This is a genomic window from Flavobacterium ardleyense, assembly GCF_042686085.1.
Taxonomy (GTDB): Bacteria; Bacteroidota; Bacteroidia; order Flavobacteriales; family Flavobacteriaceae; genus Flavobacterium; species Flavobacterium ardleyense.
This window is the reverse complement of record NZ_JBHUOL010000023.1, coordinates 1-55,854: the sequence shown is the minus strand read 5'-3', so window position 1 is coordinate 55,854 and position 55,854 is coordinate 1. Positions and strand designations below refer to the sequence as shown.

General features: G+C 32.6%; 53 protein-coding genes and 1 tRNA gene. 31 read left to right on the top strand and 23 right to left on the bottom strand.

Annotated elements, in window-relative coordinates; translation table 11 throughout:
* The first annotated feature begins 266 nt into the window (after nt 1-266).
* The 5 genes from ACFSX9_RS15770 to ACFSX9_RS15750 all read left to right on the top strand — a co-directional run bounded on the left by ACFSX9_RS15770 (nt 267) and on the right by ACFSX9_RS15750 (nt 8,110).
* A complete protein-coding gene (locus ACFSX9_RS15770; protein ID WP_379809436.1) occupies nt 267-2,234 on the top strand; it encodes a peptidylprolyl isomerase in 1,968 nt (655 codons plus the stop codon).
* Nucleotides 2,235-3,086, top strand: coding sequence for a hypothetical protein (locus ACFSX9_RS15765; protein WP_379809434.1), 852 nt, complete (start codon nt 2,235-2,237; stop codon nt 3,084-3,086). It abuts the gene before it with no gap.
* Nucleotides 3,070-4,422 (top strand): peptidylprolyl isomerase, encoded by a 1,353-nt coding sequence (locus tag ACFSX9_RS15760; protein WP_379809432.1) that lies wholly within the window; start codon nt 3,070-3,072, stop codon nt 4,420-4,422. The genes ACFSX9_RS15765 and ACFSX9_RS15760 overlap by 17 nt, the downstream gene beginning before the upstream one ends.
* Nucleotides 4,423-4,539: 117 nt before the next feature.
* On the top strand, nt 4,540-5,493 hold the full coding sequence (locus tag ACFSX9_RS15755; protein WP_379809430.1) for an AAA family ATPase: 954 nt from the start codon (nt 4,540-4,542) through the stop codon (nt 5,491-5,493).
* Between the two features lie 352 nt (nt 5,494-5,845).
* Nucleotides 5,846-8,110 carry an aconitate hydratase gene (locus tag ACFSX9_RS15750; RefSeq protein WP_379809428.1) on the top strand — a complete coding sequence of 755 codons (2,265 nt, stop codon included), beginning with the start codon at nt 5,846-5,848 and terminating at the stop codon, nt 8,108-8,110.
* A gap of 1,045 nt (nt 8,111-9,155) precedes the next feature.
* Here ACFSX9_RS15750 and ACFSX9_RS15745 read toward each other — a convergent pair.
* Nucleotides 9,156-9,229, bottom strand: a tRNA-Met gene (locus tag ACFSX9_RS15745).
* Nucleotides 9,230-9,383: 154 nt separating this feature from the next.
* On the opposite strand from ACFSX9_RS15745, the gene ACFSX9_RS15740 reads away from it, so the two are divergent.
* Both ACFSX9_RS15740 and ACFSX9_RS15735 read left to right on the top strand, forming a co-directional pair.
* Nucleotides 9,384-9,776: an START-like domain-containing protein gene (locus tag ACFSX9_RS15740; protein WP_379809426.1), complete on the top strand. Its 393-nt coding sequence runs from the start codon at nt 9,384-9,386 to the stop codon at nt 9,774-9,776.
* A 50-nt stretch (nt 9,777-9,826) separates the two neighbouring features.
* Nucleotides 9,827-10,666: an aminotransferase class IV gene (locus ACFSX9_RS15735; RefSeq protein ID WP_379809424.1), complete on the top strand. Its 840-nt coding sequence runs from the start codon at nt 9,827-9,829 to the stop codon at nt 10,664-10,666.
* Here the strand turns inward: ACFSX9_RS15735 and ACFSX9_RS15730 are convergent.
* From ACFSX9_RS15730 to ACFSX9_RS15710, 5 genes are all read right to left on the bottom strand, one after another.
* Nucleotides 10,659-11,219: a YqgE/AlgH family protein gene (locus ACFSX9_RS15730; RefSeq protein WP_379809422.1), complete on the bottom strand. Its 561-nt coding sequence runs from the start codon at nt 11,217-11,219 to the stop codon at nt 10,659-10,661. The genes ACFSX9_RS15735 and ACFSX9_RS15730 overlap by 8 nt on opposite strands.
* A gap of 119 nt (nt 11,220-11,338) precedes the next feature.
* Nucleotides 11,339-11,614 carry an HU family DNA-binding protein gene (locus ACFSX9_RS15725; protein WP_379809420.1) on the bottom strand — a complete coding sequence of 92 codons (276 nt, stop codon included), beginning with the start codon at nt 11,612-11,614 and terminating at the stop codon, nt 11,339-11,341.
* Nucleotides 11,615-11,791: 177 nt separating this feature from the next.
* Nucleotides 11,792-12,739, bottom strand: a complete 948-nt coding sequence (fmt, locus tag ACFSX9_RS15720; RefSeq protein WP_379809418.1) for a methionyl-tRNA formyltransferase — start codon at nt 12,737-12,739, stop codon at nt 11,792-11,794.
* Nucleotides 12,739-14,625, bottom strand: a complete 1,887-nt coding sequence (locus ACFSX9_RS15715) for a RecQ family ATP-dependent DNA helicase (protein WP_379809416.1) — start codon at nt 14,623-14,625, stop codon at nt 12,739-12,741. Before ACFSX9_RS15715 ends, fmt begins: the two co-directional genes overlap by 1 nt.
* Before the next feature lie 40 nt (nt 14,626-14,665).
* A complete protein-coding gene (locus ACFSX9_RS15710; protein WP_379809414.1) occupies nt 14,666-15,205 on the bottom strand; it encodes an AAA family ATPase in 540 nt (179 codons plus the stop codon).
* A 128-nt stretch (nt 15,206-15,333) separates the two neighbouring features.
* Here ACFSX9_RS15710 and ACFSX9_RS15705 point away from each other — a divergent pair, with 128 nt between their 5' ends.
* From ACFSX9_RS15705 to ACFSX9_RS15685, 5 genes are all read left to right on the top strand, one after another.
* Nucleotides 15,334-15,618 carry a DUF493 domain-containing protein gene (locus ACFSX9_RS15705; protein ID WP_379809412.1) on the top strand — a complete coding sequence of 95 codons (285 nt, stop codon included), beginning with the start codon at nt 15,334-15,336 and terminating at the stop codon, nt 15,616-15,618.
* Between the two features lie 9 nt (nt 15,619-15,627).
* The gene (locus tag ACFSX9_RS15700; protein WP_379809410.1) at nt 15,628-16,323 is read left to right on the top strand and encodes a DUF4290 domain-containing protein; all 696 of its coding nucleotides are present in this window, start codon (nt 15,628-15,630) and stop codon (nt 16,321-16,323) included.
* 7 nt (nt 16,324-16,330) lie between these two features.
* On the top strand, nt 16,331-17,641 hold the full coding sequence (gene murA, locus ACFSX9_RS15695) for a UDP-N-acetylglucosamine 1-carboxyvinyltransferase (RefSeq protein WP_379809408.1): 1,311 nt from the start codon (nt 16,331-16,333) through the stop codon (nt 17,639-17,641).
* Between the two features lie 65 nt (nt 17,642-17,706).
* Nucleotides 17,707-18,084: a hypothetical protein gene (locus ACFSX9_RS15690; RefSeq protein ID WP_379809406.1), complete on the top strand. Its 378-nt coding sequence runs from the start codon at nt 17,707-17,709 to the stop codon at nt 18,082-18,084.
* A 48-nt stretch (nt 18,085-18,132) separates the two neighbouring features.
* Nucleotides 18,133-18,900: a sulfite exporter TauE/SafE family protein gene (locus ACFSX9_RS15685; protein ID WP_379809404.1), complete on the top strand. Its 768-nt coding sequence runs from the start codon at nt 18,133-18,135 to the stop codon at nt 18,898-18,900.
* Nucleotides 18,901-19,082: 182 nt separating this feature from the next.
* Here ACFSX9_RS15685 and ACFSX9_RS15680 read toward each other — a convergent pair whose 3' ends face one another.
* Together ACFSX9_RS15680 and aroQ are read right to left on the bottom strand one after the other, a co-directional pair.
* On the bottom strand, nt 19,083-21,548 hold the full coding sequence (locus ACFSX9_RS15680; RefSeq protein ID WP_379809402.1) for a DUF5686 and carboxypeptidase regulatory-like domain-containing protein: 2,466 nt from the start codon (nt 21,546-21,548) through the stop codon (nt 19,083-19,085).
* A 44-nt stretch (nt 21,549-21,592) separates the two neighbouring features.
* Entirely contained in the window at nt 21,593-22,006 is a 414-nt protein-coding gene (gene aroQ / locus ACFSX9_RS15675) for a type II 3-dehydroquinate dehydratase (protein WP_379809400.1), read from the bottom strand.
* Between the two features lie 519 nt (nt 22,007-22,525).
* Between aroQ and ACFSX9_RS15670 the strand changes: the two genes are divergently transcribed.
* The 8 genes from ACFSX9_RS15670 to ACFSX9_RS15635 all read left to right on the top strand — a co-directional run bounded on the left by ACFSX9_RS15670 (nt 22,526) and on the right by ACFSX9_RS15635 (nt 29,414).
* On the top strand, nt 22,526-23,116 hold the full coding sequence (locus ACFSX9_RS15670) for an outer membrane beta-barrel protein (protein WP_379809398.1): 591 nt from the start codon (nt 22,526-22,528) through the stop codon (nt 23,114-23,116).
* Nucleotides 23,117-23,257: 141 nt separating this feature from the next.
* Entirely contained in the window at nt 23,258-24,016 is a 759-nt protein-coding gene (locus ACFSX9_RS15665; protein ID WP_379809396.1) for a hypothetical protein, read from the top strand.
* Between the two features lie 161 nt (nt 24,017-24,177).
* A complete protein-coding gene (locus tag ACFSX9_RS15660) occupies nt 24,178-24,801 on the top strand; it encodes a porin family protein (RefSeq protein ID WP_379809394.1) in 624 nt (207 codons plus the stop codon).
* 137 nt (nt 24,802-24,938) lie between these two features.
* Complete coding sequence (locus tag ACFSX9_RS15655; protein ID WP_379809392.1) at nt 24,939-25,415, top strand: hypothetical protein; 477 nt, start codon at nt 24,939-24,941, stop codon at nt 25,413-25,415.
* A 167-nt stretch (nt 25,416-25,582) separates the two neighbouring features.
* Entirely contained in the window at nt 25,583-26,140 is a 558-nt protein-coding gene (locus ACFSX9_RS15650; RefSeq protein ID WP_379809390.1) for a porin family protein, read from the top strand.
* 112 nt (nt 26,141-26,252) lie between these two features.
* Nucleotides 26,253-26,837: a porin family protein gene (locus ACFSX9_RS15645; RefSeq protein WP_379809388.1), complete on the top strand. Its 585-nt coding sequence runs from the start codon at nt 26,253-26,255 to the stop codon at nt 26,835-26,837.
* A gap of 71 nt (nt 26,838-26,908) precedes the next feature.
* Nucleotides 26,909-27,808, top strand: a complete 900-nt coding sequence (gene xerD / locus ACFSX9_RS15640; RefSeq protein WP_379809386.1) for a site-specific tyrosine recombinase XerD — start codon at nt 26,909-26,911, stop codon at nt 27,806-27,808.
* A 106-nt stretch (nt 27,809-27,914) separates the two neighbouring features.
* Entirely contained in the window at nt 27,915-29,414 is a 1,500-nt protein-coding gene (locus ACFSX9_RS15635; RefSeq protein ID WP_379809384.1) for a sensor histidine kinase, read from the top strand.
* Nucleotides 29,415-29,465: 51 nt separating this feature from the next.
* Here ACFSX9_RS15635 and rny read toward each other — a convergent pair whose 3' ends face one another.
* The 3 genes from rny to ACFSX9_RS15620 all read right to left on the bottom strand — a co-directional run bounded on the left by rny (nt 29,466) and on the right by ACFSX9_RS15620 (nt 31,828).
* A complete protein-coding gene (rny, locus tag ACFSX9_RS15630) occupies nt 29,466-31,028 on the bottom strand; it encodes a ribonuclease Y (protein ID WP_379809382.1) in 1,563 nt (520 codons plus the stop codon).
* A gap of 208 nt (nt 31,029-31,236) precedes the next feature.
* Nucleotides 31,237-31,530 (bottom strand): cell division protein ZapA, encoded by a 294-nt coding sequence (locus ACFSX9_RS15625; protein WP_379809380.1) that lies wholly within the window; start codon nt 31,528-31,530, stop codon nt 31,237-31,239.
* Nucleotides 31,531-31,537: 7 nt separating this feature from the next.
* Complete coding sequence (locus ACFSX9_RS15620) at nt 31,538-31,828, bottom strand: hypothetical protein (RefSeq protein WP_379809378.1); 291 nt, start codon at nt 31,826-31,828, stop codon at nt 31,538-31,540.
* Nucleotides 31,829-32,020: 192 nt separating this feature from the next.
* Here ACFSX9_RS15620 and ACFSX9_RS15615 point away from each other — a divergent pair, with 192 nt between their 5' ends.
* Genes ACFSX9_RS15615 through ACFSX9_RS15605 form a run of 3 tightly spaced genes read left to right on the top strand, consistent with a single transcriptional unit; the run spans nt 32,021 to nt 36,933 of the window.
* Nucleotides 32,021-33,703, top strand: a complete 1,683-nt coding sequence (locus ACFSX9_RS15615; RefSeq protein ID WP_379809376.1) for a M23 family metallopeptidase — start codon at nt 32,021-32,023, stop codon at nt 33,701-33,703.
* A gap of 9 nt (nt 33,704-33,712) precedes the next feature.
* Nucleotides 33,713-36,181, top strand: a complete 2,469-nt coding sequence (locus tag ACFSX9_RS15610) for a carboxypeptidase-like regulatory domain-containing protein (RefSeq protein WP_379809438.1) — start codon at nt 33,713-33,715, stop codon at nt 36,179-36,181.
* Nucleotides 36,182-36,219: 38 nt separating this feature from the next.
* Complete coding sequence (locus ACFSX9_RS15605; protein ID WP_379809374.1) at nt 36,220-36,933, top strand: hypothetical protein; 714 nt, start codon at nt 36,220-36,222, stop codon at nt 36,931-36,933.
* A gap of 520 nt (nt 36,934-37,453) precedes the next feature.
* Here the strand turns inward: ACFSX9_RS15605 and ACFSX9_RS15600 are convergent.
* From ACFSX9_RS15600 to ACFSX9_RS15565, 8 genes are all read right to left on the bottom strand, one after another.
* Entirely contained in the window at nt 37,454-37,618 is a 165-nt protein-coding gene (locus tag ACFSX9_RS15600) for a hypothetical protein (RefSeq protein ID WP_379809372.1), read from the bottom strand.
* 27 nt (nt 37,619-37,645) lie between these two features.
* Nucleotides 37,646-37,807, bottom strand: coding sequence for a hypothetical protein (locus ACFSX9_RS15595; protein WP_379809370.1), 162 nt, complete (start codon nt 37,805-37,807; stop codon nt 37,646-37,648).
* A gap of 39 nt (nt 37,808-37,846) precedes the next feature.
* The gene (locus ACFSX9_RS15590) at nt 37,847-38,548 is read right to left on the bottom strand and encodes a hypothetical protein (protein WP_379809368.1); all 702 of its coding nucleotides are present in this window, start codon (nt 38,546-38,548) and stop codon (nt 37,847-37,849) included.
* Nucleotides 38,549-38,704: 156 nt separating this feature from the next.
* Nucleotides 38,705-40,552 carry an ABC transporter ATP-binding protein gene (locus tag ACFSX9_RS15585; protein ID WP_379809366.1) on the bottom strand — a complete coding sequence of 616 codons (1,848 nt, stop codon included), beginning with the start codon at nt 40,550-40,552 and terminating at the stop codon, nt 38,705-38,707.
* On the bottom strand, nt 40,552-42,279 hold the full coding sequence (locus ACFSX9_RS15580) for a phospho-sugar mutase (protein WP_379809364.1): 1,728 nt from the start codon (nt 42,277-42,279) through the stop codon (nt 40,552-40,554). Before ACFSX9_RS15580 ends, ACFSX9_RS15585 begins: the two co-directional genes overlap by 1 nt.
* A gap of 124 nt (nt 42,280-42,403) precedes the next feature.
* Nucleotides 42,404-42,901, bottom strand: coding sequence for an ORF6N domain-containing protein (locus ACFSX9_RS15575; protein WP_379809362.1), 498 nt, complete (start codon nt 42,899-42,901; stop codon nt 42,404-42,406).
* Nucleotides 42,902-42,993: 92 nt separating this feature from the next.
* Nucleotides 42,994-43,935, bottom strand: a complete 942-nt coding sequence (locus tag ACFSX9_RS15570) for a glycosyltransferase family 2 protein (protein ID WP_379809360.1) — start codon at nt 43,933-43,935, stop codon at nt 42,994-42,996.
* A complete protein-coding gene (locus tag ACFSX9_RS15565; RefSeq protein ID WP_379809358.1) occupies nt 43,936-44,463 on the bottom strand; it encodes a DUF4199 domain-containing protein in 528 nt (175 codons plus the stop codon).
* Nucleotides 44,464-44,692: 229 nt separating this feature from the next.
* Between ACFSX9_RS15565 and ACFSX9_RS15560 the strand changes: the two genes are divergently transcribed.
* The 3 genes from ACFSX9_RS15560 (at nt 44,693) to ACFSX9_RS15550 (ending at nt 46,633) form a co-directional block, all read left to right on the top strand.
* Complete coding sequence (locus ACFSX9_RS15560; RefSeq protein WP_379809356.1) at nt 44,693-44,947, top strand: type B 50S ribosomal protein L31; 255 nt, start codon at nt 44,693-44,695, stop codon at nt 44,945-44,947.
* 177 nt (nt 44,948-45,124) lie between these two features.
* Nucleotides 45,125-46,300, top strand: a complete 1,176-nt coding sequence (locus ACFSX9_RS15555; protein WP_379809354.1) for a GlmU family protein — start codon at nt 45,125-45,127, stop codon at nt 46,298-46,300.
* 3 nt (nt 46,301-46,303) lie between these two features.
* The gene (locus tag ACFSX9_RS15550) at nt 46,304-46,633 is read left to right on the top strand and encodes a hypothetical protein (protein WP_379809352.1); all 330 of its coding nucleotides are present in this window, start codon (nt 46,304-46,306) and stop codon (nt 46,631-46,633) included.
* Here the strand turns inward: ACFSX9_RS15550 and ACFSX9_RS15545 are convergent.
* Both ACFSX9_RS15545 and ACFSX9_RS15540 read right to left on the bottom strand, forming a co-directional pair.
* Nucleotides 46,630-46,896 carry a hypothetical protein gene (locus ACFSX9_RS15545; RefSeq protein ID WP_379809350.1) on the bottom strand — a complete coding sequence of 89 codons (267 nt, stop codon included), beginning with the start codon at nt 46,894-46,896 and terminating at the stop codon, nt 46,630-46,632. The two genes, ACFSX9_RS15550 and ACFSX9_RS15545, sit on opposite strands and share 4 nt — an antisense overlap.
* Before the next feature lie 129 nt (nt 46,897-47,025).
* Nucleotides 47,026-47,535: a pyridoxamine 5'-phosphate oxidase family protein gene (locus tag ACFSX9_RS15540; RefSeq protein ID WP_379809348.1), complete on the bottom strand. Its 510-nt coding sequence runs from the start codon at nt 47,533-47,535 to the stop codon at nt 47,026-47,028.
* Nucleotides 47,536-47,764: 229 nt separating this feature from the next.
* On the opposite strand from ACFSX9_RS15540, the gene mtaB reads away from it, so the two are divergent.
* Nucleotides 47,765-49,108 carry a tRNA (N(6)-L-threonylcarbamoyladenosine(37)-C(2))-methylthiotransferase MtaB gene (gene mtaB / locus ACFSX9_RS15535; protein WP_379809346.1) on the top strand — a complete coding sequence of 448 codons (1,344 nt, stop codon included), beginning with the start codon at nt 47,765-47,767 and terminating at the stop codon, nt 49,106-49,108.
* 53 nt (nt 49,109-49,161) lie between these two features.
* Here the strand turns inward: mtaB and ACFSX9_RS15530 are convergent, their stop codons facing one another.
* Nucleotides 49,162-49,443 (bottom strand): N-acetyltransferase, encoded by a 282-nt coding sequence (locus ACFSX9_RS15530; RefSeq protein WP_379809344.1) that lies wholly within the window; start codon nt 49,441-49,443, stop codon nt 49,162-49,164.
* Between the two features lie 51 nt (nt 49,444-49,494).
* Here ACFSX9_RS15530 and ACFSX9_RS15525 point away from each other — a divergent pair, with 51 nt between their 5' ends.
* Both ACFSX9_RS15525 and ACFSX9_RS15520 read left to right on the top strand, forming a co-directional pair.
* Nucleotides 49,495-50,154 (top strand): alpha/beta hydrolase, encoded by a 660-nt coding sequence (locus ACFSX9_RS15525; RefSeq protein ID WP_379809342.1) that lies wholly within the window; start codon nt 49,495-49,497, stop codon nt 50,152-50,154.
* 13 nt (nt 50,155-50,167) lie between these two features.
* Nucleotides 50,168-51,046 carry a transglycosylase SLT domain-containing protein gene (locus ACFSX9_RS15520; RefSeq protein ID WP_379809340.1) on the top strand — a complete coding sequence of 293 codons (879 nt, stop codon included), beginning with the start codon at nt 50,168-50,170 and terminating at the stop codon, nt 51,044-51,046.
* Nucleotides 51,047-51,448: 402 nt separating this feature from the next.
* Here ACFSX9_RS15520 and ACFSX9_RS15515 read toward each other — a convergent pair whose 3' ends face one another.
* Nucleotides 51,449-51,967 carry a DUF2892 domain-containing protein gene (locus ACFSX9_RS15515; RefSeq protein ID WP_379809338.1) on the bottom strand — a complete coding sequence of 173 codons (519 nt, stop codon included), beginning with the start codon at nt 51,965-51,967 and terminating at the stop codon, nt 51,449-51,451.
* Between the two features lie 169 nt (nt 51,968-52,136).
* Here ACFSX9_RS15515 and rpmH point away from each other — a divergent pair, with 169 nt between their 5' ends.
* On the top strand, nt 52,137-52,298 hold the full coding sequence (gene rpmH / locus ACFSX9_RS15510; protein ID WP_007136275.1) for a 50S ribosomal protein L34: 162 nt from the start codon (nt 52,137-52,139) through the stop codon (nt 52,296-52,298).
* Nucleotides 52,299-52,532: 234 nt separating this feature from the next.
* Nucleotides 52,533-55,388: a carbamoyl-phosphate synthase large subunit gene (carB, locus tag ACFSX9_RS15505; protein WP_379809336.1), complete on the top strand. Its 2,856-nt coding sequence runs from the start codon at nt 52,533-52,535 to the stop codon at nt 55,386-55,388.
* The last annotated feature ends 466 nt before the right edge of the window (nt 55,389-55,854 follow it).

Genomic DNA, 55,854 nt, shown 5'->3' with positions numbered 1-55,854 from the left:
ATCGATTAACAGGAAAAGGTTATGGCGAATCGCAATTAGTAAATGACTGCGGATGCGAACCTACAAACGAATCAAATTGCTCGGAAGAAGAACACCAAGCAAATAGAAGAAGTGAATTTATTATTACAGCAATGTAAGAGAGAATAATTAAAAATAAAAAGCATCAATTAATTTTGATGCTTTTTTTGTTAATAGTCGCTTATAAATGTTGCTAAATACACGCGATTTGTTATTTTTGTCGATTAGAACAATAAAATTAAGTTTATATGAAAATTAGTCGTTTGATTATTCTGGTTTTTTTACTAGTACAGTCATTTCTTTTTGCACAGAATAAAGAGGTTTTATTTACAATTGATAACCATCCTTATTATACTGATGAGTTTCTAAGAGTGTACAATAAAAATCTTGATTTAGTAAAAGATGATTCTCAAAAAAACCTTGATAATTACTTGGAATTATTTTTAGGATATAAACTTAAAGTTGAAAAAGCGAATAAAATAGGTTTGCAGTATGGTGTAAGTTATCAAACGGAATTAAAATCATACAGAACGCAATTGTCAAAAAACTATTTGAATGATTCTAAAGTTACCAATAAATTAGTTCAAGAAGCGTACGACAGAATGCAAAAAGAAGTTCGTGCTTCTCATATTTTAGTTTTAGTAGATGAAGGTGCTTCACCAGAAGACACTTTAAAAGCGTATAATAAAATAAATGATATTAAAAACAGGTTAAGTGGAGGTGAAGACTTCGTAAAAGTTGCCCAAAAGTTTTCAGAAGATCCTTCTGTGAAAGATAATAATGGGGACTTAGGCTATTTTTCTGCTTTTAGAATGGTTTACCCTTTTGAAAACGCGGCTTTTAATACAAATGTCGGAAGCTTGTCAAAACCTTTTAGAACCCGATTTGGTTATCATTTACTAAAAGTTACAGATAAAAGAGACAATAGAGGTGAAATTACGGTTGCGCATATTATGATTGTAAAACCAACTGTTCCAGATAACCAGTTAGAAGCAAAAGCTAAGCAAACGATAGAGGATGTTTATCAAAAAATTCAACAAGGTGAAGCCTTTGAAACGTTAGCTCAGCAGTTTTCTGAAGACAAATCTTCCGCTCCAAAAGGAGGTGTTTTACAACGCTTTGGTTCGGGTCAATTGAGCTCTGAAGAATTTGAGAATGTTGCTTTTTCGCTTCAAAACAATAATGATATTTCTAAGCCTTTTCAATCCCAATTTGGATGGCATATAGTAAAGCTTATCGATAAACATCCGGTGCAAACTTTAGATGCTATGAAAGCCGAACTAGAAGAAAAAGTACGAAGAGACGAACGCTCAATGTTGATCACAAACTCTTTGACAAAAAAATATAGAGCGAAATACACGCACAGCTCTAATCAAAAAATGTTGACAGCAGTTAAAAAAACGGTTACGGCTGATTTCTACGCACAAACTTGGGAGACTCCATTAAATTTAAGAGACTACAATAAAACGATTTTAACAATCGAAAAAGTAAAGGATGTTACAGCGGAGGATTTTTTAAACTTTATTCAAGTACAGCAAAAATCAAAAATTAAGACAGCGCCAGTTTCAAAATTAGTAGATGAATTATTTGAGAAATTTGTCGATGAACAACTTACAGTTTATCATACGGATAATTTAGAAAATGAGTTTCCAGAATTTAAGTATGTAATGGATGAATACAGAGATGGATTGCTTTTGTTTGATTTAATGGAAAAAGAAATTTGGACAAAAGCTAAAATGGATTCATTAGGTTTGGCGAATTACTTCGAACAAAATATTAAAAATTACCAATGGAAAAAACGTTATAATGTAAATATTTTTTCTTCTACAGATAAAAAAATTATCGCGAAAGCAAAAAAGTTTTTAGACAAAAGAAAGTCAGTTGATTATATTAAAGAGCAATTAAATAAAGACGGGAAAATTAATGTGATGGTGAAATCAGGTCTTTTTGAAGAAGATTATGATATTTTGCCTTCTTATAATAAGTTAGTTAAAGGCGTGTCTTCAGTGGCAACAAAAGACCAATATCATTTCGTAGTAGAAGTTTTAGAGGTAAAAGAAATAGAAGCTAAGAAATTAACTGAATGCACAGGGAAAGTGATAAATGATTACCAGCAATTCTTAGAGGCAAATTGGGTAGATGAATTGAAAAAAGAGTTCAAAATCCAGGTCGATCAAGCAGTTTTTCAAAAGGTTAAAAACCAATTACAGAAATAAATGAAATATTGGATTCAATTGCTTTTACTAACCTTTTTGGTTTCTTCTTGTGACTATTTTAAAGTACCAAAAGAACCTAAAGCTATTGCGCGTGTGGGTAAGTTTTTTTTGTATGAAGATGATATTTTAGATCTAGTTCCAAACGGCACTTCGAAAAAAGACAGTATAGCAATTGTGAAATCTTTCATTGACAGATGGGCAACTCAAAAATTACTGTTTGAAGCTTCGGAACGAAATATTAGCAAAGGAAAAATGGCTGAATTCCAGGAGTTAATAGAACAATATAAAGTGGATTTATATACCAAGAATTACATTGAAGATTTGGTAATCAGACAAATCGATACAGCGGTTACCGAGGAGCAGATTAAAACCTATTACGATACTAATAAGCAGTTTTTCAATAACTCTTCTGAACTCGTGAAAATGCGATATATCAATTTAGTTAAAGAAAATCCAAAATTTGTAAATATTAAATCAAAGTTTAGTTCCTTTACAAAAAAAGATAGAATAGAGTTGGAACAACAAGCGGTTAACTTTAAAAGTTATGCTTTTAATGATTCCATTTGGGTAGATATCAATCAAGTATTTGAGAAATTACCGTTTGTGAATCTTGAAAATAAAGACCGATTTATTAGTAGTGGAATCAATTTCCAATATCCAGATTCTACGACAATGTGGTTAGTTAAAGTAAATAAAGTGTTACCTATAGATAGTCCAACGCCTTTAGAGTTTTTAAGGCCAACGATAAAGCAGATTATACTTAATAACAGAAAATTAGAATTAGTAAATACAATAGAAAAAGAGATTACCAATGATGCAATCAATGACAATAAATATGAAATTTATAAATAGAAAATTTTTTCTTAGCCTTTTTTTAATCGCGACAGTTTTTTCATTCGCACAAAAGAAACAAAAAGTAGATGGTGTAATTGCCGTAGTTGGAGATTATATTGTGTTAGATTCTGATCTTGATTTAGAGTATGTTCAGTTAAAGGCGAATGGGATTGATACAAAAGATATTACGCGTTGTGAATTATTTGGAAAACAACTAGAAGATAAACTTTATGCGCATCAAGCCATTCAAGATAGTATTGTAGTTACTGATTCTGAAGTGAATAGTTATATGAACGAGCAGATTGACGCAATGGTTGAGCAAATTGGTGGTATGGATAAAGTATTAAAATACTACAACAAGAAAAATGAAGAGGATTTTAGAAGTTACTTTTATGATGTCATAAAAATGAATAAACTGACTTCTCAGATGCAAAAAAAGATTGTTGATGATGTTACAATTACTCCAGAAGAAGTAAGAAGTTTTTTCAAAGCAATTCCTAAAGATGAAATTCCAACATTTGGTGCGGAAATGGAAGTGGCTCAAATTGTTATTAAACCAATAATTACAGAGGAAGAAAAGAAGCGTGTAGTTGAAAAATTAAATGAAATTCGTCAAGAAGTTATTAATGGTTCTAGTTTCTTTAGTAAAGCTGTATTGTTTTCGGAAGATCCAGGTTCTAGTTCAAATGGAGGATTTTATAAGATGAATCGTAAAACACAATTCATAAAAGAGTTTAAAGATGTAGCGTTTACTTTGGCAGAAGGAGAAATCTCTCAACCTTTCGAAACTGATTTTGGTTATCATATTATTTTGGTAGAAAAAATTAAAGGGCAAGAAGTAGAATTACGTCATATTTTAATCTCTCCAAAAGTATCGTCTCAAGCAATTAAAGATGCTAAAGAAAAAATAGAGGTTATTAGAAATAAAATTATCAGTAAAGAAATTACGTTTGCTGATGCTGCTAAATCTTCTTCAGATGAAAAAGAAACACGTAACAATGGCGGTGTTTTATTAAACCCAAGAACAATGGAACCTCGTTTTGAATTAACGAAGATGGATCCAACATTATATGCTCAGGTTTCAGAATTAAAAGATGGTGAAGTTACTTTTCCACTTTTGGATGAAGAGCGTGGCGGTGCTAAATTCTACAAGATAGTTACCGTTAATAATAGAACAGAAGAACATTTAGCTGAGTTCTCAAAAGATTATTTAAAAATTAAAGAATTAGCTTTGCGCGATAAGCAAATTCAAGAGATAGCAAAATGGAGCGAAGAGAAGATTAAAGAAACCTATATTAAAATTAACGACGAATATAAAGGTTGTGAATTTACTAACAATTGGTTGAAAAAATAAAATTTGATTACAACTTAACCCTTTGAATATTCAAGGGGTTTTTTGTAAGTATTTTTTCTTACTTTAGTACTTTGCAAATTAAAATAAAATTACTGAATTATAAATTCGAAACTCAATATGTCAGACGTAGCAGCCATTCAAGAATTAGTTCAAAGACAAAAAGCATTAAAAAAAGAAATTGCCAAAGTAATTGTTGGTCAAGACGAAGTAGTACATCAAATTATTTTGAGTATATTTTCAGGAGGTCATGCCTTATTAGTAGGTGTACCCGGATTAGCAAAGACCTTAATGGTAAATACAATTTCTCAAGCTTTAGGGCTAGATTTTAAACGCATTCAGTTTACACCAGATTTAATGCCTTCTGATATTTTAGGAAGTGAGATTTTAGATGAAACACGTCAATTTAAATTCATAAAAGGACCTGTTTTTTCAAATATAATTTTAGCTGATGAGATTAATAGAACGCCACCAAAAACGCAAGCGGCTCTATTGGAAGCGATGCAAGAAAGATCTGTAACTGTTGCCGGTCATCATTATAAGTTGAGTTTGCCTTTCTTTGTTTTAGCAACCCAAAACCCTATTGAGCAGGAAGGAACTTATCCTTTACCTGAAGCGCAGTTAGACCGTTTTATGTTTGCTATTAATTTAGATTATCCAAGTTTTCAAGAAGAAGTAGATGTTGTAAAAGCTACAACTTCTGATTTTAAGCCAGTAGTAAATGCCTTGTTTACAGCTCAAGAAATTATTGATTTTCAAAATGTAGTTCGAAAAATTCCGGTTGCAGATAATGTAATCGAGTATGCAGTTTCATTAGTAAGCAAAACTCGTCCAGATAATCCGTTGTCAAATGAATTTGTGAAAACTTATATCGATTGGGGTGCTGGTCCACGTGCTTCGCAAAATCTAATTCTAGCAGCCAAAACCAATGCAGCCTTTAATGGAAAGTTTTCACCAGATATTGAAGATGTGCAGGCAGTAGCAACAGGAATATTAAGACATAGAATTGTAAAAAATTATAAAGCGGATGCCGAAGGGATTTCGGAAGAAGAAATTATTAAAAAGCTGTTTTAAAAACAGCTTTTTTTATTTTGGTATTTTCACGGTTTTGTTGTTTGTGATGTTTTTAAATAAAAACAAAGTAATTTTTTTCCGAATCTAAAGTTCAATTGTTGCCCTGAAATACTCACATCATAAAATATCGCATGTTTTTTTGATAAATTTCCAATAGTTTCTCTTTTAATTACGAATTATTTAATAAATGATCTTTTCAGCTGGTTTTGTTGAAATATTGCTATTAAAATAGAATCTTTATAAATAATAATTCTTTTATTAGACCGATTTATTAAAAATTTTCAAATCTCGTTAAGATTCATTAAATTTGTATTTCTTAGTATACAAACGAACACAAATAACTTATTATAGTATGGCTTTTGATATAGAAATGATCGAAAAAGTATACGCTAACATGGCAGAAAGAGTTGATAAAGCTCGTGACCTAGTTGGACGTCCACTTACATTAACAGAAAAAATATTGTATTCTCATTTATGGGATGGAACAGCTTCTGGGATTTATAAAAGAGGAATTGATTATGTTGACTTTGCTCCAGATAGAGTAGCTTGTCAAGATGCAACAGCACAAATGGCATTATTGCAGTTTATGCATGCGGGTAAAAAATCAGTTGCAGTTCCTACAACAGTACATTGTGATCACCTTATATTAGCAAAAGATGGTGCGAAAAAAGATTTACAGTTAGCTAATTCGCAATCAAAAGAAGTTTTTGATTTCTTATCTTCAGTTTCTAATAAATATGGAATTGGATTTTGGAAGCCAGGATCTGGAATTATTCATCAAATCGTTTTAGAAAATTATGCATTCCCAGGTGGAATGATGATTGGTACTGATTCACATACTGTAAACGCAGGTGGATTAGGGATGTTAGCAATTGGTGTTGGTGGTGCTGATGCAGTTGATGTAATGTCAGGAATGTCTTGGGAATTAAAATTTCCAAAATTAATCGGAGTTAAATTAACTGGTAAATTATCAGGATGGACTGCTCCAAAAGATGTTATTTTAAAAGTAGCTGATATCCTAACTGTAAAAGGTGGAACAGGTGCTATTGTTGAATATTTTGGTGAAGGTGCTTTAGCAATGTCTTGTACTGGTAAAGGTACAATTTGTAACATGGGTGCTGAAATAGGAGCAACAACTTCGACTTTTGGTTACGATGATTCAATGAGAAGATATTTAGCAGCAACAGGTCGTCAAGACGTGGTAAATGCTGCCGATAAAGTTGCGGATTATTTAACAGCTGATGCTGAAGTATATGCTGATCCAGCACAATATTTTGATCAATTAATCGAAATCAATTTATCAGAATTAGAACCACATATTAATGGTCCATTTACACCAGATAGAGGAACACCAGTTTCTCAAATGAAAGTGGAAGCGGAAGCTAATGGATGGCCGTTAAAAGTAGAATGGGGATTAATCGGTTCATGTACTAACTCTTCTTATGAAGATATGGCGCGCGCTGCATCTATCGTTAGACAAGCAGTTGAACACGGAATTACACCAAAAGCGGAATTTGGAATTAACCCAGGTTCAGAGCAAATTAGATACACAATTGAAAGAGACGGAATTATCGCTGATTTCGAAAAAATGGGAACTAAAGTATTTACAAATGCTTGTGGACCATGTATTGGACAATGGGATAGAGCAGGTGCTGATAAACAAGAAAAAAATACAATTGTGCATTCGTTCAACCGTAACTTCTCTAAAAGAGCAGACGGAAATCCAAATACACATGCATTCGTAACTTCTCCAGAAATGGTTGCTGCTTTAGCAATTGCAGGACGTTTAGACTTTAATCCATTAACTGATCTGTTAATTAATGATAAAGGAGAAGAGGTTAAACTAACAGCTCCATTTGGTGATGAATTGCCAAAAAGAGGTTTTGAGGTTGAAGACGCAGGTTTCCAAGCGCCGGCTGCTGATGGTTCATCAGTTCAGGTAGCAGTTTCTGAAACTTCAGATCGTTTGCAGTTATTACAACCGTTTGAAGCATGGGATGGAAAAAATATTTCAGGAGCTAAATTATTAATTAAAGCTTTTGGAAAATGTACTACTGACCATATTTCTATGGCTGGACCATGGTTACGTTTCCGTGGGCATTTAGATAATATTTCTAACAATATGCTAATTGGAGCAGAAAATGCTTTCAATGGTAAGCCTAATTCGGTTAAAAATCAATTAACTGGAGTTTATGATGCAGTTCCGGCTGTAGCTAGAGCTTATAAAGCAGCAGGAGTTCCTACTGTAGTTGTGGGTGACCATAATTATGGTGAAGGTTCTTCTCGTGAGCATGCAGCTATGGAGCCACGTTTCTTAGGTGTGAAAGCGGTATTGGTAAAATCTTTTGCTCGTATCCACGAAACGAACTTGAAAAAACAAGGAATGTTAGGTTTAACATTTGCTAATGAAGCTGATTATGATAAGATCCAAGAAAACGATACGATTAATTTCTTAGACTTAAAAGAATTTGCACCAGGAAAACCATTAACAATAGAATTCGTTCATGCTGATGGAACTAAAGATTTAATTTTAGCAAATCATACGTACAACGATAGCCAAATTGGTTGGTTCGTTGCTGGTTCTGCTTTAAATTTAATCGCAGCTGGTAAAGCATAATTTTACAACAAAATTTATAATAGAAGTCCTCTCAAGTTTAATTTGAGAGGACTTTTTGCATTATGTTTAATTTTAAATAAAACTTCCCAAATTTAAAATTAGATTTCTATTTAAAAGTTCTTGTTGTTGCCAATTGAATCATGGACTTTGGCGACAGAGGAGCGTTGTTTGCTTTAAATACAATGTAGGCACGACTTAGTTACTCTTATTTATTTAGAAACCTTATAAGTGTGGTAAATGAAGAATATAGGCTTGATGAAGTTTTGCAAGTGAATTCAAAACAAAGCTTAGTTTGTTATTCTAAAAAGTTGATTTTTTTTAAAATTTTGTGACATCAATTTGAAGCTATCATATAACGAATCTGATTAAAGTGCTGTTTGTTGAATTTAGTTGGTATTCTTGAAGCTTGAATTTAAGAGTGTTTTCTATTTGAACAAGGATTAAATCTTTGGAAGTGTAAAATTAGAATCTAGAAAATAATCCTAGTTTGATGGTAAATATTTACATAGTCTACTTCTGTCTAACTGTAGTAGAAAAAGTCGTGAGGTGTGCAATAGTTTAATGGTAAAGTTATAGACTGGCGAAATAAAAAGAATAATCTGCTAGAGTTTAATCTTAATAATTCTAAAAGATTAAGCACTATTAACAATGAAAATAAGTGAGAAAAGAAAAATTAGGGAGGCAGATTTTTGAAAATTAGTTTAATTATCTGATGAATTCCTCCTTCAGAGCCTCTAACTGCAAATAAATTAAACAAATATATATTTAAATAGAAGTAAAAAGGGCTTGTTTTAAGCAAGTTGATTTATCAAAAGAACAAAGTTTTAGGTTTATTTTATCAATTATAAATGATGAAAATTTGTTTTTGAGTCAAATAGTGTTCAAAATAGAGATTTTTAGAAATGAATTAAATCACTGGTTTTTAGTGTTTTAATGTAAATGCTTGCTCTGTCTAAAAAATCATAAATTTGTAAAAAAAGCGGGAATAAATCGGAAATAAAAAACCCTAAACTATTAATTATGAATAGTTTAGGGTTTAATTTCGTAGCGAAGACGGGAGTTGAACCCGTGACCTCAGGGTTATGAATCCTGCGCTCTAACCGACTGAGCTACCTCGCCAAAAGGTTTGTGTCACATCCTTGTTGAATGCGGGTGCAAATATAAAACTATTTCCTTTGTTTGCAAATATTATTTTATAAAAAATACAAATAATTTAATTTTTTTGTATTTTCAATTAATTCTGTATATATTTCGTGTTTTAAAACAAATTGCAATGAGTACTAAAATTAAATATGAATTGGAGTTTCCAATACAATCTTCGCCACAGCTGTTATATCAATATATATCGACACCATCAGGGCTATCTGAATGGTTTGCGGACAATGTAAATTCCAGAGGTGAGTACTTTACATTTATCTGGGATGATTCTGAGGAGAAAGCGAAATTAGCTTCTAAAAAAACTGGCGAACGAATTAAGTTCAGATGGTTGAATGAGGACAATTCAGAAACTGATTATTTCTTCGAATTGAAAATTATGGAAGATGAAATTACGAAAGATGTTTCTATCGTTATTTCTGATTTTGCTCATGAAGATGAATTAGAAGAAAATAAATTGCTGTGGGAGAATCAAATTTCCGACTTAAAACATGTCTTAGGTTCGGCATAAAATAAATTATAAAGAGTATATTTGTCCCGGTTTTTAATCGGGATTTTTTTATGGTAAATTATAACGGAAATATTCAGGAAAATAGCGCTGTTTTAGTAGAATCTAATAGAGGTTTTTTATATGGCGATTCAGTTTTTGAAACGATCAAAGTGCTTGATAATAAAGTTTTGTTTTTAGAAGATCACTACTTTAGATTGATGGCTTCAATGCGCATTTGTAGAATGGAAATTCCAATGAGTTTTACAATGGAATTCATTGAAGAACAGATTTTAAATTTAGTTTCTTCTTTGCCAAAATCTAATTCTTATAGAGTTCGTTTTTCGGTTTATAGAAATTCGGATGGCTTTTACAGTCCGGTTTCTAATGACGTAGAATTTATAATTGTTGCTCGTCCTTTGGAAAATGATTTATACAAAATTGGGAAAGAAATTTACGAAGTTGAATTGTATAAAGATTTTTTTATCACAAAGCACTTGCTTTCAACTTTAAAAACAAATAATAAAATGCTTCGTATTACTGGAAGTATTTTTGCTAAAGAAAATGATTACGATAATTGCTTGGTCTTAAACAATGATAAAAATGTTGTTGAAGCTTTACAAAGCAATTTATTTATGAAGATGGGTAATGTAATTACGACACCACCTGTTTCAGATGGTTGCTTGAATGGAATTATGAGAAAGCAAGTAATTGAACTGTTGAAGAAAACAGAAGGGGTAGAGCTAAAAGAAGCTTCGATTTCTCCATTTGATTTGCAAAAAGCAGACGAGTTATTTCTAACCAATGTAATTTCCGGAATTCAACCTATAACAAAGTACAGGAAGAAAGAATTTACTTCAGATTTTTCTAAACAAGTACTAATCAAATTAAACGCTAAGATAAGACTTAGTTAAGTGCTGGGTTTTCCGGCGCATTAGAGAATAAAATATACTCGCCACCTTGTTCAATAATTTTTTCCTTCCAAAACAAGTTGCTTGCTTTTGATAGTAATTTGCCTCGTAGCGTGTTTTCTGTAACGATCCATGCGTTTTCTTGCATTTCGGTTTCTAATTGATTGGCACTCCATCCGCTGTAGCCTAGGAAGAAGCGAATACTGTCTTTCGTAATTTTCCCTTCGTTTATCAGCTGTTTAGCTGTTTCAAAATCGCCACCCCAAAAAATCCCATTGGATATTTCAACACTATCAGGAATTACATCCGGAATGGTATGAATGAAATATAAATTATCCTGTTCAACAGGTCCACCATTATAAATTACAAAAGAGGCTTCAATTTCAGGAAGCAAATCATTAATTGTATAGTTTAATGGCTTATTTAATATAAATCCAATAGAACCTTCTCCGCTGTGTTCTGCTAACAAAATCACAGAGCGATTAAATGAAACATCGCCTAATATAGTAGGCTCAGCTATGAGTAAGTGACCTTTTTTTGGTAAAGTAGATATCATGTTGCTGTCGTTTTATAAAATAAAGTTATAAAAAAAACTTTACAAATTCAAGATAAATCTTCTAAAAACAAAAAAATCCCGAAATATTCGGGATTTTTATACTGTATAGTAAATAAATATTATTTGTTTACTGCTCCTTCTAATTCAGCACCAGCTTTGAATTTTACTACATTTTTAGCAGCAATTTGGATAGTTGCTCCAGTTTGAGGGTTTCTACCGTCTCTTGCAGCTCTGTTAGATACTGACCAAGATCCGAAACCTACTAAAGATACTCTTCCGCCTTTAGCTAAAGTCCCTTCAACATTGCTTAAAAATGATTCTAAAGCTAATTTAGCAGCTGCTTTAGTAATTCCAGCAGAAGCTGCCATTGCATCGATTAATTCTGATTTGTTCATGATTAAAAGTTATTTATAATTGGTTAAACTTAATTATTTATTACAAAATTAGAGGTATAACTGAACTACACAAGTATTTCAGCGCTTTTTCGGTCAAAATGTTAATAAAATAGCCTAAATGTTAATAACATTGTTTGGTTTTTCAATTTTTGTGCTTAATATCAGCGTTTTCAGGGCTTACAGCGCTATAGTATTTTCTGAAAAGCTGATTCCGTTTAAGAGTTCATGTGCTAACATTCTTTTCTTTCCAGGAAATTGTAAACTTACTATTTTTAAGATTCCGTCTTTAGTGGCAATGAAAATCTCTTTTTTAGTGGTCGAAATTTTTCCAACAAGCTCATCATGCTCTTTTGCCTCAAAACTCGCAGCGTAAATCTTTACATTCCATTCGTTTTCGCCATCTTTTATAAACGTCCAAGCGGCTGGGTAGGGTGACAAACCGCGAATTTGATCAAAAATCATTTTTCCTGATTGTGACCAATCTATTTTACAGTTTTCTTTATTTAATTTGTAAGCTGTTTTAATCTCATCGTTTTCGGCCTGAATTGTTGTGCTTGCTTTTCCGGTTTCAATCAATTGCAAAGTTTCGACAACCGCGTCACTTCCTAAGTGCATCAGTCTATCGTGAAGTTCACCGGCAGATTCTTCATCACCAATAAACAGCTCTTTACTCATAATCATTGCACCTGTGTCAATTTTGTCATCAATAAAGAAAGTAGTAACACCTGTTTTAGTTTCGCCATTGATTATGGCCCAATTAATAGGTGCGGCACCTCGATATTCAGGTAATAAGGAAGCGTGTAAATTAAATGTACCTAATTTTGGCATTTTCCAAACTACTTCGGGCAACATTCTAAAAGCGACCACAACATGTAAATTGGCATTTAAGCTTTTTAATTCGGCTAAGAAATCTTCAGATTTTAAATTGGTTGGTTGTAAGAGATGTAAGTTTTTTGAAACCGCATATTCTTTAACTGCGCTGGTACTTACTTTTTGACCGCGTCCCGCCGGTTTGTCAGGAGCTGTAATTACACCAACAATTTCATAGTTATTTTGGTAAATGGTATCCAGAATTCCAACAGCAAAATCTGGCGTTCCCATGAATACAATTCTAAGCTTTTCCATTATAATAAGTAATATTTATTGTTTGAATTTATAGCAATTTTATGGTGCTCCAAAAGCAATTGCAAAGCAAAGATAAGTGCTTCCGAAGAAATTTGAAGGTTATTTTCGATTTCTCGAGAGGATAAATTGCTTTTTCCTAACGCCTGAAGAATTAAGGTGGTGTTTTCAACCGGATTGCTTTTTCTTTTCGAGATGCAATAAGAGCAAATACCACAATCTGCTGTCGTTTCTTCGTCAAAATAAGCTAATAATAAGTTGTTTTTGCATGTGTCTTCGTTCGAAATGTAATCGATTACACTTTGAAATTGATTTTGCTTTAGTTCGTTTTGATGCGCTAAGAATTTAGCAACGCGATTTATGGTTAAATCATCTTCTCTAACTTCATTAAAAGTAATGCAACTGTCGTTGTTTTTCGCGTGTAAAACAATACAATGACTTTCTTCTAACCGCTCAATGGTTTTGATAACGGCTGCTTCTGTACTTCCAGATTTCTTTGCAATTAAATTCGGATTTATCTTTGTTTCTACGTCAAATATACCAGAATATGTCCGAAGTATCGTAGTGATAATTGGTTCGTCTTGCGGATTCAAACTAATATAACGAATCATTTCTTTACTAGGGATAATGAATTGTAAACTCACTTTTTCTGTAGATTCGTTCTGAAAAAGTAGAATGCCTTGGCGTTCTAAAAATTGCAAGCTGTTAAATGCCTTTACAATCGACAAACTATAACGCGAACAAAACTCATTGATATTAAAAGCATAACTTTCGTTAAATCCTTCCCCGTAACCAATTTGAAAATAATTATTCAATTTTACATAAACATCTTTCACGAATTTTTTATCGGGTAAAACATCTATAAATTGACTCTTTGTATGACCAATGTCGGTGGAATTGGTTAAGATGATTCCAAATGCTTTTTCGCCATTTCTTCCGGCTCTTCCAGCTTCTTGATAATAATTTTCAAGATTTTCGGGCAATTGAATGTGAATAACCGTTTTAACATCCGGTTTGTCAATTCCCATTCCAAATGCATTGGTGGCAATCATAACTTGGACTTTATTTTCCAGCCAAGATTGCATATTTTTCTCTTTTTCCTTAGAAGGCAATCCGCCGTGATAATAGGTGCTTTTAAAGCCCAATTGATTTAACTGTTGCGATGTTTCAATGCACGATTTACGATTGCGGACGTATATAATAGCTGACTGCGGATTTTTCTTTAGAATCTGTTGGATTTTAAACAGTTTATCTTCTGTTTTAATCACATGATATGCTAGGTTATCGCGCGTAAACGATTTTGTGAAAAAAACTGGGTTTTCTAAGGCTAAATTTGTGCAAATATCTTCTTGAACACGCTTTGTAGCCGTTGCGGTTAACGCTAAAAAAGGAACTTTTGGAAAGGCTACTTTAAGACCTGAAATTTTCAAATAAGCAGGTCTAAAATCATGTCCCCATTGACTTACACAATGAGCTTCGTCAATTGCAATGAGGTTTATAGGTAATTGTTTTAAACGTTCTACAATCCAGTCGTGCTGCAAGCGTTCTGGTGAAAGATATAAAAATTTATAATTTCCAAACTGACAATTGTCTAAAATAGCACTTACTTCATCTTGTGAAATCCCACCGGTTAATGCAATCGCTCTTATGTTTTTACTTTGTAGATTTTGGACTTGGTCTTTCATCAAAGCAATTAAAGGCGAAACTACTAGGCAAATTCCATTTAAAAGTAAGGCTGGAATCTGAAAACAAACCGATTTACCGCCACCTGTTGGCAACAATGCAAAGGTGTCTTTTCCGTCTAAAACAGATTGAATAATTTCCTCTTGAGGCGTTCTAAAGCTATCGTGTTTCCAATGTTTTTGAAGTAGTAATAAGGCTTCAGACATTATGTTTATTTAATTTGTAAAAATAAAAGTACAAAAAAAATTATTGAGTAAGGTGATTCATCACAAAATCTACACGATTTTGCACCGTATCTCGCGGCACTTCAATAATTGAATACCCATATTTTTGATAGGTTTCGAGTAAATGTTTGTGAATTAAAACGGCTTGTTCATAATTTTCATAACGTTCGGCATCGCTCACATAAATGTCTTGCCAAGGTGGTAAAACAAAGATAGAAGTGTATTTGTGGTCTTTGCAAGCTTGATCAAAAAAAGCAGGGTAGGAGTCGCCGATATAATGCATATAAGCCAAAACATCTGGAATTCCTCGGTCTAAAAACACTAAGGAACTGGATTCATTTTGAGCGGAATGAAATTGTTTTTTTCGGCCTTCTAAAAGTAATTCACTAAATAACAAGGGGTTTTCAAGAAACAATTGGGCAATGCCTTGCTCTTGCGCTTCCTTAATTACTTCACGAGAAACTTCAGGATAACAGGTGTTGCCTTTCTCTTTAAGTGCTTCAATTAAAGTTGTCTTTCCTGAACTGGGTCCGCCGATCAAAACGACAATTTCTTTACTCATATCTGAAATTATAAGGCGCAAAAGTAAGTTTTTTTAGAAATCTAATCAACTTTTAAATTTTATAAGTTAGAACAATATATTTTCTGAACTTAAAAAAGTATATTTGCTTTTTAATTAAGATTGGAGATATGGACAAGAAAACAGAAGAATTTTACATCCGATTAAAAGAACAATTAACGAGTTCAACAGATTGGCCTTCAGAGTATTTGTATAAATTTATCTTACCGTCGGATAGTCACAATGTCGCTAAATTAGAAGCGGAATTTAACGATATGGGAGCTGTTATCAGTACTCAACAATCAAAAACAGGAAAATTCACCAGTGTTTCTATTAGTGTGAATATGCCGAACGCACAAAGTGTAATTGATAAATATGTTGCCATTTCTGTGATAGAAGGCATTATTTCATTATAAAAAAAAAGCATGCAAGACCAAGTAAGTTATTTAGAATATAATTCGCAACGTACTCATTTGATCATTCCAGAATATGGAAGACATTTGCAGAAACTGATTGATCAGGCAACTGAAATTGAAGATAAAGAAATGCGAAATAAAGCCGCAAAATACATCATTTCAGTAATGGGCGCATTGAATCCCCACTTACGAGATGTGCCAGATTTTCAGCATAAACTTTGGGATCAGTTGTTCATAATGTCTGATTTTCGATTAGACGTTGATTCGCCTTATCCTATTCCTTCAAAAGATATTTTAACCCAGAAACCAGAGCGTTTAAATTATCCGCAAAACTTTCCAAAATATCGTTTTTACGGAAATAACATCAAGTACATGATTGATGTAGCGAACAGTTGGGAAGATAGTGATTTGAAAAACGCATTAGTGTTAGTAATCGCAAATCACATGAAGAAAAGTTATCTAAGTTGGAACAAAGATACAGTGGCTGATGAAGTGATTTTTGGACACCTATTAGAACTTTCTGAAGGTAAATTTAATCTTACTAATTCAAACGAAGAGCTTTTAAATACACACGATTTGATGAAAGTCAATAAGAAAGTGTCTAATAAAACGCAGTTTGGTGCGGCAAAACCTGGAATTCAGAAGAAAAGCACTAACGGAAAAACTCCTTTAAATAAAAATACAAAAAGTACATTCAAAAAATAAATAATACATGGGGACATTTCAAATTGAAGGCGGCAAATCATTAAAAGGAGAAATTACTCCTCAAGGTGCTAAAAATGAAGCATTACAAGTATTGTGTCCGGTTTTATTGACTTCTGAAAAAGTACGCGTTACAAATATTCCTGACATTATAGACGTTAATAAATTAATTGGTTTGTTAGGGAATTTAGGTGTAAAAATTCAAAAAAATGGTCCTGGAGATTATACGTTTCAGGCTGATGACGTAAATATCGAATACTTAAAAACGGAAGCTTTCAAAAAAGAAGGGGGAAGTTTGAGAGGCTCTATAATGATTGTAGGTCCGTTATTGGCACGTTTTGGTTGTGGTTATATTCCAAAACCTGGTGGTGATAAAATTGGACGTAGAAGATTAGATACTCATTTTGAAGGTTTTATCAATTTAGGTGCGAAATTTAGATACGAGCGAGAAGACCATTTTTATGGTGTAGAAATAGACGGAAGATTAAAAGGTGCGTATATGTTGTTAGACGAAGCATCGGTTACTGGAACCGCGAATATTGTGATGGCTGCTGTTTTAGCAGAAGGCACAACAACAATTTACAATGCAGCCTGTGAGCCTTATTTGCAACAATTATGCAAAATGTTAAACTCAATGGGTGCGAAGATTTCTGGCGTAGGTTCGAACTTATTAGTGATTGAAGGCGTTGAAAGCTTAGGCGGTTGCGAACATAGAATTTTACCAGATATGGTTGAAATTGGTTCGTGGATTGGCTTAGCGGCAATGACTAAGAGTGAAATTACAATTAAAGATGTTAGTTGGGACAACCTAGGTCAAATACCAAGTGTATTTAGAAAATTAGGAATTACTTTAGAACGAAGAGGCGACGATATTTATATTCCTGCTCATACGGATGGATACGAAATAAAAACAGACATCGACGGTTCTATTTTAACCGTGTCAGATGCACCTTGGCCAGGATTTACACCTGATTTATTAAGTATAGTTTTAGTTATTTGTACCCAAGCTAAAGGTGACGTTTTAATTCATCAAAAGATGTTTGAAAGCCGTTTGTTCTTCGTGGATAAGCTAATTGATATGGGAGCAAAAATTATGTTGTGTGATCCACACAGAGCTGTGGTAATGGGACATGATTTCCAATCAGAATTGAAAGCTACAACAATGAGTTCTCCAGATATTAGAGCAGGAATCTCATTATTAATCGCTGCTTTAACTGCAAAAGGGACAAGCACAATTCAAAATATAGAACAAATTGATAGAGGTTATGAACGAATTGACGAAAGACTTCGTGCAATCGGCGCTAATATCGTGAGAATTTAATGAAGCAATTTGTTAGTATTCTTGTTTTAGTTTTATTAGTTTCCTGCAAAACATCTTATCGGAATATGCCATTGAATTTAGTTTCTAAAAATGAAAAACAAAGAGTTTACAATTTTGGAAAGCGAAATTTAGAAACATGCAAAACAAGACAGTTTGTTCAATTAAGTACAAAAGAAGTTACAGAGAGTCTTTCAAAACTTTCATTGGAAGAAATGCAAAAAACCTGCGATGTTCTGGATGAAAGAAATGGAAAATTCATCGATATGGAACTTATTGAAATTATCGATGATACTTACGCAGGTAACAGTTTGATCTATCGCTATAAAGCAAATTTTGAACGAAATGATTTTCTAAACGAAGTAAGAATTTGGATAAACACTGACGGAAAGTTTGCTGGAATAATTAATAGAAAATGGAAAGACGAATATATACCTTATAAATAAGTCAACCCCAATTTACAACAGTAAATTGGGGTTTTTATTAAATAAACAATGGAAACTTATATAATAATCTTACTTTGCATCGCTTCATTTGTAGCTGGTTTTATCGATGCTATTGTTGGTGGTGGAGGCTTAATTCAAACTCCAGCTGCACTGATTTTATTACCCGCACAAAGTGTGGCATCGATTATTGGAACTTTGAAAATTCCGGCGTTTAGTGGCACAAGTATCGCTTCTTATCAATACCTGAAACAAGTAAAAATAAATTGGAAACTATTTGTCGTAATGGCAATTGTGTCTTTCACATTTGCTTACCTCGGTTCGAGTTTGCTGAACGTGACGCAAAATGACTTTATGAAACCGTTGCTTTTCGTAATTTTAATTTTGCTTCTAGTTTATACTTATTTTAAGAAGGATTTCGGCCAATTTCAATCGAGTAATTTAAGTATGAAGAAGCAATATATCTATGCAATAATCATCAGTATAGTTATTGGATTTTATGACGGATTCATCGGGCCTGGAACTGGAAGTTTGTTAATTATGGCTTTTATCGCCTTTCTAGGATTCGATTTCATGCAAGCTTCGGCTAACGCAAAATTAGTAAACTTGGCGACAAATTTCGGTTCAATTACATTATTTGTATTGAAGGGTAAAATCATTTGGGCAATAGCAATTCCTATGGCATTTTGCAATGCAATGGGTTCTTGGGTTGGTGCAAGATTAGCAATATCAAAAGGAAATGGATTCATTCGTGTTTTCTTTTTAATAGTCGTTGGAATAGCTTTAATCCGTTTTGGATACGATGTGTTTATAAAATAAAAAAAACGCTGACAAAGATTGACTTCGACAGCGCTTTAAGTTGTTTTTTATACTAAAGTAAAGTTACTTCCCAATTTTAATCTTCCTATTACTTTTATTCTTTCAATTGAAAAAAGTTCTTGATTTTTTTCTTGAGTTTGCGTTTGAAGTTGATCTTATTTTTGAAGTCGGATTTACTTTATTTAAAACTTAATTCCAAACATAACGCCATCGCCTTGGAAACCGTCTTGATAGCTTCTCACATAATCAACGCGTAAGAAACGGAATTTTCCCCAACCAATATTATCAAATCCAACTGTGTATTCCTGGTATGGTTTTCTTTCCGGAACGTTGATTTGGTGAAAACCTCCAATTAGATTCCACTGTAATTTATTTAGCAACGGAATTTTATTCATAATGTAACCGTTGAAATTATGTTCCACATGTGTTTCCACGTAAGCGTCATTTGTCGATTGTGTGTAATAAGGCAATAAATTAAATGAATTTAAAGAACTCATCAACAAGTTAAGATGGGTTTGATTTCCGTTAAAATGTTTGTAATCTACGAACGAAATATCTTTCGCATTGAAGAATTTTCCGGCTTGTAATCTAAATCCGAAATCTCCTTTGTTGCCAATTGTTTTGTTATAATCTACAGCGCCACTAATAAAATCATATTCATATTTACTGTCTGAAGCGCCAAAAGCTTTTTCATAATTTAAATTCAAAGTAGGATATTTTCTATTTTGAATATTTATTTTACCATCTGGTCGAGATATGTATTTTTGTCCAAAACGGATGCGTGCTCCTATACTTGCTTTCATAATTTGATGCTTATCAAAAGGAACAGAACTAAAATTATCAGGTTGCAAAGGATCATTTGAAACATAGTCGCGTTTGTTTTTGAAAAGCTTGTGATTTGTGGTATTAAGTAATGCGTTACGATTTTCAAAAAGCACTTTTCCTGTAGCAAATATGCCATTTGTAACTTCTTTTCCACCACTTATTTCAGCAAATTCCTTATTGTACAATTTCATGTAATTATTCTTGAAATAAATTGTTGATATTGTATTTACAATTTTAAGAATTGGATCATTTGCATTGATTTGACTAACGGCACTTCCACCTGTAGCCGAAATATAAGCGTCATTAATATTGTTGAATCGGTGGTAAATACGTCCATTTACACGAAGTCGATCTTCGGACAAACCGTAATTAAAAGTAGAGGATATTAAAGTATATTGTCCCGTTTCTTCGTTTCTTGTTCTGAATGAAAAACCGCTGTCTAAATTCCAACCCTGAACAGTGTTGAAACCAAACGAACCTATATTTATTAAACCATCGTATTTAAAAGACCACTTTTTGTAGCTATCATTGTAAGTATATCCCGAAAGCACGTCAAACACCTTGAATTTATTTCCTTTAGCATCAATTGAATCTAAATACACTTGAGACTGTCTCACAGATTGAATGCTGTCTTTTCTAATGTAATTGTTACTTTCTTCATCTGTTAGCGGTACAGGTCGTTGCTCGGCCCAGTAGCTATTTTCTTTTTTATTAGAGTTTTCGGCAAATGTTACAATTTCTTTTCCAAAAGTATTTTTTTCGAAAGTATCTTTAAATACGTAGTTCGAAAATACATGCGTAAACATTCCAGTGAATTTCATTTTGAAAATACCCGCGATAAAGTCTAACGATTGAATGTTTTTAGCCCAAATTTTATTGGTTTCATTATAACTGAACGTCTGCTTTATTTTCATGGTTTCAATTATAGGCTCTTGCATTCGATATCCTTTAATATCTAAATCAATTCCATAAATTGCCCATGAATCCTCCACAATATAGATGTAACCTTCAAAAACAGGTTCTTTGTCGCGCTTCGGCGTTACTAAAATCTTATTTATTAATTGATTTTTGTCATCATAAAAAGTGCCTTCAAGCTTATACTTGTAATAATTCAACGCATTATTAGCAATGGGAGAAATCATGTTAATATCAAATTTCACATAATTTTCATAAAAATCATAGTTGGTGCTTAAAGCAGTGTTGTAGCTAAAGCCTTTGTCGTTACCTGCGATTTTTGAAGCGAGGATCTCTTCTTTTAAATTGTTTGGTTTCTCAAATTTTATTTTTGAAACGGTTTCAGATTGGTAAATAATTCCACTTCCTGTAGAGTCCAGATTACCATCCATATCACCAATTTTCACACCCATAACTTTTATGGGAATATCTTTAGCTCTAAAAATACCTCTCGAATAAAAGTCGGCCTCGAATTTATCTGTTTTTGCGGCGTTTTTCTTTTTGAAAGCAATCGCCTGACGAATAATCTCATAAGCAGGGTTTTCCGAATTTGTTACAACAATCTCCTTTAATTCAAAACTTTCTTCTAAAAGCATAACATCAAAAATGTAGGGAAAATTGATTACGTTAATAATTTGTTTTTGGGTCTTGTAGCCCAAATACTGAAAAATTAACGGTACATTGTTTTTCTCGATGGTATGAATTTCATAGTTCCCTAACTCGTTAGTGGTGGTTCCTATATAGGTGTTTTCGATATAGATATTGACAAAAGGCAACGGCTTACCATCCACGTCTTTTACGGTTCCTTTTATTTGTGCGAAAGAAAAGGCCGAAAGCAATACAACGAACGAAAATATTTTTTTTATCATGAGGTCTTTATTTTATAGACGTTTATTTTTCTGAAAAGGTTGTATTACAGGAAAGATTGTAGTGCTAATTTATAACTTTGTAAGCCAAATCCAATAATTACTCCTTTTACATTAGGCGATATATAAGATTGGTGTCTAAATGATTCTCTAGAAAAGGTGTTTGAAATGTGAACTTCAATTACTGGAGTTGTAATGGCTTTTATAGCATCTGCAATTCCTATGGAAGTGTGAGTATAAGCGCCGGCATTTAAAATAATACCATCAAAAGAGAAACCTACTTCTTGTAATTTATTGATGAGTTCGCCTTCAATGTTACTTTGGTAGAAGCTTAGTTCTACTGATGGAAATTGGTTCTCCAATGTTTCTAAGTACGACTCAAAATTTTCGTTTCCGTATACTTCCGGCTCTCTTTTTCCTAATAAATTTAGATTGGGGCCATTTATGATAATAAGCTTCATAGCAGTTTGTTTTTTGTAAAAATAAAAAAACCATTCGTTTTATGGAATGGTTTTAGTAAAACTTTAATTTAATTCTTTTAAAGTCGCAAGTTTTTAAATTTTCACCTTTATAATTGGTGGAAATTATACTACGTTTACTGTCAAATTTAGGTACTTGTGACATTGTAATAGTAATTTCTAGAATAGAAAGTTCAATTGTAATAAATATTTTTTTATACTACAATTATTACCACTAAAATGCAAGTGAATATTCAGTCGTTGTTTTTGCTAACTTTAACATTTTCAATACCTTCTAACTCTTTATGACTTGGTTTTGTGAAGAAATTCTTTTCAAATTGTTAATAACTTTTAACTTTACCTTATGTTAATAGCCCGTGCTGACTGATGTTTTGTAAGTTATTGATTTTCAAAACATACGCTGTTTTTAGTTGAAAAATATGTTAATAACCTATTTAAAAGTGTTAGTTATTCAAATAAAATGCTCTAAATTTGCATCGTTAATTTAAAAATAAACTAAAAATGAAAAAAGTTTTATTAACTGCAGTTGCAGTATTTGCATTTAGCTTTGCTAATGCACAAGAACAAGAAGTAAGTGGATTCTCTCAAGGATCTGTGTTTATTTCAGGATCAGTAGGTTTTGATTCATCTACACAAGGTGATGCTAAGTCTAACGATATTACATTCTCACCTTCTTTTGGTTACTTCGTAACTGAAAACATTGCTTTAGGTGCAAGATTAGACATTAATTCAGGTTCAGATGACAACGGTGTTGCGGAAACTAAAAACAGTTCTTTCGGTGCTAATGTTTTCGGACGTTACTACTTTACTCCAGCTTCTCAGTTTTCAGTATTCGGTGAATTAGCTGTAGGGTTTGGTTCTGGAAAATTTGAACCAGCTGTTGGTCCAGAGTCTAAATACAATACATTTGGAGTTAATGCAGGTGTTGGTGTAAGTTATTTCTTAAGCAGTAATTTTGCTATTGAAGCAGGATGGGCTGGATTAGGATATAATTCTGAGAAAGCTGATGCTCCTGGAGCTGAAGCTGCAAACACGTTTGGTTTAAACGTTGACATGTCTTCTCTTAATTTAGGTTTAGTTTACAAATTCTAATTTGTAAATCAAATAAGTTTTAAAATCCCGCTTTCGAGCGGGATTTTTTCATTTAAACGTATTTTCTTACATTTCATCGATTAAGTTTTTTAACATTCGTTTAATTATTATCTTTGCACGAAATTATAATTTAAATTTAAAATGAAAAAAGTTTTATTTACTGCAGTTGCAGTTTTTGCATTTGGTTTTTCTAATGCACAGGAAATTGGTAGCGAAACTCCAGAATTAGTTTCTAAAAAAGGTGAAAACTATTTACCAGAAGAAGGAGATTGGGCAATTAGTTTTAATGCTGATGGTATTTTTAAATACATTGGTAATTCTTTCAACGGAAAAACTGATAATGCAGCTCCAAGTGTTGATTATATCAGAACCAATGCATTTGTAGGTAAAATGTTTATCACAGACAAAACTGCATACAGAGTAGTAGCTAATTTAGGCTTTGGATCTACAACTGATACTAATCCAGTTGGTGCTAATTCAGTAGAAGTTAAACAATCAGGATTTGATTTAGCTGCAGGTTTAGGAAAAGAGTGGAGAAGAGGTAATACGCGTCTTCAAGGTTTTTACGGAGCAGATGCTTTGTTATCTATAAAATCTAACAGCAGCGAAACTACTACTACTTTTATATCTAATAGTGCTTTAGTAAGTAGTGTAGAGGTTAAATCTGGTTTAGGTTTAGGTATTGGTGTTCAAGGATTTGTAGGGGCAGAATATTTTATTTTCCCTAAATTTGCTATCGGTGCTCAATACACTTATGGTTTAGGATTTGATTTACAAGGAAAATCTAAAACTACAACAACGACTGCTGCAGGATCAAATTCAGCTGATGGAGGAAAAGGTTCTGCTTTTCAATTAGGAAATGTAGGAATTGCTTCTGTTAATCTTACTTTACACTTCTAGTCTTTAGAAAATATAAAGCAAAAAATCCCGCTTTCGAGCGGGATTTTTCAGTTTAAAATTGTTTGTCACTAAAAATTGAGTGTTTTTTAAAATTATAATTATCAATATTTTCTATAAATTTAAATTTAAAAATTAAAAAAATCTTTTTTACTGCAATAGCAGTGTGTGTATTTGAGTTCTCAAATGCTCAATACGTTGAATACGGATTAAAAGCGGGTTTAAATAGCGCTAATTTAACAGGAGACATGGAAGGTGCAAAATCTATTATAGAATTCCATGTTGGAGGAGTTGTAGAAATTACAATGAATCATAAATTTGCATTTCAGCCAGAAATCTTATTTTCTACTCAAGGTTCTGAATTTGAATCTGCAAATAGAATGAGGAGACCAAGACCAATTGGAGGGGATCGTATTACTGTATTAAAAGGCAGACATAATTTAGAATATTTAAATATTCCCTTAATGCTGAAGTATTATGTTTCAGATAGATTTTATATCGAAACAGGCCCGCAGATTGGATTCCTTTTAAGTGCAAACCAAACCGCTAAAGTCACGATAATTATTAATGATGTTGAGGCTGGCTCTACGGTATTAGATAGAGAAGATGTAATAGATCGTTATAAAGCAATCGATTTCGGTGCGAATCTTGGGGTAGGGTTTTATTTTACCGATAATATTTCGGCATCACTCCGTTATAACTTAGGTTTAAATAACATTTCAAATAATGCTGGCGATTATAAAGTAAGTAATGGCGTTTTGCAGTTATCAGTAGGTTATTTATTTTAAAGTTCAATTTTAGTACGCTATAATCTCCCGCTTAGTGCGGGATTTTTGTTTTTGCAGTAACTGCAATTTGTGCTTATTTTACTGTTATGAATTGAAAATTGTTTATCTTTGTGTATAACTTTAAAACAAAGAAAAACATGAAAAAGGGTTTATTAGCTGTAGCAGCATTATTAGTTTTTGGTTTTGCTAACGCACAAGAAGGAAAGTTTAAAGCAGGAGCACACGTAGGTTTGCCTATGGGAGATGCTAAAGATGTTTACTCATTTAACATTGGTTTAGATGCTACTTACACATGGGCAATTTCTGATAAATTTGATGCAGGTATCGGTTCTGGTTATACACTTTACACAGGAAAAGAATCTTTTATCGAAGATGCAAGTTTTGTACCTGTTTATGCAACGGCTCAGTTTTTATTAACTGAAAATATTTTCTTAGGTGCGGATTTAGGATATGCAATTGCAGTAGCGCCAAGTAATAGTGATGGTGGATTTTTATACCAACCAAAAGTAGGTTTTCAGGTTTCAGAATTTAGCGTTTACGCGGGTTATAAAGGAATTGCTGCAGATGGGGCGACTTTAGGTTCTGTAAACTTAGGATTTAATTATAGATTCTAATTCGAAAATTTTATAAGTTAAAAATCCTGCTTTCGAGTGGGATTTTTTTTTGAATATAGCCATAGTATTTGCTTTATTTGATTTTTTTTTAAATTTAATTACAATCAAAAAAATAGTAGTTGCAGTAGTTATGTTTGCAAGTTTTGGAAGTTTAAACGCGCAGGGCAATGCAAAAAAAAATACCAGACTTAAGGTTTGGTGCGAAAGTAGGTGTCAATTTTGCAACTTTTGTTGGAGAGGATGCTGATGATAGCTTCATGTATGTCGGTTTTAATGTTGGTTTTTTTGCTGAAATTCCGATAACTGAAAAATTAATATTTCAACCTGAAATTTTGTATTCAACTCAAGGTGCAAAATCTAAAGAATCAGCTATTAATTTTGATATTGAAGCAACCTTAAAATTTGAATATATTAATATTCCACTAATGTTTAAATATGAAGTAGCTAAGAATTTCTCGTTAGAGGCTGGCCCGTATGTAGGATTTCTAACGAGAGCTAATCTGAAAGTTAAGTTTGCAGGTTATGGATCAGAGTCGGAAAATTTTAAAAATCGAATTAAGTCAACAGATTTTGGTTTAGGTTTAGGAATGAATTATGATTTTACAAATGTTATTTTTGCTAATGTGAGATATCAAGCAGGTTTAACTGAATTCGGAGATTTAGGTGAAGGATCTGACAATGTTAAAAATTCTGTTTTCCAATTAGGATTAGGTTTTAGATTCTAATTCAATATTTTTATAAGTCAATCATCCTGTTTTGAGCGGGATTTTTTCTTATAATTATTTATTAAAGTGAAATTTTTCTAGTTATATTTGCTTTTAATTTTTAAAAAGAAACATGAAAAATATTTTGTTTTCGGCAGTAGCTCTTTTTGCTGTTGCTTTTGCAAGTGCGCAGTCAAGAGATAAAGGAACTATTGAGTTAATACCACAGATTGGATATGCTAGTAGTAACTATTATGGAGAAGAGAATTTGCAAAATTCTACTTTATCAAGCGTTACATTTGGAGTTGGTGCGGATTACTTTTTTAACAATACTTGGAGTCTTCGTTCGGGATTACATTTTCAAACAATGGGCTCGAAAGTATTATCTAATTACGAGGAGAAGTTAAATTATGTGACTATTCCATTAAATGCAAATTGGCATTTTGGATCCACAAAAAAATGGAATCTTAATTTTGGACCAAGTTTAGGATTTTTAACAGGAGCAAAAGTAAATGGCGTTGATTTTAAAAATCAATTAAAATCTACTCAATTTGGCTTATCATACGGAATTGGATATAAAATTGAAGTTACTGACAAATTCAGCATCTTAGTTGACTATCAAGGTATGGCCGGTCTTTCTGAAGTAGCAAAGGATAGTCCTTATTCGCTTAAAAACATTCACAGCTCATTTAATGTAGGTGGTGTGTTTAAACTATAATTGATCATACATAAAAATAATCCTGCTTTCGAGTGGGATTTTTTTTGCTCAATATTTGCTATATTTGGAGCATGAATACATGGCAATCCTATATTAAAGAATATCAAATTTACTTGCGGTTAGAACGCGGGTTGTCTAAAAACACTATTGAAAATTATACTTTTGATATTGAGAAACTAGTTTCTTTTTTGGTTCAAAAAGACATTCAAGTTTCTCCAATTCACATTTCGGAAGAAGTGATGCAACAGTTTATTTATGAAATGGCATCAAAAGTAAACCCTAGAAGTCAATCCCGATTAATTTCTGGCTTAAAAAGTTTCTTTAATTTTTTAATTTTCGAAGATTATCGGAAAGAAACTCCTTTAGAACTAATTGAAGTCCCAAAAACAGGACGTAAATTACCAGATACTTTAGCGACCTCAGAAATCGATGCTTTAATTGCTGCTATTGATTTGTCAACTCCCGAGGGTGAGCGAAACAAGGCAATGCTAGAAACGTTATACAGCTGTGGTTTGAGGGTCTCAGAATTGATTACCTTAAAAATTTCAGATTTATTCTTTGAAGAAGGTTTCGTAAAAGTTACTGGAAAAGGAAATAAACAGCGTTTTGTGCCTGTGGGAGATAGTACAATTAAATATGTCGCTACTTATGTAAATCAAATTCGTGCGCACATTGCAGTTCAAAAGGGATTTGAAGATACTTTATTTTTAAATAGAAGAGGTAAACAATTATCACGTGCAATGATTTTTACGATCATTAAAAATCTTGCAAGCAGTATTAATTTAAATAAAACGATAAGTCCTCATACTTTTAGACATTCGTTTGCGACTCACTTATTAGAAAATGGTGCTGATTTGCGTTCAATTCAACTCATGTTAGGACACGAATCGATTACTACTACAGAGGTGTATATGCATTTGGATCGAAAGCATTTGGCGCAGGTTTTACATCAATTTCATCCAAGAAAATAAGTATACATTTCTTTTGCGTATTAACAGATTTAACAATCTATTTTTAGTATTTTTGCTAAGTTCCTGATGTTTCGGGCAACTATTCAAAGGTAATACCCCAAAACGAATGATTTTCACAACGAAAAGACCCGAAGATTTAAATAAATTATACGAAAGTTTAATTAAGCAACTTCCTAATATCATATTTCAGATAAGAGTCACGGCTGCAAGGGAAATTCATTTGGATTTTATATCTAAGCCGATTGAGTTTTTATATCAGTTTTCTATTGAAGAAATTCTTGAAGATTCTCATACTTTTGCGAAGTATAGAATTTATGAAAGTGATTTAGAATTATTCAAAAACACATTCGACAATGCCGTTAGCACAAAAAGCAAATGGGAAGTTGATTTCCGCTTTCTTTTACCAGATAGCAGTTATAAATGGTTGCGAATTGAAGCCACTCCAAAAGAAGGTGATAATGAAGAAACAATTTTTTACGGCTTGCTTTCGGATATTACCACTATTAAAGAACAAGAAATACAACTTCGTGTAGCAGATGAGCGTTATCATTTTGCAGTTCAAGCATCAGATCGCGGTGTTTGGGATTGGGACATGGCAACTAATAAAGTGTATTATTCTTCAGAATCAATGAAAATTTTAGGGCTTACCGAATCTGATTTGGTGGCTTCTCCAGAAGAGTGGGATGAAAGAGTGCATCCGGATGATCGCGCAGAATATTATGGAAATATCAATTTGCATTTTGAGAATAAAATACCTTTTTATGAAACGTGTCATCGTGTTTTGTGTAATGGTAGTTATAAATGGATTTTAGATCGAGGAAAAGTAATTGAGCGCGCCGAAGATGGAAAACCGCTTAGAATAGCAGGAACGCACACCGATATTTCGGCTCAAAAAGAAAAGGAGCAAGAATTATTGAAAATGCTTGAAATTGTCAATGTTCAAAATAATAAATTATTAAATTTTGCCCATATTGTATCTCATAATTTGAGGACGCATGCTGGGAATATTAAGTCGCTTTTAGATCTGAATGCAGATGGAAGTTTTACGCAAGAAGAAGCTTTAGAACATATAAATATTGTTTCTAAAGAGCTAAATGAAACCATTGAAAACTTGAATGATTTGGTTAAAGTGCATACGCAAACAAATAAAGAATATGAATCCTTAAATCTGTTCGATTATATTGAGCGAATGCTGTTTATACTAAATGAAGACATAAGGAATAAGCAAATACATATTGAGAATAATGTGCAATTAGCTGCTTTGGTAAATTGTATTCCTGCCTATTTAGAAAGCATTTTGCTTAATTTAGTTACAAATGCTATAAAATATTCAGATGAGAGTAAAGATGTTGCTAAGATCGCGTTTAACTTAGAAGAAAACGATGATTTCTATGTTTTGAAAGTTTCGGACAACGGAATTGGTATAGATATGGATAAATATCAGGATTTGATTTTCGGGCTGTATAAAACGTTTCACGATTATGAAGATTCTAGAGGTGTTGGTTTATATATTACCAAGAACCAAATAGAAACGATGGGAGGGAAGATTGAGGTGGAAAGTAAACCAAATGTTGGAACTACCTTTAAAGTATATTTTAAGAAATAAAAAAGAGGCTTGTAATTTTACAAGCCTCTTTTTTGTATATAATAATTCCGATTATTTTGCGATATTAACTGCTCTAGTTTCGCGGATAACTGTAATCTTAACTTGACCAGGATAAGTCATTTCTGTTTGGATTTTCTGTGAGATGTCAAATGATAAGTTTGCAGCAGCATCGTCAGATACTTTTTCACTTTCTACAATTACACGTAATTCTCTACCTGCTTGAATAGCGTAGGCATTTTTAACACCGTTAAATCCAAATGCAATTTCTTCTAAATCTTTTAAACGTTGGATGTAAGAATCTAATATTTGTCTTCTTGCTCCAGGTCTTGCTCCAGAAATAGCATCACAAACTTGAATAAGTGGTGAAATTAAATATTTCATTTCAATTTCATCATGGTGAGCTCCAATTGCATTGCAAACTTCTTCTTTTTCACCATATTTTTCAGCCCATTGCATTCCTAAAATTGCGTGAGGCAATTCACTTTCAGTATCTGGTACTTTTCCGATATCATGTAATAAACCAGCTCTTTTGGCTAATTTAACATTCAATCCAAGTTCAGCGGCCATTATACCACAAAGTTTAGAAACCTCTCTTGAGTGTTGCAATAAGTTTTGACCGTATGAAGAACGATATTTCATTCTTCCCACTACCTTAATTAATTCTGGATGTAAACCGTGAATTCCTAAATCGATTACGGTACGTTTTCCAGTTTCAATAATTTCTTCGTCTATTTGCTTAGCAGTTTTAGCTACAACTTCTTCAATACGTGCTGGATGAATACGTCCGTCAGTTACTAATTTATGTAATGCTAAACGAGCAATTTCTCTTCTAACTGGGTCAAAACAAGATAAGATGATCGCTTCTGGTGTATCATCAACAATGATTTCAACTCCAGTAGCAGCTTCTAAAGCTCTAATATTACGACCTTCTCTACCAATAATTCTACCTTTTACATCATCCGATTCAATGTTGAAAACAGATACACAATTTTCTACTGCTTCTTCTGTTCCTACACGTTGAATTGTGGTAATTATAATTTTCTTAGCTTCTTGTTGTGCCGTCAGTTTTGCTTCTTCAAGCGTATCTTGAATAAAAGACATAGCGTTTGTCTTAGCTTCAGCTTTCATGCTCTCCACTAACTGATTTTTCGCATCTTCTGCAGACAATCCAGAAATAACTTCTAACTGTTCTACTTGACTTTTGTGTAAGCGATCTGTTTCTTGTTGCTTTTTATCTAAAAGCTCTAATCTTGTGTTGTAATCTTCGATTTTAGCTTCTGATTCATCATTAGATTTTTTAGCTTTTGCTAATTCACTAGAAATTTGTGATTCCTTATCGCGTGTTCTTTTTTCGGCCTCAGCTGTTTTTTTATCACGGGCTAAAATCACTTGCTCGTGTTCTGATTTTAATTCTAAAAACTTTTCTTTAGCTTGAAGAATTTTCTCTTTTTTAGTAGTTTCAGCATCGGTTTTAGCGTCTTTTAATATTGAAGCTGCATCCCTTTTAGCTCTTTTTATTAATGCAGAAGCATTATTTTTTTCTAAAAATTTAGCAATCCCAAATCCGACTCCTATTCCGATTATTATTGCAATTATTCCAATTAGTATTTCCATGTTATGTTTAAAAAAATTATATAAAAAAAGCCTACATTAGAAGTTTGTATAAACTCCGTTATACAAGATTTGAGCTAACTCGCAGTTCAAACTTCCCACTTAAGGGCTTGTTATAGTTGCAAAGATTCACTCGTTTAATTTGTTAGTGTTGAGTTTACCAAATAGTTACTAATGTAGGCAGTATCTTGATTGTCTTGTAAGAACGTATTTATTTCGAGAGTAACTCGCTCAATTTCTTATCCAAATTTTGCAATCTGGTAATAGCTATTTCATTATCTTGTGATCCAGAAATTTGTTTTTGCTCTACTTGCGAAGCGAATTGCAACGCACACATAGCTAAAACATCTTGCTTGTCTCTAACCGCATAGCTTTGTTCAAACTGTTTCATCATCGCATCAATTTTTTTTGAGGCACTTCTAAGTCCTTCTTCCTGAGCCATATCTACGGTTAGCGGATATACTCGGTCTGCAATTGATATTTTTATTTTCAGTTTTTCAGTCATATTCTTTCTAATCAGAAAGTTGGGCTATACAATAATCGATTTCACGGATTAATGAATTTATTTTGAGTTTTGTTTCTCTTTTGTTTTCTTCACTGCCTAATAACGAATTGACCATTTTTAGAGTATCTAATTGACCTTCCAAAGAAGCAATCTCATCAGATTGGTTCTGTTGTGTTCTTCTCGAAACCAACAGTTCTTCTTGTAGCTCTAGATTTTTCTTTTGTAACTGAACCAATTTCTGATTGAGCTTAAAGAATTTAACTTCTAGAGAATCAATTAATTCAGATAATCCGTTCATTAATGATACATTTCATTTCAATAAGTCACAAAGTTAACATTAGTATTGAAAAAACACAATAGTTTTTAGTAAATTTTGTAATTAAATTTTTAGCTCTTGTAATTCGTTGATTTATAGTAATTTATTTATGCACATGTTTTTATTTACATTAACTCAATTTTTTTTATTATTTTAGCGTTAAACAGAGAAAAAATGAGATTTTTAATTGCCTTTTTGTGCTTTCCCCTTTTTATTTTTAGCCAAGATTATCCGCAAGATTACTTTCAATCGCCTTTAGATATCCCTATTGATTTATCTGGATCTTTTGGCGAATTAAGAGGCAATCATTTTCATTCCGGCTTAGATATGAAAACCAAAGGTGTTGAAGGTTTACCTGTTTATGCTTCGGCAGATGGTTACGTTTCTCGGATTAAAATTTCAACTTTTGGATACGGAAAAGCAATTTATGTGACGCATCCAAATGGCTATACTTCGGTTTATGGGCATTTGCAAAAAGCCAATGGTGCTGTTCAGGAATACATCAAGAAAAAGCATTACCAAGAAAAAAATTATGAGATTGAAATGTTTTTATATCCTTCGGAATTACCTGTTAAAAAAGGTGATGTGATTGCTTTTTCAGGAAATTCGGGTGGAAGTGGTGGTCCGCATTTGCATTTTGAATTTAGAGATACAAAATCAGAAGAAATTATAAACCCAATGCACTTCGGGATGAAGAAAATTATTTCGGACGAACGTAAGCCTGTAATTCAAGGTGTTGTCGCTTATCCCATAGATTCTACTACGATTAATACTTCGCAAAAACCTATTGATATTTCATTTTCAAAACAAGCCGATGGAAGTTACTTAAGTGTAAAGGTAAAGGCTAACGGGAGTGTTGCATTTGGAATCAATGCGTACGATTTTTGTACGAATGGCTATAATAAAAATGGACTTTATAAAGTAAAAACTTATTTAAATGGTGTTTTACAATATCAGTATGGGTTCGATACTTTTACTTTCGATGAATCACGTTACATTAATAATTTTATTGATTACGAACGTTTTCACGATATGGGGCAGCGCGTTCAGAAATTATTTCAGTTGAGTGATTATCCGCTTTCGATTGTTTCTAAAAATAAAAAAGATGGAATTATTCGGGTGCAACCGAATTCTAATTATACTTACAAAGTGGAACTCTATGATTTTCATGGAAATAAAGTCGAATTAATAATTCCGATTGAATTTGCAAATCAAGAAACTAAAATCAAGAAACAGATTAAAAAAACGCCGTACTTTATTAAGGCAAAATCAGAATCCATTTTTGAAAAAGACAACGTTTCGATTTATATTCCTGAAAACGCATTTTACAATAATTTTTATATCAATTTTGAAGTTCGAAATGATACGCTAACGTTGCACAACAATAGTGTTCCCGTGCATAAAAATATCACAATATCGTTTAATAATATAGAAGGTTTAACGGAAGAGCAATTGAGTAAAACGTACATTGCATCGCTTGAAGGTTATAAACTGAAATACAATAAAACGTATAGAAAAGGAAATACACTTTCAATAAAAACTAGATCTTTAGGTAAATTTAAATTAGCACAAGACAATACGCCACCACGGATTTCTAATGTCAATTTTATAGAAGGCAAAGCTATTGGAGCTCAGAAAACGATTAGTGTTTCTATAACAGATTTACATTCTGATATTGGAACCTACAACGGTTATTTAAATGGAAAATGGATTTTGATGGAATATGATTACAAAACTAAAAAATTAGTACACAATTTAGACGACAATATATGCGTTGAAGGTAGGAACGATTTAAAGATTGTGGTAACAGATAATTTACAAAATTCCACTACCTTTGAATCTTACTTTTTGAAATAATTAAAACGCATTCAGTTGAAAAAAATATTTTTACTCCTAGTTTTCAGTTTGCTTTCTGTAGTTGCTGTGGCTCAAAAAGCGCGAATTAAAGGCGTTATTTTAGATGAATTTCAAAACCCAATAGAAAATGTTGGTGTGGCCGTTGGAGATGCTGGAACTGTTACAAATTCAACAGGTTTTTTTATTTTGGAAATTCCTGCTGGTAAAAAAGTTACAGTTGTTTTTTCGCACGTCTCTTTTAAGAATTATAAAGTAAGTGTAACATTGAAACCAAATGAAGATTTCGAGTTTAATCCGGTTTTAAATGCAAGAGTAGAGGAAATTGGTGAAGTTGTAGTAACTGGAAATAGCAAAAAACGTATTGAAGGTGTTACCACGATTGATCCCGTTGTTATCCGAACAATTCCTGGTGCAAATGCCGGAATAGAGAATATTATTAAAACATTACCTGGCGTTTATTCTAACAATGAATTGAGTACTTCTTATGCTGTTAGGGGTGGGAATTACGATGAAAATTTAGTTTATGTTAATGAAATTGAAGTATATCGTCCGTTTTTAATTCGTTCAGGACAGCAAGAAGGATTGAGTTTTACCAATACCGATATGGTTCAAAATGTTGATTTTTCAGCAGGTGGGTTTCAGTCGAAATATGGTGATAAATTATCTTCAGTTTTAGATATTACGTACAGAAATCCGAGGAAATTTGGTGCGAGTTTAGAAGCTAGTCTTTTGGGCGGAAGCCTTACGGTTGAAGGAATTTCGAAAAATCAAAAGTGGACAAATATTACAGGAGTTCGATACAGAGATAACAGTCTTTTAGTGAACAGTCAGGAAACCGAAACCAATTTTAGACCTACATTTTTTGACGTTCAAACCTTGTTAAATTTCAATGCTTCAACCAAATGGCAATATAGTTTTTTAGGAAATATTTCACAGAACAGATATAATTACGAACCTTTAACACGACAAACAAATTTTGGTACAATTGATGAACCGATTGCTTTAGTTGTTTACTATGAAGGACAAGAAAAAGACAAATATCTAACATTATTTGGTGCTGGAAAAGCCGTTTTTGAATACAATGAAAAGAATAAATTAAAATTTTTCCTTTCGGGATATCACACGCAAGAACAAGAATATTATGATATTTTAGCGCAGTATCGTTTAGGTGAAGTCGATGCAAATATTGGATCAGAAACATTTGGTGATGTGGTTTATTCCAGAGGAATTGGTTCGCAATTAAATCACGCGCGTAATGATTTAGATGCATTAATTGTAAATGCCGAAGTGAAAGGTTTTCACGAAGTAAATAAAGAGTTGCAAATTGAATGGGGAGGAAAATTTACGATGGAAGACATTCGCGACCGTTTAGTAGAGTGGGAAGTAATTGATTCAGCCGGATTCTCATTGCCAAAACCCGATTTAAATTATCAAAACGATCAACCTTATAATGCTTATGTTGGTCCTTTAGCACCGTATCAAAATGTAAGAGCTACAAATTACACCAGAATCAATCGTCTGTCTGGTTATGCTCAAATGAATTATAGAGGAAAAATAGGAGCACACGATTATTGGCTAAATGCGGGAATTCGTGCCCATCAATGGCAAGTTGATGCAGATGGTGTTCCAAAAGGAGACAGCCAAATTACGTTTTCGCCAAGAGTTCAATTTGCATTCAAGCCCGATTGGGAAAAAGATATCTTGTTCCGAATTTCGGGAGGTTTGTATCACCAACCACCATTTTACAGAGAACTTCGTGATTATGATGGCGTTGTGCAAACCAATGTTAAAGCCCAACAATCATTTCATCTAGTTTTGAGTAATGATTACAGTTTTAAAATGTGGCAACGTCCTTTCAAATTGGTGTCGGAAGCATATTATAAAAATATTACCGATGTAAATACATATACGATTGATAATGTTCAAATTCGCTATAGAGCTAACAATGAAGCGGAAGCTTATGCTTATGGTTTTGATGCGAGATTAAATGGAGAGTTTGTTCCTGGAACGGAATCGTGGTTTAGTTTTGGCTATTTAAAAACTGAAGAAAATCAGGACGGTAAAGGTTTTATCGCTCGTCCAACGGATCAGCGATTGAAGTTTGGTATTTTATTCCAAGATTATATGCCTAATATTCCTAATCTAAGATTGTATTTGAATTTGGTTTATAATACTGGATTGCCAGGAGGTTCGCCTTCGTATGCTGATCCTTACAATTACCAAATGCGTTTAAAGGATTACCGAAGAGCCGATGTTGGTTTTTCTTACGTGTTAAAAGACGAGAAAATTAAATCAGAAAAATCTTGGTTAAAACCGTTTACTGATTTTTCATTGGGTTTAGAAATTTTCAATTTATTCAACAACCAAAATGCAATTACGAATACTTGGGTTAGAGACGTTTATACAAAATCTCAATATGGCGTTCCAAACTATATGACCACAAGAGTTTTTAATCTAAAACTGATTGCAAGGTTGTAATCAATGTTTTTTAGTATATTTGACTATATTTATTTTATATGAAACGAATTATCGCATCCCTATTCATAGTAACAGCTTTAGCAAGTTGTAAACAAGAAAAAGCTACTCCAAAAGTAATTTACGAAGAAGGTAAGTCCAAGGTCGAAAATACCACCAGAGATACCGCTTCATTTAAAGTGGCCGATTTACCTATTCTGATGGAAGGAACAAATTATCTAATTCATCCCATTGGTGATGTGCGTGTTTATGATACCGATAGTAAAGCTTACGGAAGTAGTAAAACCAATCAAGTAAGTTATGCGATTTCAAATTATAATCGATTTGAAATAACTGGATATTTCGATAATTTGAATTTCCAGCATATCGATTCATCGTCGGTTAAACCGTTGACTACTGACAAAATCCAAATTCAAACGGCTACGTATTTAGAAGCAATTGCCCTAAAAACTAAAAAACAAATATTCGTTTACACTTTAGTGGATTCCGATACGAATAAAGACGGAAAAATCAATCAAAACGATATTAAATCGTTGTATTTAAGTACGGCTGATGGCGAAAATTTCACGAAGTTATCCGAAGAATTTCAAGAATTAATCGATTGGAATATTGTGGAAGCACAAAATCGTTTATATTTTAGATGTATCGAAGATTTTAATAAAAACGGAGCTTTCGATAAAAATGATAAAGTACATTATCACTATGTGAATTTGCTTGACAATGAATGGAAAGTAGAAGTTTATATGCCGAAATAAGTTTTTAAAATTTAGCAATAATTAGATTTTATATAATAAGCGATAAGTTTTATTTTTCAAGTTTCTCACCGGGAATATATTGTATTATCGAATTACTTAGGAGTTTGAAGTATAAGAGGAACATTATTTCAGTATGAAGCTGTTTTTTTGATATAGTCTCTTTGGGAAGATGTATTCTTATCTAAATACAGATGAGTTCTAGAGTATAGTAAGTACAGAATTTTAGTAATAATTTTTATATTTTTTTCTCAAGTCCCATCGGGACATCATATGTGTAACCAAATCACTTAGTAGTGCTGTAGTCCCGGTTGGACGGCATTTTAGTTACCTACATAACTCTTTTTACCCAAATTACAGTTACTTTGCTTTTTTGAAGGGAATCAATTTCAACATGAAGCCAATACCAATTGAACAAAAAACGCCTAAAATCAGGTTAAAGAAGAGAGAATTAGATAAAAAGGTAGAAACGATTGCAACAATGAAAATTCCTATTCCAATTAACTGATTGCTGTTTAGTTTTTTAATCATTTTTATTTTTAGATTTAATTATACTCGATAAAAGCAAAACAACTCCACCACCAATAAAAAAACCACTTAAGAAATCGGTTATGTCATTTTCATAATAGAAATGAAGTAAAGTGGCAATTAATAAAAATGCGATCCCAATGATTGTTGATTTATTCATAGTTTAATTTATAGATCTAATTTAATTTTATTTTTGAGCTCTGATTTTTCCTGAAATTAGTAAAGCAACTATCCCTCCAATGAAAGCGGCAAAAATCAAATCGATGATTTCGTTTTTTAAGTAAACGTGTAATAAAAGTCCAACTGCTAATAGTGTAAATCCTAAGATGATAAATTTTGTGTTGTTCATAATCACTTTATATTTTCATTAAAAGCTAAGTTAAGGCTTCTAAATCAATATATCACTTTCCAAATCTGATTTTTCAATTTTAAAGTCAAATCCCAATTTAGAAACTAATTCGATGACTAATTTTTTATACCAGTTTTCACTTTTAGGGTGAATGTATATTTTTTCTATCATTTCGTCTAAATCCACATCTACTTTTAAACCGTTGTCAATTCGGATTCCTTTTTTAGACATATCTGAAATAATTCGGATTTCACGTTCATATTGGAAACTTTTACGTTTAAACAGAAACGGGAAAAAGTTATCGTCAAAAGGAATAAATTCTTTTTTGTAATCGATGTAATTTACTTCGCCGATAAATTGCTCGGTTTTTTTTTCTTTTTCCAATGCTCTTTTTAATCTTCCAATCGTAGTTTGAATAGCTAAACCTTCGGTGTTCTGTGTGAAAATTTGCCACATTGCAAACGATTCATATTCGTTAATGTGCCAACTGCTAATGGTAACTTTCTCCCGATGTGATTTATAAAAGTCTAAAAATTCAGGATTATCTGCGGCTATTTTTTTAATTTCTTCAAAAGTGGGTTCCGAAAAAGTGCCTTCATATTGATCTTCAAATTTATCCGAGCGCGACATAAACAACTGCCTAGATAACAACATGTCTAGAAACTTAGATAAATCTAAATATTTCCAAATAACGGTATTATCATCATCCGGAAGTGTAATATTTGAAGTGTTTACATACATATCTTTTTCAATTTCAAAATTTGCAACACAGAAGTAAGAAATTATAATAATCTTTAAAAAAAACTTATATGACTTATATGTTTAAAAACCCTTTTTAATCCGCGTTTCGCACCAGCGAATCAGCTACATCCGCGTTCAAATTAATATATCAAATCCTTATTCAAAACTCTGCATCATAACCAACTTCGAATAAGTACCGCTTAAAGCTAAAAGTTCATCGTGCGTCCCTTGTTCTACAATTTCGCCCTTTTGCATTACCACAATTTTATCTGCTTTTTGAATCGTAGATAAACGGTGCGCGATTACTACAGAAGTACGATTTTGCATCATATTTTCTAAAGCAATTTGCACGAATTTCTCACTTTCTGTATCCAAAGCCGAAGTAGCTTCATCCAAAATCATAATCGGTGGGTTTTTCAAAACGGCTCTTGCAATAGATAATCGTTGCTTCTGACCGCCCGAAAGTTTTCCTCCAGCATCACCAATATTAGTTTCAATGCCGTTCGGTAAATCTTTAACGAATTCATAAGCATTAGCAATTTTTAACGCTTCAATGATTTCTTCATCCGTTGCATTTGGTTTCCCTAAAAGAATATTGTTTTTAATAGAATCATTAAATAAGATAGAATCTTGCGTCACCAATCCCATTAAATCTCTTAATGAAGTTAATGTCATATCTTTAATATCGGTTCCGTCTATTTTGATGGTTCCTTCCTGCACATCATAAAAGCGTGTCAATAAGTTTGCAATCGTACTCTTTCCAGAACCGGATTGTCCAACTAAAGCCACTGTTTTTCCTTTCAGAATTTCTAAAGAGAAAGAATTTAAAACATTCTCATTTTCATATCTAAAGTTGATGTTTTCAATTTTAATATGATTTTCAAAAGAGGTTTTAACTATTGCGTTTTCTTTATCAGTAATTGTATTTTCTACTTCTAAGACATCAAACACTCTTTCGGCAGCTGCTAATCCTGTTTTGACTTGGTACGAAGCTTTTGAAATTGATTTTGCTGGAGTTAAGATATTGTAAGCCAGTCCCATATAAGCAATGAATTTTGAACCTTCTAATATTGGCGAACCATCTGTAAAAGTTTCCACTAAAACCATATTTCCACCATACCAAAGTAAAATTGCAATTACTACAATTCCCATAAATTCACTCATTGGTGAAGACAGGTTGTTTTTGCGACCAATACTATTGGTTAATTGGTATAATCTTTCGATAGAAAAGTTGAATTTTTCTGTAAAAGAACCTTCAGCATTATAGCTTTTTACTACTTTTAATCCGCCTAATGTTTCTTCAACTACTGAAATCAATTGGCCATTTTCGTCTTGTGCTTTTTTAGATTTCGCTTTCAAAGTTTTTCCAATTTTTGAAATAACGAAACCGGAAATCGGTATAAAAATAAAAACGAATAAGGTTAACTTAAAACTAATGAATACCATCGCACCAATAGTAAAAATAATAGTCATTGGCTCTTTAACAATCAATTCTAAAATACTGAAAAATGAATTTCGTACTTCATTTACATCGCCTAACATTCGCGCCATAATATCACCTTTTCTTTTTTCGGAATAATAGGAGATAGGTAAGCTGATGATTTTGTCAAACATTTTATTTCTTAAATCTCTCAAAACACCATTTTTCACCAACATCAAATGATTTAGACCTAAATAGTTGAAAAGATTTTTTAATAAGAAAGTAACGATAATTATTGCTACAACTAACAACAATGCATATTGCGGACCACTTTCGTTGGTTAGTTTTGTGATGTAGAAATATAAATAATCATTAGCATAACTAGTGATATCCCAAAACGAAGTATATACTGGTTTATCTATAACCTTTTCTGCATCTTTAAATAAAACGTCTAACATTGGAATTAAAGCAATGAAAGAAAGCGTGCTGAAAAGGGCATAAAGAATATTGTAAACAACATTCAAAATAATGTCCTTTTTATATACAAGAGCAAACGGAATTATTTTTTTTAAATTTTCGTCCATTAGTTTAATTTCATCGCTGCAATGATATTTGCAATCTTGTTATCTAAGTCGCTTTCTACTTCTTTTGCTTCATCAACATTACTTAATGGTGCATTTACACTAAAGTAGAATTTTATTTTTGGTTCCGTTCCACTTGGTCTTGCGCAAATTTTTGTACCATCTTCTAAGTAGTAAATCAACACGTTTGATTTTGGAATCGTAATTTCAAACTCTTCGTCATTCATAAAGTCTTTTCCTTTCGAACTTTGATAATCTTCAATACAAACCACGCGCTCACCATTAATTTCAGTTAAAGGGTTTTCGCGTAATTCAACCATCATTTGTTTAATTTCGTTCGCACCTTCAATTCCTTTTTTGGTAATCGAAATCAATGATTCTTTATAAAATCCGAAATCAACATATAAATTCATCAATTCTTGGTAAATAGAACTTCCCGAAGCCTTCGCTTGAGCAGCAATTTCGCTTACTAATAAGATTGCGGCAACGGCATCTTTATCGCGCACTGCATCGCCAACCATGTAACCAAAACTTTCTTCACCACCACCAATAAACTGTAATTCTGGAAAATCCTTGATGAATTTTGCAATCCATTTAAAACCGGTTAATCCTACTTTGCATTCCACGTCGTAAGCAACTGCTAATTCTAACATCATTGGCGTGGAAACAATTGTGGATCCAATGAATTCTTTTCCGGTTAATTTATTGTTGCGTTTCCATTGTTCTAATAAAAACGCAGTCATAATAACCATTGTTTGATTTCCGTTTAATAACTTAATATTTCCGTCTAAATCACGAACAGCCACACCTAATCGGTCGGAATCTGGATCTGTTCCCACGACAATATCAGCACCTGTTTTCTCAGCTAAAGCAATTGCCATCGATAAAGCTTCAGGTTCTTCAGGATTTGGTGACTTTACCGTTGGGAAATCTCCATTCGGTTCTGCTTGTTCCGGCACAATTTGTACATTGGTATAACCTGCTTTTTCTAAGACATTCGGAATCGCTTTTATAGAAGTTCCGTGTAATGAAGTATAAACGATTTTTAAATTCGCTTTTGCCGTTGCTGGCGTATTAAAACTTGCATTTTCAATTGTAGATTTGGCAAACGCTTCATCCACTTCTTTATCAATATATTCGATTAAATTTTCGTTCGCTTCAAACTTAATTGCACTGTATTTTAACTCTTCAATTAGCTTAATAATCGCTCCATCTTCCGGCGGAACTAACTGTCCACCATCTTGCCAATACACTTTGTAACCGTTGTATTCTGGCGGATTATGAGAAGCTGTCAACACAATTCCAGCGTGACATTTTAAATAACGAACTGCAAAAGATAATTCTGGCGTCGGGCGCATATCTGAAAACAAATAAACGTGAATTCCATTGGCCGAAAAAACATCTGCCACCACTTTTGCTAACGTATCACTATTATGACGACAATCATAAGCAATCGCAACTTTTAATTGCTCATTTGGAAACGATTTATGTAAATAATCAGACAAACCTTGAGTGTTTTTTCCCAAAGTATATTTGTTAATACGATTTGTACCAACGCCCATAATTCCACGCATACCACCCGTTCCAAACTCTAAATTTTTATAGAAACTCTCTTCCAAATCCTTAGGAGCCGAAGTCATCATTTCAATAATCTCTTTTTGCGTTGCTTCGTCAAAAGTAGGCGTCAACCACTCATTTACCTTATTTAAAATCGCTTGATCAATGTGCATAATCTTATTTTTTTGAAGCTAATCCTGCTATCCACTTTATCTCTTCTAAATTGCCTTGGTTTTTAACCCAAGGCAATTTAAAAGAGGATGCCGTTCCTATCAGGGCTAGACCTATTTGTAATCTTTATTTCTTCTGGAAACCTATTGGGCTTCTTTGTTTTTGTTCTGTCTCTTCCTGATTGTTTTCCATCAGAAAATTCAGCGCATTATAAATGTCAGGAAATTTTTTTTCAACTTCTGAGATTCGCTTAGAAATTTCTTCTAAAGATAAAATTGAATTGCGCAACACAACAAAAGTACGCATAATAGCAATATTTACTTCAATTGCTTTCTTTGAATTTAATACAGAAGAAAGCATGGCAACACCTTGTTCTGTGAATGCAAAAGGAGCATATCTTGTTCCTCCATAACTTGAGGTCACAATTTGTGATCTCAAGTTGGCGTGTTCTTCTTTTGTGAGTATAAACATAAAATCTTCAGGAAATCTTTCAATATTTCTTCGGACTGCTTGTTTTAATACTCTTGTTTCAATTTCATAAAGTGCTGCTAAATCAAAATCTAACATCACTTTTTGGTCTCTAATCACATGAATTTTGTTGTGGATAATCTCTAATGTTTGCATGGCGTATATATTTAGTTGTCTTTTTCTCTTATTTAAATAATATATATTGCTACTTATTAATATCCTCTAGTTTCACATTTTGTGATACCCTTTTATAACACTTCCGAAATCTTGTAACGTTCTTCGTTGTTTTTGGTTCTTAGTATAATCTCACCTAAAAATCCAGCTAAGAACAATTGCGTTCCTATAATCATTGCTGTGATGGATAAGTAAAACTGAGGTCTAGAAGTAATTAATCGACTTGTTTTGTGAATGAATAATTTGTCAATTCCCAAGTAAAGTGCGAATAAAAAGCCTATTACAAACATCATTGTTCCTAATAGTCCAAATAAATGCATCGGTCTTTTGCCAAAAGTAGAAATAAACCAAATCGTAATTAAGTCCAAGAATCCATTTACAAAACGACTCATTCCAAATTTAGAACTGCCGTATTTTCTGGCCTGGTGAATCACAACCTTTTCGCCAATATTCCCAAATCCAGCATTTTTTGCCAAAACCGGAATATAACGGTGCATTTCACCCGAAACCTCAATGTTTTTAATAACAATATTCTTATACGCTTTCAAGCCACAATTAAAATCATTCAAGGTAACACCTGATGTTTTTCGAGCTGCCCAGTTGAATAACTTTGATGGAATGTTTTTCATCATCACAGAATCGTAGCGTTTTTTCTTCCATCCCGAAACCAAATCATAATTATCGTTCATAATCAAACGATATAATTCTGGTATTTCATCCGGACTGTCTTGTAAATCGGCATCCATAGTAATCACAACATCGCCTTGTGCTTTGTTAAAACCAGCGTGCAATGCTTGCGATTTTCCGTAATTTCTTAAAAAACGAATCCCTTTTACGTTCGGATTTTTGTCTGAAAGTGCAGTAATAGTTTGCCAAGAAGCATCTGTGCTACCATCATCAATAAAAAGGATTTCATAAGAAAAGTTATGAGTGTCCATAACTTTTACAATCCAATTGTGTAATTCGGGCAACGATTCTTGTTCGTTTAATAACGGAATAACTAAGGATAAATTCATTTAGAATACAGGTTTGTTTTTTTTGAAGATTGCAGCTAAAATTAACCCAAAAATAGAAGAACCAATAATGCTGTAAGCACTACCTTTAATTTGTTCTATAGCAGAAAACTGCTCATATTCACTCAGTTTTTCAAGTGCTTTTTTTATTTCAGATGATGGCGCGCCAAAACCTTTCATTATATTTGCTGTTGATTCCATTGTCAACTCTTTTAAGGTTTCAGCGGCTTCTGGATCAATAAAATTATATAGAAGAATATTGAAAATAACCGAAATAGCAATACCTATAACAGCAGAAATGAAATAAGTAGTAAAACCTTCTTTAAAAGACATGAAATCACCTAATTCTTTTTTCGTTTTTATAAGCAGTATGCATCCAATGATTACGTAAAACAACATAATAAGGAGTGCTAGCCACCATTTAGTCATTAATGACAAATCAATCATATAGATAGAAAAGGTAATTAATACGCTGACAACTCCGGTGATAACACCGTAGGTAATTCCGTTTTTTTTAATAATTTCGTTCATGGTTTGTTTAAGTTTGTTTAGTTTACAAATATAAGAATTCTAATGGTTTGTCTATAAGAGTAAATAAATAAAAAAAAGTTACATAAAGATTGTTAAATTAAAAATAAAATGTAATTTTGCACTCTGAATATAAAAATGTTTAAAAACAAAAGGTTATAAAGTGTTTACACCTTTAGTAAGATAAAGCCGCGGAACAAGTTATAATCGCTTAATAAAAAGATTTACAAAAATGAAAAAAGGAATTCACCCAGAAAATTACAGATTAGTTGCATTTAAAGACATGTCAAATGAAGATGTTTTTATTACTAAATCTACAGTTAATACTAAAGAAACAATTATGCACGAAGGTGTTGAATACCCAGTTTACAAATTGGAGATTTCAAGAACTTCTCACCCTTTTTACACAGGTAAATCTAAACTTATTGATACTGCAGGTCGTATTGATAAATTCAAAACTAAATACGCTAAATTCGACAAGAAATAATCGAATTTTTCAAAATAATAAAGAGCTTCACATTTGTGAGGCTTTTTTTATGGAATAAATTGTAATTTTGCTTTTTTAGAAATACTTTTATCTAATGTACAGTCAAGTTATGACTTGTCTCAATTCAATAAAAAAGTGCAGACAAGTAATGACTTGTCTCAACATAAAACATAACAAATGAATTACATACTTTTTGATGGAACGGTGCGCAATGCGCTACTTCCCTTTACTTATACACGTCCGGTTGCAGACATACTTGTTGGAATTTTAACCATTCGCGAAAAATGGGAAAATTACTTAGGAACAACTACAACCACAATAACGGAAGAATATTTAGCCGAAAAATATCCGATGGTTGAGATGGAGCAGAACGTTATGATCAATGCTTCTTTTTTACCAAATCCGGTTTTAGTAGAAATGATTGAGAATCTAAATCCAAACGAAGCGATAATTTTTGAAGAAGAAATCATCGCTTTTTACACAACCGATACCCAAGAAGATATCAATTTTGACGAATACGAATTAATCTATTACGAAGGGGAATTCTTGCGTATTGAAAACACTTGGGATATTTTTTCAAAAAATGATGCCTCTATTCGAGAAGATTTTGATTTTTTAACCGAAGACAGAACGTCGCAACCAATTCCTAAGTCAGTAAATGTAATTGCGCCAGAAAATATTTTTATTGAAGAAGGAGCAAAGCTTGAATTTGTGACTTTAAATGCTTCGACTGGACCTATTTACATCGGTAAAAATGCAGAAATTATGGAGGGTTCAGTTATTCGAGGTCCTTTTGCGTTGTGCGAGTCTGGAAGAGTTAAATTAGCATCTAAAGTATATGGAGCAACAACTGTTGGGCCTCATTCAGTAATTGGAGGTGAAGTGAATAATTCAGTACTATTCGGTTATTCAAACAAAGGGCACGACGGTTTTCTAGGAAATTCAGTACTAGGCGAATGGTGTAATGTTGGTGCCGATTCAAATAATTCGAACTTAAAAAATAATTACGAAGAAGTACGTTTGTGGAGTTATGAAACGGAAGGTTTTGCTAAAACAGGTTTGCAATTTTGTGGTTTAATGATGGGCGATCACAGCAAATGTGGTATAAACACCATGTTTAATACCGGAACTGTTATCGGAGTTTCAACAAATATTTTTGGATCTGGTTTTCCAAGAAATTTTGTACCGAGTTTTTCTTGGGGCGGTGCTTCGGGCTTCACTACTTATATAACTTCAAAAGCATTTCAAACGGCTAAAATTGTAATGGCAAGAAGAAATGTAGAATTCTCAGATGAAGATGCGAAAATTTTAGAATACGTTTTCGAAGAAACTAAAAAATTTAGAAAAGAATAAGCTATGTTAGGAATTCTACTTATATACTGGATTGGTAAATATTTTTATCAATTGGCAGAAAAATTCAATCAAAACAAATGGTTGTATGCTATTTTAGGAATCGTCGTTTTTTATGCGGCACAACTATTTTTCGGAATTTTATTAGGTATTATTGATACAATTTTCGATTTGGGAATTAATTTTGAAGAAAATCTTGGACTTGATTTACTGGGAATTCCAATTGGCGCTTTAGCCTGTTATCTCTTTTATATACTTTTAAATAAAGTCTGGAAAAGAGACATAGTAATCGTAAGTGATTCTATTCAAGATATTGGAAAATCTGAAATTGATTAATTGATGTAAAAATATAGAATTAAAAAGCAGAAAAATACTAATGCTATAAATATAAGTAGTTGTTTTTTGCTCTTTTTGTTTTCTGCTTGCAAACGAGTTCTTATTTCGGCTAGAAGTTCTGGACTGGCTTTTTTGTGATCAATTAATGGCTCGCTATTGCTATTTTTGTAATCTTTCCAGCTTGATCTATCAAATTTATTGCGCAATGATTTATTGTATGCTAAGCTTTTTATTGCGTGCAACATTGAACCTTCTCCTGCCATGTTGTATCAGTTTAGTTATTACTTTTTTGAATACTTTAAGTTACAACAATTTTTAAATATCCGTAAGCATTTTGCAAAATAAATAAAAAAAGGCCGCTAATTTCTTAGCGGCCTTTGTATTTATTCCTATTATATTTCTATTTTTCCTTCTACGCCATCGCTATTGTCTGCTTTGCTTCCTGTTACAATTGCTGTAAAAAAATGTAATATTGATACAAATTTTCCCGCTTTTGTGTCCCAGTAATAAGTTTCTTCAGGTGCAATTCTAATTACGCTAACTTCTGGGTCGTCTTTTCCATCAAACCATGCATTTGCAAAAACAGACCATTTTTCTTCAATAGTCGCTTTATCATCGTAAATATAGGCCTTACCAAAAACTGATAAATATTCGTAATCTCCATTATTCATAAAATACAATTGTACCTTATTATCAATGGCTATTTCCATATTTTTGTTGCTTTCTTTGCTGCTAATAAACCATAAATTCCCATCTTCATCGCAATTTTGAAGACTCATAGGTCTTGCGTTGAACGGTAATGTACGTTCTAAATTAGTTATAAACATACATGTTCTCGCTTTTTCAGAAAGTTCTTTAAGTTTTGAAATAGCATCCGTATTGAATAAGTTTTCTTTTGACATAATTTTTATATTTTTTTTTACAAGTCAAAGTTCTTTAAATTTCGCACAGCATTCATTATACTATTTTTTCTAATTTTTATAGTATTATAACTTTTTATATTTATAATTTGAATTGTTTTTAATGTTGCAATTGGAAAATCCAGCAATTGGGATATTGTCTATTTGCCACTTTAATACTATCTTTGCAACCTCAATTTTTGACAACGATTTCATCGATTGAGCTTTACTTATGGAAAACAAGAAAAAAGTAGCCTTTTATACTTTAGGCTGTAAATTAAATTACTCAGAAACTTCTACAATTGCGAGAAATTTTCAAGATGAAGGATTTGAACGTGTTGATTTTGAGGAAGTAGCAGATATGTATGTAATTAATACATGTTCAGTTACAGACAATGCAGATAAGCAATTTAAACAGATTGTTAAAAAAGCAATGAAGCTAAATGACAAGGCATTTGTTGCTGCTGTTGGATGTTATGCCCAGTTAAAACCTGAAGAATTAGCAGCGGTTGATGGTGTGGATTTGGTTTTAGGCGCAACAGAAAAATTTAAAATTACCGACTATATCAATGATTTGTCAAAAAATGATATGGGCGAAGTACATTCTTGCGAAATTGAAGAAGCTGACTTTTATGTAGGAAGTTATTCAATTGGAGACAGAACGCGTGCCTTTTTGAAAGTGCAAGATGGATGTGATTATAAATGTACATATTGCACAATTCCTTTAGCTCGTGGAATTTCTAGAAGTGATGCTTTGGAAAATGTATTGACTAACGCTTCAGAAATTTCAAAACAAGGTATTAAAGAAATTGTTTTAACCGGAGTTAATATTGGTGATTACGGTAAAGGAGAATTTGGAAATAAAAAGCACGAACATACTTTTTTAGATTTGGTAAAAGCATTAGATGAGGTTGAAGGCATTGAGCGTTTACGAATTTCGTCAATTGAACCGAATTTATTAAAAAACGAAACTATTGATTTTGTTTCGAAAAGCAGAACATTTGTGCCTCATTTTCATATTCCACTACAATCAGGAAGTAACGATGTTTTGAGAAAAATGAAACGCCGTTATTTACGTGAAGTCTATACTGATCGAGTAAAAAATATTAAAGAAGTGATGCCTCATGCTTGCATTGGTGTGGATGTAATTGTTGGATTTCCTGGTGAAACGGACGAACACTTCTTAGAAACGTATCATTTTTTGAATGATTTAGATATTTCTTATTTACACGTTTTTACTTATTCGGAAAGAGATAATACGGAAGCTATCGACATGGAAGGTGTTGTTCCAGCAAACGTACGTTCAAAAAGAAGTAAAATGTTGCGTGGTCTTTCGGTAAAGAAAAGAAGAGCATTTTACGAAAGTCAAATAGGAACAAATCGAACTGTTTTATTCGAAAGCGAAAATAAAGAAGGTTATATTCACGGATTTACAGAGAATTATGTGAAAGTGAAAACACCTTGGGATCCGGCATTAGTAAATACTTTACATGAAATCAATTTAACTAAAATTGACGAAGATGGAAGTGTGCGCTTAGCGTTCTTAAATGAAAAATTCCAAATTCCAGCTGTTTAAACAGTTTGGGATTTGGAATTTTTCGTATCTAATTTTATCCTCTGTATTAAGGATTAAATCATAAGTCCTGGTGGTAAAAGTTCGCGATATTTTCGGTTTTTTCTGAAGAAACTTATAAATCTAGCGTGTGTTGGCACAACTTTTAATTTTCGTTCTACAGCTATTCCTAAAACATTTTGAATGAATTCATTATGCAACTCTTCGTTCTCATTGTTATTAGCACAGAATTTGGTTAAGAATAATTTGCGATCTTGTGAAGAATACTCAATTGCAACTAAACCTGTTTCTGTAATAATTTCAAATTGTCTTAAAAGTTCATTATCTTTGATTTCCATGATAATTTCAATTAGAGTGCAAATTTACGAAACTTTTTTCACATAGTAACCATGACCAAAATCCCCGTTTATTTTATGCCTGGTTTGGCAGCAAGCTCTACTATTTTTGAAAACATCAAATTACCTGAAGACCAGTTCGAAATGTTTTTTTTGGAATGGTTTTTGCCCACTGATAAAGAGTCGTTAGAATCGTATGCAAAACGCATGAATGAAAAGATTCTTCATGAAAACCCTGTGTTAATTGGCGTTTCATTTGGTGGTATTTTAGTGCAAGAAATGGCAAAATTAATGCCTGTGCGAAAAGTTGTTATTATTTCAAGTGTAAAGTCAAATACTGAATATCCAAGTCGATTTAAAATTGCAAAAGCTACAAAAGCATATAAACTGTTGCCGACTCAACTTTTGTCAAATGTAGAATTACTTGTTAAATATGCGTTTGGAAGCAACGTTATAGAGAAGCGACTCAAGTTATACGAAAAATATTTATCGGTAAGAGATAAAGGATATTTAGATTGGTCTATTGAAAGCGTAATGCTTTGGCCTCAAATAGAAGCGCCTAAAGGTATTGTTCATATTCAAGGAGATGCTGATCCGGTTTTCCCGATAAAAAATATTAAAAATTGTATTGCTGTTAAAGGCGGTACACATATTATGATTCTTAATAAATTCAAATGGTTAAATGAAAATTTACCCAAATTAATACTCCAATAAAATGAAAAAGTACATGACAAAGAAGATCGTATTAATTGTTGCAATTGCTTTTATAGGAAGTTTTTTAATTTATGGCGTAGTTTCGGATAAAACAAAATTTTCTCCCGTTGGCTACAGTCTGGAAATGAATTTTTCTAACGAAGAAGTTCCGGCTTATATTGCGGATGTGCAAGAACGTCTGGATCGTGAAATGGTAACGAATATGAATTTTCATACAAATACTACTTTGGTAATTAAACGTGCTAACAAAGTGTTTCCAATTATTGAGCCTATTTTGGCAAAATATGGAGTGCCAGACGATTTTAAATATTTAGCTGTAATTGAAAGCAGTTTGGTAAATGCCGTTTCGCCAGCAGGAGCAAGGGGGATTTGGCAATTTATGCCGGCAACTGCAAAAGAAAAGGGGATGGAAGTCACTGATGAGGTGGACGAGCGTTACCATCTAGAAAAATCAACAGAAGCAGCTTGTAAATATTTGCTAGTGGCTAAAGAAAGATTTGGTTCTTGGACGTTAGCTGCGGCTTCATACAACGGTGGAATGGCAGGAGTTAGTAATAAAATGAAGGAACAGCAAGTTACAAACTATTATGATTTGTTGTTAACTGAAGAAACTTCGCGCTATGTTTTTAGAATTTTAGCCTTGAAAGAAATAATGAAAAACGCTCCTAAATACGGATTTGCGATTCCAAACGAAGCTTTGTATTCTAATATTCCGACTAAAAAAGTAGTAATTGATTCTACGATTACTGATTTAGCTTCTTTTGCATTAACGCAGGGAGTTAATTATAAGATTCTAAAAATTCATAATCCGTGGTTGCGTGATAGAAAATTAACTGTTGCGTCAGGAAAGCAATATGAAATTGAAATTCCAACTACGGGATATTCTAAATAACTTAAAATAAAAACACAGCTATTTAATCAGATCTTTAAATAGCTGATTTTTTTGCGACCTATTTATTTTTGAAAGTAAAAGTATAATTGGGTATAATAGTGGAGTTGGATTTACTATTTTTTTCTAAAAGATTGAGAAATGTTATTTAGAAAAAAAAATCCACATAGAAGCACAGCTGCATTGTAATTAAATATATTTTGAGCTACCTAAAATTAATTCAAGATGTAGTCTTAAAATAACTGCTTTTCTATGTGGACAATAACTAATCAATTAATTCAACTCTTATAAAGGTATGATAATAAATTGTTCATTGGTTATAAAGTCGGTGAACACCTCAGAATAATCGTTGACCTAACAAAAAAAGCACCTTAAAAGGTGCTTTTGAATTTTAAAATGAATGAATTACATTTTTTTCATTTGATCTTTCATCATTTTTATTTGATCTTTTAACATGTTTTGTTTGTCTAATTTCTTGGCTTGGTTTAATAGAGAAGTAGCTTCCATCTTTCTTCTTCTTGTCATTGCAATTCCCGCTAATTGTAATTTTGCCAAGGCTAAATCCTGATCCATTGACAATCCTAAAGCAATTGCTTTCTTAAAATAACGCTCTGCTTCGTTCAAGTTAGTTTGAGAAACCATTAAGCCATGTAAGTAATTGAAGTAACCTTGTTGTTTCTTAATCAAAGCAGTTTCTGGGTTTTTAATATAAGTTAACCATTTTTGTGCTCCTGGAAAATCCTGACTTCTTAATTTTAAAAACGCTAATAAAATAAATTCGTTCTTAAAGTATAAGAAAATAGGGATGATTGATAAAAGTAAAATGAATATTCCATTTCCGATATTTCCGCCAATAGAAAACAAATAAATAGAAAATGCTATTAAAAGTCCTGCTAAAACTAATTTGATATTTTTGTGAAACATTATTGTGTATTTTTGTTAACTGCAAAGATAATAAAATGAATTCGAAATATTTTTAAAAAAGTACTTGTGAATAAAAAAACTCTTTGTATATTTGCACTCGGTTTTCAGGAGATGAATTCCGTTGAGTTTTAAAAAAGAATTTTATTATAGATTTAAAAAGATACTAATAATGAGTAAGAGAACGTTTCAACCATCAAAAAGAAAAAGAAGAAATAAGCACGGTTTTATGGACAGAATGGCTTCTGCAAATGGAAGAAAAGTGCTTGCTCGTAGAAGAGCTAAAGGAAGACATAAATTGACTGTTTCTTGTGAACCAAGACACAAAAAATAATGTTTTAGCTTAAACAATATATTAGCCGTTACTTTTATTAGTAGCGGCTTTTTTTTAAAGTTTTTTAGAAAATACTGGTTTTTAGGAGCTATTTGCCGCTTTCCACTTTAATCTTTTCAATTTTTTTCAAAAATTAAAAAGGATTTCCGCTCCAATCGGGGCTAGGGCAAAGTGCATAAATCAAGAATAATTTCAAAGAATATCATCACAACACACAACTAACAACACACTACAATGCCAAGAGACAATTCAATTAAATCCGTACTAATCATAGGCTCAGGACCAATCGTAATTGGCCAAGCTTGCGAATTTGACTACGCTGGTTCTCAATCTGCTCGTTCACTTCGAGAAGAAGGAGTGGAAGTTATCTTAATTAACTCCAATCCGGCAACGATTATGACCGACCCTACAATGGCTGATCACGTTTATTTGAAGCCATTAACTACAAAATCAATCATTGAAATCCTTAAAGCTCATCCACAAATTGATGCTGTTTTGCCTACAATGGGCGGACAAACGGCCTTAAATTTATGTATCGAAGCAGACGAAAAAGGAATTTGGACTGATTTCGGCGTACGATTAATTGGTGTTGACATCAACGCAATCAATATTACAGAAGATAGAGAGCAATTTAAAAACTTATTAAATAAGATTGGAATTCCTCAAGCTCCAGCTCAAACCGCTAACTCTTTTCTACAAGGAAAAGAAATTGCACAAGAATATGGATTTCCATTAGTAATTCGTCCATCGTTTACTTTGGGAGGAACAGGAGCTTCAATTGTTTATAAAAAAGAAGATTTCGATGCCGCTTTAACTTACGGTTTAGAAATGTCGCCAATTCACGAAGTTTTGATTGACAAAGCTTTAATGGGTTGGAAAGAATACGAATTAGAATTGTTACGCGATAGCAATGATAATGTAGTAATTATCTGTACCATCGAAAATATGGACCCAATGGGAATTCATACGGGAGATTCAATTACAGTTGCACCTGCGATGACTTTATCAGACACAACATTCCAAAGAATGCGTGATATGGCGATCTTAATGATGCGTTCTATCGGAAATTTTGCTGGAGGTTGTAACGTGCAATTCGCAGTTTCGCCAGATGAAAAAGAAGATATTGTAGCGATTGAAATCAATCCTCGTGTTTCTCGTTCTTCTGCATTAGCTTCAAAAGCAACAGGTTATCCAATTGCTAAAATTGCTTCAAAATTAGCTTTAGGGTATAACTTAGATGAATTACAAAATCAAATTACAAAATCAACTTCGGCTTTATTTGAACCGACATTAGATTACGTAATCGTTAAAATACCAAGATGGAACTTTGATAAATTTGAAGGAGCAGACAGAACGTTAGGTCTTCAAATGAAATCTGTAGGTGAAGTTATGGGAATTGGACGTTCGTTCCAAGAAGCACTTCACAAAGCAACGCAATCGTTAGAAATTAAACGAAATGGGTTAGGAGCAGACGGAAAAGGCTACAACAACTACGAGCAAATCATTGAGAAACTAACTTTTGCAAGTTGGGATCGTGTTTTCGTAATTTATGATGCTATTGCAATGGGGATTCCATTGAGCAGAATTCACGAAATCACAAAAATAGATATGTGGTTCTTGAGACAATATGAAGAATTATTCTTTTTAGAAAGAGAAATCTCAAATTATAAAATAGATACTTTACCTAAAGAATTGCTTTTAGAAGCAAAACAAAAAGGATATGGTGACCGTCAAATTGCTCATATGATGGGTTGTTTAGAAAGTCAAGTACACACTTTACGTGATGAAATGAACATCAATCGTGTTTACAAATTAGTAGATACTTGTGCAGCTGAGTTTAAAGCAATGACGCCTTATTTCTACTCTACTTTTGAAGCTGAGATTGAAAGACCTGACGGAACAACGTACGTGCAAAACGAAAGTATTGTTTCAGACAAGAAGAAAGTAGTAGTTTTAGGTTCAGGACCAAACCGAATTGGACAAGGAATTGAGTTCGATTATTCTTGTGTTCATGGAGTTTTAGCTGCTAAAGAATGTGGTTATGAAACGATTATGATCAACTGTAATCCAGAAACGGTTTCTACCGATTTTGATACGGCTGATAAATTATATTTCGAGCCTGTATTTTGGGAACATATTTACGACATCATTCAGCACGAAAAACCAGAAGGTGTAATCGTGCAATTAGGAGGTCAAACGGCTTTAAAATTAGCGGAAAAATTATCTAAATACGGAATCAAAATTCTTGGAACTAGCTTTGATGCTTTAGATTTAGCTGAAGATAGAGGACGTTTCTCAGAATTATTGACGACATTAAATATTCCTTTCCCACAATTTGGAATTGCTGAAAGTGCTGAACAAGCATCTAAATTGGCAGATACTTTAGATTTCCCATTATTAGTGCGTCCTTCATATGTATTAGGAGGACAAGGAATGAAAATTGTCATCAACAAACAAGAATTAGAAGAACACGTAATTGATTTATTAAAATCGATTCCTGGAAATAAATTACTATTAGACCATTATTTAGATGGTGCAATCGAAGCAGAAGCAGATGCAATTTGTGATGCTGACGGAAATGTGTACATCATAGGAATTATGGAACATATCGAGCCTTGTGGAGTTCACTCAGGTGATAGTAATGCAACTTTACCACCGTTTAACTTAGGTGAATTTGTAATGCAACAAATCAAAGATCACACGCATAAAATTGCAAGAGCTTTACATACTGTAGGATTAATAAATATTCAGTTTGCAATAAAAGATGATATTGTTTACATTATTGAAGCAAATCCTAGAGCATCTCGTACGGTTCCATTCATCGCGAAAGCGTATGGAGAGCCTTATGTAAATTATGCAACGAAAGTAATGTTAGGACACAATAAAGTAACTGATTTTAATTTCAACCCACAATTAAAAGGATACGCAATTAAGCAACCGGTTTTCTCTTTTAGTAAGTTTCCAAATGTGAATAAAGCATTAGGACCAGAGATGAAATCAACTGGAGAAAGCATCTTATTTATAGATGATTTGAAAGATGATCAATTCTACGATTTATACGCAAGAAGAAAAATGTACTTAACGAACTAAAAACAGAAAATCCCAATCGTAAGATTGGGATTTTTTAATTTGTAAACTCTACCCCTAAAGTTTACAAAAAGAAGTATTTTTGAATACAAAGCAATTTATGGTTTGTATTATTTTGCTGCTTTTCAATCTAAGCTTAAGTCTTTGTTGTGCTATGACTTATTCTTCTCTTACGAATTTAGAAAAATAATATTCATTCATGTTACAGATTTTCTGTACATTTTTACTTTTTTTTTCTAGTGTTTATTGGGATTTTGCTTTTTGAAATCCATTTTCTGTAAATTTAAAACGCGGATTTTCTTACTTAAACAAAAAAAAGACATCAATTGCTTGATGTCTTTTAATTTAAATAGAGTGTCTTGTCCTGAAATAGCGATACACAAAAAGTATCCTTATGAAATCACAAGAAGAACCACGCTATGTTAAGCGAACTCAGAAAGACTATTCAATGTCTTTTAAATTACAAATT

Excerpts from the sequence above, each read along its gene's own strand:
- ACFSX9_RS15770 (WP_379809436.1), top strand. The coding sequence starts at position 267 with ATGAAAATTAGTCGTTTGATTATTCTGGTTTTTTTACTAGTACAGTCA.
- ACFSX9_RS15765 (WP_379809434.1), top strand. The coding sequence starts at position 2,235 with ATGAAATATTGGATTCAATTGCTTTTACTAACCTTTTTGGTTTCTTCT.
- ACFSX9_RS15760 (WP_379809432.1), top strand. The coding sequence starts at position 3,070 with ATGAAATTTATAAATAGAAAATTTTTTCTTAGCCTTTTTTTAATCGCG.
- ACFSX9_RS15755 (WP_379809430.1), top strand. The coding sequence starts at position 4,540 with ATGTCAGACGTAGCAGCCATTCAAGAATTAGTTCAAAGACAAAAAGCA.
- ACFSX9_RS15750 (WP_379809428.1), top strand. The coding sequence starts at position 5,846 with ATGGCTTTTGATATAGAAATGATCGAAAAAGTATACGCTAACATGGCA.
- ACFSX9_RS15740 (WP_379809426.1), top strand. The coding sequence starts at position 9,384 with ATGAGTACTAAAATTAAATATGAATTGGAGTTTCCAATACAATCTTCG.
- ACFSX9_RS15735 (WP_379809424.1), top strand. The coding sequence starts at position 9,827 with ATGGTAAATTATAACGGAAATATTCAGGAAAATAGCGCTGTTTTAGTA.
- ACFSX9_RS15730 (WP_379809422.1), bottom strand. The coding sequence starts at position 11,219 with ATGATATCTACTTTACCAAAAAAAGGTCACTTACTCATAGCTGAGCCT.
- ACFSX9_RS15725 (WP_379809420.1), bottom strand. The coding sequence starts at position 11,614 with ATGAACAAATCAGAATTAATCGATGCAATGGCAGCTTCTGCTGGAATT.
- fmt (WP_379809418.1), bottom strand. The coding sequence starts at position 12,739 with ATGGAAAAGCTTAGAATTGTATTCATGGGAACGCCAGATTTTGCTGTT.
- ACFSX9_RS15715 (WP_379809416.1), bottom strand. The coding sequence starts at position 14,625 with ATGTCTGAAGCCTTATTACTACTTCAAAAACATTGGAAACACGATAGC.
- ACFSX9_RS15710 (WP_379809414.1), bottom strand. The coding sequence starts at position 15,205 with ATGAGTAAAGAAATTGTCGTTTTGATCGGCGGACCCAGTTCAGGAAAG.
- ACFSX9_RS15705 (WP_379809412.1), top strand. The coding sequence starts at position 15,334 with ATGGACAAGAAAACAGAAGAATTTTACATCCGATTAAAAGAACAATTA.
- ACFSX9_RS15700 (WP_379809410.1), top strand. The coding sequence starts at position 15,628 with ATGCAAGACCAAGTAAGTTATTTAGAATATAATTCGCAACGTACTCAT.
- murA (WP_379809408.1), top strand. The coding sequence starts at position 16,331 with ATGGGGACATTTCAAATTGAAGGCGGCAAATCATTAAAAGGAGAAATT.
- ACFSX9_RS15690 (WP_379809406.1), top strand. The coding sequence starts at position 17,707 with ATGCCATTGAATTTAGTTTCTAAAAATGAAAAACAAAGAGTTTACAAT.
- ACFSX9_RS15685 (WP_379809404.1), top strand. The coding sequence starts at position 18,133 with ATGGAAACTTATATAATAATCTTACTTTGCATCGCTTCATTTGTAGCT.
- ACFSX9_RS15680 (WP_379809402.1), bottom strand. The coding sequence starts at position 21,548 with ATGATAAAAAAAATATTTTCGTTCGTTGTATTGCTTTCGGCCTTTTCT.
- aroQ (WP_379809400.1), bottom strand. The coding sequence starts at position 22,006 with ATGAAGCTTATTATCATAAATGGCCCCAATCTAAATTTATTAGGAAAA.
- ACFSX9_RS15670 (WP_379809398.1), top strand. The coding sequence starts at position 22,526 with ATGAAAAAAGTTTTATTAACTGCAGTTGCAGTATTTGCATTTAGCTTT.
- ACFSX9_RS15665 (WP_379809396.1), top strand. The coding sequence starts at position 23,258 with ATGAAAAAAGTTTTATTTACTGCAGTTGCAGTTTTTGCATTTGGTTTT.
- ACFSX9_RS15655 (WP_379809392.1), top strand. The coding sequence starts at position 24,939 with ATGAAAAAGGGTTTATTAGCTGTAGCAGCATTATTAGTTTTTGGTTTT.
- ACFSX9_RS15650 (WP_379809390.1), top strand. The coding sequence starts at position 25,583 with ATGCAAAAAAAAATACCAGACTTAAGGTTTGGTGCGAAAGTAGGTGTC.
- ACFSX9_RS15645 (WP_379809388.1), top strand. The coding sequence starts at position 26,253 with ATGAAAAATATTTTGTTTTCGGCAGTAGCTCTTTTTGCTGTTGCTTTT.
- xerD (WP_379809386.1), top strand. The coding sequence starts at position 26,909 with ATGAATACATGGCAATCCTATATTAAAGAATATCAAATTTACTTGCGG.
- ACFSX9_RS15635 (WP_379809384.1), top strand. The coding sequence starts at position 27,915 with ATGATTTTCACAACGAAAAGACCCGAAGATTTAAATAAATTATACGAA.
- rny (WP_379809382.1), bottom strand. The coding sequence starts at position 31,028 with ATGGAAATACTAATTGGAATAATTGCAATAATAATCGGAATAGGAGTC.
- ACFSX9_RS15625 (WP_379809380.1), bottom strand. The coding sequence starts at position 31,530 with ATGACTGAAAAACTGAAAATAAAAATATCAATTGCAGACCGAGTATAT.
- ACFSX9_RS15620 (WP_379809378.1), bottom strand. The coding sequence starts at position 31,828 with ATGAACGGATTATCTGAATTAATTGATTCTCTAGAAGTTAAATTCTTT.
- ACFSX9_RS15615 (WP_379809376.1), top strand. The coding sequence starts at position 32,021 with ATGAGATTTTTAATTGCCTTTTTGTGCTTTCCCCTTTTTATTTTTAGC.
- ACFSX9_RS15605 (WP_379809374.1), top strand. The coding sequence starts at position 36,220 with ATGAAACGAATTATCGCATCCCTATTCATAGTAACAGCTTTAGCAAGT.
- ACFSX9_RS15600 (WP_379809372.1), bottom strand. The coding sequence starts at position 37,618 with ATGAATAAATCAACAATCATTGGGATCGCATTTTTATTAATTGCCACT.
- ACFSX9_RS15595 (WP_379809370.1), bottom strand. The coding sequence starts at position 37,807 with ATGAACAACACAAAATTTATCATCTTAGGATTTACACTATTAGCAGTT.
- ACFSX9_RS15590 (WP_379809368.1), bottom strand. The coding sequence starts at position 38,548 with ATGTATGTAAACACTTCAAATATTACACTTCCGGATGATGATAATACC.
- ACFSX9_RS15585 (WP_379809366.1), bottom strand. The coding sequence starts at position 40,552 with ATGGACGAAAATTTAAAAAAAATAATTCCGTTTGCTCTTGTATATAAA.
- ACFSX9_RS15580 (WP_379809364.1), bottom strand. The coding sequence starts at position 42,279 with ATGCACATTGATCAAGCGATTTTAAATAAGGTAAATGAGTGGTTGACG.
- ACFSX9_RS15575 (WP_379809362.1), bottom strand. The coding sequence starts at position 42,901 with ATGCAAACATTAGAGATTATCCACAACAAAATTCATGTGATTAGAGAC.
- ACFSX9_RS15570 (WP_379809360.1), bottom strand. The coding sequence starts at position 43,935 with ATGAATTTATCCTTAGTTATTCCGTTATTAAACGAACAAGAATCGTTG.
- ACFSX9_RS15565 (WP_379809358.1), bottom strand. The coding sequence starts at position 44,463 with ATGAACGAAATTATTAAAAAAAACGGAATTACCTACGGTGTTATCACC.
- ACFSX9_RS15560 (WP_379809356.1), top strand. The coding sequence starts at position 44,693 with ATGAAAAAAGGAATTCACCCAGAAAATTACAGATTAGTTGCATTTAAA.
- ACFSX9_RS15555 (WP_379809354.1), top strand. The coding sequence starts at position 45,125 with ATGAATTACATACTTTTTGATGGAACGGTGCGCAATGCGCTACTTCCC.
- ACFSX9_RS15550 (WP_379809352.1), top strand. The coding sequence starts at position 46,304 with ATGTTAGGAATTCTACTTATATACTGGATTGGTAAATATTTTTATCAA.
- ACFSX9_RS15545 (WP_379809350.1), bottom strand. The coding sequence starts at position 46,896 with ATGGCAGGAGAAGGTTCAATGTTGCACGCAATAAAAAGCTTAGCATAC.
- ACFSX9_RS15540 (WP_379809348.1), bottom strand. The coding sequence starts at position 47,535 with ATGTCAAAAGAAAACTTATTCAATACGGATGCTATTTCAAAACTTAAA.
- mtaB (WP_379809346.1), top strand. The coding sequence starts at position 47,765 with ATGGAAAACAAGAAAAAAGTAGCCTTTTATACTTTAGGCTGTAAATTA.
- ACFSX9_RS15530 (WP_379809344.1), bottom strand. The coding sequence starts at position 49,443 with ATGGAAATCAAAGATAATGAACTTTTAAGACAATTTGAAATTATTACA.
- ACFSX9_RS15525 (WP_379809342.1), top strand. The coding sequence starts at position 49,495 with ATGACCAAAATCCCCGTTTATTTTATGCCTGGTTTGGCAGCAAGCTCT.
- ACFSX9_RS15520 (WP_379809340.1), top strand. The coding sequence starts at position 50,168 with ATGACAAAGAAGATCGTATTAATTGTTGCAATTGCTTTTATAGGAAGT.
- ACFSX9_RS15515 (WP_379809338.1), bottom strand. The coding sequence starts at position 51,967 with ATGTTTCACAAAAATATCAAATTAGTTTTAGCAGGACTTTTAATAGCA.
- rpmH (WP_007136275.1), top strand. The coding sequence starts at position 52,137 with ATGAGTAAGAGAACGTTTCAACCATCAAAAAGAAAAAGAAGAAATAAG.
- carB (WP_379809336.1), top strand. The coding sequence starts at position 52,533 with ATGCCAAGAGACAATTCAATTAAATCCGTACTAATCATAGGCTCAGGA.